General features: G+C 67.0%; 56 protein-coding genes and 1 pseudogene (2 of these 57 only partly in view). 26 read left to right on the top strand and 31 right to left on the bottom strand.

Annotated features, from left to right (window positions below):
• Positions 1–467, top strand: partial view of an NAD-dependent epimerase/dehydratase family protein gene (locus ACFWAY_RS00810; RefSeq protein WP_378509534.1) — the 3' end only. It extends 511 nt beyond the left edge of the window; 467 of the gene's 978 nt are visible here — the last part of the coding sequence; its start codon lies off the left edge, out of view; it ends in the stop codon at positions 465–467.
• Between the two features lie 135 nt (positions 468–602).
• Entirely contained in the window at positions 603–1,403 is an 801-nt protein-coding gene (locus ACFWAY_RS00805; protein WP_378509533.1) for a hypothetical protein, read from the top strand.
• Here ACFWAY_RS00805 and ACFWAY_RS00800 read toward each other — a convergent pair.
• From ACFWAY_RS00800 to ACFWAY_RS00730, 15 genes are all read right to left on the bottom strand, one after another.
• Complete coding sequence (locus tag ACFWAY_RS00800) at positions 1,400–1,654, bottom strand: HypC/HybG/HupF family hydrogenase formation chaperone (protein WP_378509532.1); 255 nt, start codon at positions 1,652–1,654, stop codon at positions 1,400–1,402. The genes ACFWAY_RS00805 and ACFWAY_RS00800 overlap by 4 nt on opposite strands.
• A gap of 3 nt (positions 1,655–1,657) precedes the next feature.
• A complete protein-coding gene (locus ACFWAY_RS00795) occupies positions 1,658–2,170 on the bottom strand; it encodes a hydrogenase maturation protease (protein ID WP_378450904.1) in 513 nt (170 codons plus the stop codon).
• 7 nt (positions 2,171–2,177) lie between these two features.
• Positions 2,178–2,297, bottom strand: a complete 120-nt coding sequence (locus ACFWAY_RS00790; RefSeq protein ID WP_016884051.1) for a DUF6893 family small protein — start codon at positions 2,295–2,297, stop codon at positions 2,178–2,180.
• Positions 2,294–3,691 (bottom strand): hypothetical protein, encoded by a 1,398-nt coding sequence (locus tag ACFWAY_RS00785; RefSeq protein WP_378450903.1) that lies wholly within the window; start codon positions 3,689–3,691, stop codon positions 2,294–2,296. Before ACFWAY_RS00785 ends, ACFWAY_RS00790 begins: the two co-directional genes overlap by 4 nt.
• Positions 3,688–4,335: a DUF6084 family protein gene (locus tag ACFWAY_RS00780; protein WP_378450902.1), complete on the bottom strand. Its 648-nt coding sequence runs from the start codon at positions 4,333–4,335 to the stop codon at positions 3,688–3,690. The genes ACFWAY_RS00785 and ACFWAY_RS00780 overlap by 4 nt, the downstream gene beginning before the upstream one ends.
• The gene (locus ACFWAY_RS00775; RefSeq protein ID WP_378450901.1) at positions 4,332–4,976 is read right to left on the bottom strand and encodes a DUF5947 family protein; all 645 of its coding nucleotides are present in this window, start codon (positions 4,974–4,976) and stop codon (positions 4,332–4,334) included. The genes ACFWAY_RS00780 and ACFWAY_RS00775 overlap by 4 nt, the downstream gene beginning before the upstream one ends.
• Positions 4,976–5,932: a NifU family protein gene (locus tag ACFWAY_RS00770; protein ID WP_378509531.1), complete on the bottom strand. Its 957-nt coding sequence runs from the start codon at positions 5,930–5,932 to the stop codon at positions 4,976–4,978. The genes ACFWAY_RS00775 and ACFWAY_RS00770 overlap by 1 nt, the downstream gene beginning before the upstream one ends.
• Before the next feature lie 10 nt (positions 5,933–5,942).
• Complete coding sequence (locus tag ACFWAY_RS00765) at positions 5,943–7,736, bottom strand: nickel-dependent hydrogenase large subunit (protein WP_005258616.1); 1,794 nt, start codon at positions 7,734–7,736, stop codon at positions 5,943–5,945.
• Positions 7,737–7,793: 57 nt separating this feature from the next.
• Positions 7,794–8,849, bottom strand: coding sequence for a hydrogenase expression protein HypE (locus ACFWAY_RS00760; RefSeq protein ID WP_005244678.1), 1,056 nt, complete (start codon positions 8,847–8,849; stop codon positions 7,794–7,796).
• A gap of 160 nt (positions 8,850–9,009) precedes the next feature.
• Positions 9,010–9,819: a hydrogenase nickel incorporation protein HypB gene (gene hypB / locus ACFWAY_RS00755; protein ID WP_378509530.1), complete on the bottom strand. Its 810-nt coding sequence runs from the start codon at positions 9,817–9,819 to the stop codon at positions 9,010–9,012.
• A 5-nt stretch (positions 9,820–9,824) separates the two neighbouring features.
• Positions 9,825–10,154, bottom strand: a complete 330-nt coding sequence (gene hypA, locus ACFWAY_RS00750) for a hydrogenase maturation nickel metallochaperone HypA (protein ID WP_005244680.1) — start codon at positions 10,152–10,154, stop codon at positions 9,825–9,827.
• A gap of 91 nt (positions 10,155–10,245) precedes the next feature.
• Entirely contained in the window at positions 10,246–11,394 is a 1,149-nt protein-coding gene (locus tag ACFWAY_RS00745; protein ID WP_378450899.1) for an acetyl-CoA C-acetyltransferase, read from the bottom strand.
• Between the two features lie 13 nt (positions 11,395–11,407).
• On the bottom strand, positions 11,408–12,022 hold the full coding sequence (locus tag ACFWAY_RS00740) for a TetR/AcrR family transcriptional regulator (RefSeq protein ID WP_378450898.1): 615 nt from the start codon (positions 12,020–12,022) through the stop codon (positions 11,408–11,410).
• A gap of 90 nt (positions 12,023–12,112) precedes the next feature.
• Positions 12,113–12,916, bottom strand: coding sequence for an SDR family oxidoreductase (locus tag ACFWAY_RS00735; protein WP_378509529.1), 804 nt, complete (start codon positions 12,914–12,916; stop codon positions 12,113–12,115).
• Positions 12,913–14,133, bottom strand: a complete 1,221-nt coding sequence (locus ACFWAY_RS00730; RefSeq protein WP_378509528.1) for an acyl-CoA dehydrogenase family protein — start codon at positions 14,131–14,133, stop codon at positions 12,913–12,915. The genes ACFWAY_RS00735 and ACFWAY_RS00730 overlap by 4 nt, the downstream gene beginning before the upstream one ends.
• A gap of 48 nt (positions 14,134–14,181) precedes the next feature.
• Here ACFWAY_RS00730 and fadD3 point away from each other — a divergent pair, with 48 nt between their 5' ends.
• From fadD3 to ACFWAY_RS00705, 5 genes are read left to right on the top strand one after another with little or no spacing between them, the layout of a single operon-like run.
• Entirely contained in the window at positions 14,182–15,729 is a 1,548-nt protein-coding gene (gene fadD3, locus ACFWAY_RS00725) for a 3-[(3aS,4S,7aS)-7a-methyl-1,5-dioxo-octahydro-1H-inden-4-yl]propanoyl:CoA ligase (protein ID WP_378509527.1), read from the top strand.
• A complete protein-coding gene (locus ACFWAY_RS00720) occupies positions 15,726–16,598 on the top strand; it encodes an enoyl-CoA hydratase (RefSeq protein WP_378509526.1) in 873 nt (290 codons plus the stop codon). Before fadD3 ends, ACFWAY_RS00720 begins: the two co-directional genes overlap by 4 nt.
• Positions 16,599–17,759, top strand: coding sequence for an acyl-CoA dehydrogenase family protein (locus ACFWAY_RS00715; protein WP_378509525.1), 1,161 nt, complete (start codon positions 16,599–16,601; stop codon positions 17,757–17,759).
• The gene (locus tag ACFWAY_RS00710) at positions 17,756–18,724 is read left to right on the top strand and encodes an acyl-CoA dehydrogenase family protein (RefSeq protein WP_378509524.1); all 969 of its coding nucleotides are present in this window, start codon (positions 17,756–17,758) and stop codon (positions 18,722–18,724) included. The genes ACFWAY_RS00715 and ACFWAY_RS00710 overlap by 4 nt, the downstream gene beginning before the upstream one ends.
• Positions 18,721–19,770: an acyl-CoA dehydrogenase family protein gene (locus ACFWAY_RS00705; protein ID WP_378509523.1), complete on the top strand. Its 1,050-nt coding sequence runs from the start codon at positions 18,721–18,723 to the stop codon at positions 19,768–19,770. Before ACFWAY_RS00710 ends, ACFWAY_RS00705 begins: the two co-directional genes overlap by 4 nt.
• Positions 19,771–19,821: 51 nt before the next feature.
• Here the strand turns inward: ACFWAY_RS00705 and ACFWAY_RS00700 are convergent, their stop codons facing one another.
• Positions 19,822–20,634 (bottom strand): HAD family hydrolase, encoded by an 813-nt coding sequence (locus tag ACFWAY_RS00700; protein ID WP_378450892.1) that lies wholly within the window; start codon positions 20,632–20,634, stop codon positions 19,822–19,824.
• Positions 20,635–20,700: 66 nt separating this feature from the next.
• On the opposite strand from ACFWAY_RS00700, the gene ACFWAY_RS00695 reads away from it, so the two are divergent.
• Positions 20,701–21,582, top strand: a complete 882-nt coding sequence (locus ACFWAY_RS00695; RefSeq protein ID WP_378509522.1) for an aldo/keto reductase — start codon at positions 20,701–20,703, stop codon at positions 21,580–21,582.
• 68 nt (positions 21,583–21,650) lie between these two features.
• Here the strand turns inward: ACFWAY_RS00695 and ACFWAY_RS00690 are convergent, their stop codons facing one another.
• Entirely contained in the window at positions 21,651–22,826 is a 1,176-nt protein-coding gene (locus ACFWAY_RS00690) for a cytochrome P450 (protein WP_378509521.1), read from the bottom strand.
• Positions 22,827–22,967: 141 nt separating this feature from the next.
• On the opposite strand from ACFWAY_RS00690, the gene ACFWAY_RS00685 reads away from it, so the two are divergent.
• The 3 genes from ACFWAY_RS00685 to ACFWAY_RS00675 all read left to right on the top strand — a co-directional run bounded on the left by ACFWAY_RS00685 (position 22,968) and on the right by ACFWAY_RS00675 (position 26,735).
• Positions 22,968–23,819 (top strand): SDR family oxidoreductase, encoded by an 852-nt coding sequence (locus ACFWAY_RS00685; protein WP_378509520.1) that lies wholly within the window; start codon positions 22,968–22,970, stop codon positions 23,817–23,819.
• The gene (locus ACFWAY_RS00680) at positions 23,816–24,544 is read left to right on the top strand and encodes an acetoacetate decarboxylase family protein (RefSeq protein WP_378450888.1); all 729 of its coding nucleotides are present in this window, start codon (positions 23,816–23,818) and stop codon (positions 24,542–24,544) included. The genes ACFWAY_RS00685 and ACFWAY_RS00680 overlap by 4 nt, the downstream gene beginning before the upstream one ends.
• Positions 24,545–24,704: 160 nt before the next feature.
• Positions 24,705–26,735: a neutral/alkaline ceramidase gene (locus ACFWAY_RS00675; protein ID WP_378509519.1), complete on the top strand. Its 2,031-nt coding sequence runs from the start codon at positions 24,705–24,707 to the stop codon at positions 26,733–26,735.
• A gap of 18 nt (positions 26,736–26,753) precedes the next feature.
• On the opposite strand, the gene ACFWAY_RS00670 is transcribed toward ACFWAY_RS00675, so the two are convergent.
• Positions 26,754–27,653, bottom strand: a complete 900-nt coding sequence (locus ACFWAY_RS00670) for a LysR family transcriptional regulator (RefSeq protein ID WP_378450886.1) — start codon at positions 27,651–27,653, stop codon at positions 26,754–26,756.
• 110 nt (positions 27,654–27,763) lie between these two features.
• On the opposite strand from ACFWAY_RS00670, the gene ACFWAY_RS00665 reads away from it, so the two are divergent.
• From ACFWAY_RS00665 to ACFWAY_RS00630, 8 genes are all read left to right on the top strand, one after another.
• On the top strand, positions 27,764–29,245 hold the full coding sequence (locus ACFWAY_RS00665) for an aldehyde dehydrogenase family protein (RefSeq protein WP_378509518.1): 1,482 nt from the start codon (positions 27,764–27,766) through the stop codon (positions 29,243–29,245).
• Complete coding sequence (locus ACFWAY_RS00660; protein WP_378509517.1) at positions 29,242–30,960, top strand: hypothetical protein; 1,719 nt, start codon at positions 29,242–29,244, stop codon at positions 30,958–30,960. The genes ACFWAY_RS00665 and ACFWAY_RS00660 overlap by 4 nt, the downstream gene beginning before the upstream one ends.
• Positions 30,960–31,964 carry a membrane dipeptidase gene (locus tag ACFWAY_RS00655; protein ID WP_378450883.1) on the top strand — a complete coding sequence of 335 codons (1,005 nt, stop codon included), beginning with the start codon at positions 30,960–30,962 and terminating at the stop codon, positions 31,962–31,964. The genes ACFWAY_RS00660 and ACFWAY_RS00655 overlap by 1 nt, the downstream gene beginning before the upstream one ends.
• Positions 31,961–32,713 (top strand): hypothetical protein, encoded by a 753-nt coding sequence (locus tag ACFWAY_RS00650; protein WP_378509516.1) that lies wholly within the window; start codon positions 31,961–31,963, stop codon positions 32,711–32,713. The genes ACFWAY_RS00655 and ACFWAY_RS00650 overlap by 4 nt, the downstream gene beginning before the upstream one ends.
• Positions 32,706–33,110, top strand: a complete 405-nt coding sequence (locus ACFWAY_RS00645) for a RidA family protein (protein ID WP_378509515.1) — start codon at positions 32,706–32,708, stop codon at positions 33,108–33,110. The genes ACFWAY_RS00650 and ACFWAY_RS00645 overlap by 8 nt, the downstream gene beginning before the upstream one ends.
• Positions 33,111–33,221: 111 nt before the next feature.
• Positions 33,222–34,562 carry an MFS transporter gene (locus ACFWAY_RS00640; protein ID WP_378450880.1) on the top strand — a complete coding sequence of 447 codons (1,341 nt, stop codon included), beginning with the start codon at positions 33,222–33,224 and terminating at the stop codon, positions 34,560–34,562.
• A 251-nt stretch (positions 34,563–34,813) separates the two neighbouring features.
• A complete protein-coding gene (locus tag ACFWAY_RS00635; RefSeq protein WP_378509514.1) occupies positions 34,814–35,662 on the top strand; it encodes an amino acid-binding protein in 849 nt (282 codons plus the stop codon).
• Between the two features lie 52 nt (positions 35,663–35,714).
• Entirely contained in the window at positions 35,715–36,686 is a 972-nt protein-coding gene (locus ACFWAY_RS00630) for a YncE family protein (protein WP_378509732.1), read from the top strand.
• 2 nt (positions 36,687–36,688) lie between these two features.
• Here the strand turns inward: ACFWAY_RS00630 and ACFWAY_RS00625 are convergent, their stop codons facing one another.
• Positions 36,689–37,888, bottom strand: coding sequence for an MFS transporter (locus ACFWAY_RS00625; protein WP_378457025.1), 1,200 nt, complete (start codon positions 37,886–37,888; stop codon positions 36,689–36,691).
• Positions 37,889–38,043: 155 nt separating this feature from the next.
• Here ACFWAY_RS00625 and ACFWAY_RS00620 point away from each other — a divergent pair, with 155 nt between their 5' ends.
• The gene (locus tag ACFWAY_RS00620) at positions 38,044–38,487 is read left to right on the top strand and encodes a MarR family winged helix-turn-helix transcriptional regulator (RefSeq protein WP_378509513.1); all 444 of its coding nucleotides are present in this window, start codon (positions 38,044–38,046) and stop codon (positions 38,485–38,487) included.
• Between the two features lie 42 nt (positions 38,488–38,529).
• On the opposite strand, the gene thpD is transcribed toward ACFWAY_RS00620, so the two are convergent.
• Genes thpD through ACFWAY_RS00600 form a run of 4 tightly spaced genes read right to left on the bottom strand, consistent with a single transcriptional unit; the run spans position 38,530 to position 41,672 of the window.
• Entirely contained in the window at positions 38,530–39,444 is a 915-nt protein-coding gene (gene thpD, locus ACFWAY_RS00615; protein WP_378509512.1) for an ectoine hydroxylase, read from the bottom strand.
• A 45-nt stretch (positions 39,445–39,489) separates the two neighbouring features.
• Entirely contained in the window at positions 39,490–40,167 is a 678-nt protein-coding gene (locus tag ACFWAY_RS00610) for a GntR family transcriptional regulator (RefSeq protein WP_378457023.1), read from the bottom strand.
• Positions 40,154–40,894 carry a maleate cis-trans isomerase gene (locus ACFWAY_RS00605; RefSeq protein WP_378457022.1) on the bottom strand — a complete coding sequence of 247 codons (741 nt, stop codon included), beginning with the start codon at positions 40,892–40,894 and terminating at the stop codon, positions 40,154–40,156. The genes ACFWAY_RS00610 and ACFWAY_RS00605 overlap by 14 nt, the downstream gene beginning before the upstream one ends.
• Before the next feature lie 34 nt (positions 40,895–40,928).
• Entirely contained in the window at positions 40,929–41,672 is a 744-nt protein-coding gene (locus tag ACFWAY_RS00600) for an Asp/Glu/hydantoin racemase (protein WP_025431791.1), read from the bottom strand.
• An 80-nt stretch (positions 41,673–41,752) separates the two neighbouring features.
• Between ACFWAY_RS00600 and ACFWAY_RS00595 the strand changes: the two genes are divergently transcribed.
• From ACFWAY_RS00595 to ACFWAY_RS00580, 4 genes are all read left to right on the top strand, one after another.
• On the top strand, positions 41,753–42,727 hold the full coding sequence (locus ACFWAY_RS00595) for a D-2-hydroxyacid dehydrogenase (protein ID WP_378509511.1): 975 nt from the start codon (positions 41,753–41,755) through the stop codon (positions 42,725–42,727).
• A 36-nt stretch (positions 42,728–42,763) separates the two neighbouring features.
• Positions 42,764–44,134, top strand: a complete 1,371-nt coding sequence (locus ACFWAY_RS00590; protein WP_378457020.1) for an amidase — start codon at positions 42,764–42,766, stop codon at positions 44,132–44,134.
• 141 nt (positions 44,135–44,275) lie between these two features.
• Positions 44,276–45,766 carry a protein kinase family protein gene (locus ACFWAY_RS00585; protein WP_378509510.1) on the top strand — a complete coding sequence of 497 codons (1,491 nt, stop codon included), beginning with the start codon at positions 44,276–44,278 and terminating at the stop codon, positions 45,764–45,766.
• A complete protein-coding gene (locus tag ACFWAY_RS00580) occupies positions 45,763–46,110 on the top strand; it encodes a YidH family protein (RefSeq protein ID WP_378457018.1) in 348 nt (115 codons plus the stop codon). The genes ACFWAY_RS00585 and ACFWAY_RS00580 overlap by 4 nt, the downstream gene beginning before the upstream one ends.
• Here the strand turns inward: ACFWAY_RS00580 and ACFWAY_RS00575 are convergent.
• The 8 genes and pseudogenes from ACFWAY_RS00575 to ACFWAY_RS00540 form a co-directional block, all read right to left on the bottom strand.
• Complete coding sequence (locus ACFWAY_RS00575) at positions 46,102–46,986, bottom strand: formylglycine-generating enzyme family protein (RefSeq protein ID WP_378509731.1); 885 nt, start codon at positions 46,984–46,986, stop codon at positions 46,102–46,104. The genes ACFWAY_RS00580 and ACFWAY_RS00575 overlap by 9 nt on opposite strands.
• A gap of 76 nt (positions 46,987–47,062) precedes the next feature.
• Positions 47,063–48,007, bottom strand: coding sequence for an HAD family hydrolase (locus tag ACFWAY_RS00570; protein WP_378457017.1), 945 nt, complete (start codon positions 48,005–48,007; stop codon positions 47,063–47,065).
• A 5-nt stretch (positions 48,008–48,012) separates the two neighbouring features.
• Complete coding sequence (locus tag ACFWAY_RS00565) at positions 48,013–49,551, bottom strand: arylsulfatase (protein ID WP_378457016.1); 1,539 nt, start codon at positions 49,549–49,551, stop codon at positions 48,013–48,015.
• A 108-nt stretch (positions 49,552–49,659) separates the two neighbouring features.
• On the bottom strand, positions 49,660–50,313 hold the full coding sequence (locus ACFWAY_RS00560; protein ID WP_378457015.1) for a hypothetical protein: 654 nt from the start codon (positions 50,311–50,313) through the stop codon (positions 49,660–49,662).
• Between the two features lie 61 nt (positions 50,314–50,374).
• A complete protein-coding gene (gene treS, locus ACFWAY_RS00555) occupies positions 50,375–52,576 on the bottom strand; it encodes a maltose alpha-D-glucosyltransferase (RefSeq protein WP_378457014.1) in 2,202 nt (733 codons plus the stop codon).
• A gap of 98 nt (positions 52,577–52,674) precedes the next feature.
• Positions 52,675–52,951, bottom strand: a pseudogene (locus ACFWAY_RS00550) (DUF1937 family protein).
• A gap of 45 nt (positions 52,952–52,996) precedes the next feature.
• On the bottom strand, positions 52,997–53,785 hold the full coding sequence (locus ACFWAY_RS00545) for an alpha/beta fold hydrolase (RefSeq protein WP_378457013.1): 789 nt from the start codon (positions 53,783–53,785) through the stop codon (positions 52,997–52,999).
• A gap of 1 nt (position 53,786) precedes the next feature.
• A complete protein-coding gene (locus ACFWAY_RS00540) occupies positions 53,787–54,305 on the bottom strand; it encodes an RbsD/FucU domain-containing protein (protein ID WP_378457012.1) in 519 nt (172 codons plus the stop codon).
• 253 nt (positions 54,306–54,558) lie between these two features.
• Here ACFWAY_RS00540 and ACFWAY_RS00535 point away from each other — a divergent pair, with 253 nt between their 5' ends.
• Both ACFWAY_RS00535 and ACFWAY_RS00530 read left to right on the top strand, forming a co-directional pair.
• A complete protein-coding gene (locus ACFWAY_RS00535; protein WP_378457011.1) occupies positions 54,559–55,317 on the top strand; it encodes an SDR family NAD(P)-dependent oxidoreductase in 759 nt (252 codons plus the stop codon).
• Between the two features lie 125 nt (positions 55,318–55,442).
• Positions 55,443–56,289 carry the 5' portion of a GMC family oxidoreductase gene (locus tag ACFWAY_RS00530; RefSeq protein ID WP_378457010.1) on the top strand. 791 nt of this gene lie beyond the right edge of the window, so the window shows 847 of its 1,638 coding nt (coding positions 1–847); its start codon is at positions 55,443–55,445; its stop codon lies off the right edge, out of view.

The raw sequence follows: 56,289 nt of genomic DNA, 5'->3' as shown, positions 1-56,289 counted from the left end.
AACACCGCGTCCTCGAACGGGGCGGCTGCGTCGTCCGGCCCGGCTTCGTCCACGGCCCCGGCGACCGCTGGTTCGTCCCCGGCTTCATCCAGATCCTCGAGGCGTTGGGGGCCTGGGTCGACGAGGGACGATCCCGGATCTCGATCATCGCGGTGAACGACCTCGCCCGACTCCTCGCCACCCTCGCCGCGCAGCCTCCCACACGCCCCGGCGACGTGCTCCACGCGTGCCATCCCGACCCCGTGACCGTGCGCGAACTCGGGCAGGCACTCGCGAACGCGGGTCGTCTCCGACTGCCGGCCACGAGTCTCACCTTCGACGACGCGGTGACTGCCGGCGCCCGGCACGGCCTCACCGAACGACACCTCGACCTGATCGGCCGCGACCACTGGTACGACCCCACCCGCCTGTGGACCGCCGCGGGTGGGGTCGTCGACCACGGTCCCCTGGAGAGCTTCCCGGCGTGAAGTCCGTCGACGAGACCTGGGACAGGCACGGACTCGGATTCTCCGTCGAGCGGAACGTCCAGTCTTCGTCCGCCGTCCGCGAGCGGGGTGTATACCCGGATAGAGGATGATTCCCCCACCTGACGGAGTGTCGAGATGGCCCTTCTCGCCGAGATCGTCGTGGACACCGAAGGCGACAGCCGGGTAGTGGTCCTGTATCCCGTGATGTGGCTGTTCATCACGGTGCTGGTCACGTTCGTCGTTACCCGGATCATCACCCGCCGGATCCGCGCGCAAACCGGAGCTGCGGACGCGGACGCGGACGACGCGACGGAGCCGGAGGGGGGTCTGATCGGCGATATCACAGTCGGCGGCGTGCACCTCCACCACCAGGTTCTCGGGATCCTCCTGATGACGCTGGCCGGGGTGGCACTCATCGCCACCACCCCCGAGGGCACGGCGCTCAACGTCTTCGCGGCAGCATTCGGGGTCGGTCTCGCGCTCACCTTCGACGAGTTCGCGCTGTGGGTCCACCTCGACGACGTGTATTGGAGCACGTCCGGCCGCAAGTCCGTGGACGCGATCTTCTGCGCGCTGATGATCACCGGCTTGATGATCGGGGGCGCCGAACTCGTGACCGGACGGATCGGCACCACCGAATGGTGGGCGTCGATCGGTTACTTGTTCGTCACGCTCGGCATCTCGGTGATCTGCCTGCTCAAGGGCAAATTCGTCACGGGGATCGTCGGAGTCGTGTTCCAGCCGGTCGCGATCGTCGGCGCGATCCGCCTGGCCAAGCCCGATTCATGGTGGGCGGTTCGCCGCTACCCGACGAGACCGCGCCGGATGGCCCGCTCCGAGGCACGTTTCGACGAGCATTACCACGCCCGCTGGAACCGGGCACGCGACTTCGTCGCCGGGCCGCCGGATCCTCATCATGCCGGGACGCAGGGCTAGTCGTCGTCCGCCGTCCGTGAGCGTCCCATCATTTCCAGCCCCGCCATCGCCTTCTCCGCACCCGCCTCGTCCACCTTTTCCATGGCGAAACCCATGTGGATGACGATCCAGTCGCCCGGCTCCAGGCTGACGTCCTCGGGCAGCATGCCGATGTTCACCTTGCGCTGCTCGCCGACGACGTCGACGAGCGCAAGTTGGTTTCCGTAGCCCTCCAGCATGCGCACCACCTGACCGGGAATACCGAGACACATGATTCAGCCCTCCGTCCCGCCCGGTTGCAGCGTTGCCGCGGAGTCGGACTCCAGCAGTTGATCGACGATCTCGAACACCATGTCGACGGCCGGTCCGACGACGGCCTCGACCCGTGGTGAGAGCCCGATTCCCTCGCCGGTGTTCTCCACTTGGCAGCCGAGGACCACGGTCCGCGGCAGGGTTCCGCCGAGTGCGCGCAGACTCGCGAACACCGCCCCCGGATCCATGCTGTGCGCGTCCAGCGGCGCCGCCGGGACGGAATCGGGACCCACCTCGAATGCCCTCAACGCCCCGGGCTCGCCGCGATCGGGCACCGCATCCACCAGCAGGAGTGCGGCCCACCCGTCGAGCAGCTCATAGGCCAGATGCGTTCCACGAATGCCGAAATCGACGGCGCGGACTCCCGGCGGCAGCGACCTCGTCGCGACCCCGCGCAATACCTCGGGCCCGAAACCGTCGTCGCCGAAGAAGATGTTGCCCACACCGGCAACCAGAACCCGCCTGCCCACCGTCACGTGCGTCTCACATTTTCCGGATACGCAGATATCGCCTGATGTCGGGAATCGCGATGACGGCGACCGCTACGCCCGCGACCGCAACCAACGCCAGAGCCGCGGTGGTCATCTCTCCGAGAATCTTCATGGCTGTCCATCCTTTCCGGTGTCTGCCGAGACCGGCTCCACCTCGTCCGGGGCGAAGTACAGATACCGTCCGTACCACTCGTGCAACTCCGACGCAGGGTCGTCCACCAGCACGACGCCGACGTGGGTGCCACCGTCGACGTCGGCGTGCACGGTCACCACGCGAGCCAACTGTCCCGCGAAGAACAGGTCCTGGGCGTCGGCGCGCCGCGACGGGTGGATTCGCACGACAGTGCCCTTCGCCACCCGGACGCCGTTCACGATCACGCCGTCGACGTCGGGGCGAACGGCGGTGTCGGCGTCCGGATCCCACCACGGCATGTCGTCGGTCAGTTCCGGGACGAGACCCATGTCGGGGAGGTGCGGGTCGGGGAGGTGCGGATCCCGGAGGATGCCGTGCATCTGAGCGAGCGTCGCCGGCGACATCTGCTCGCACCGGTCGATGATCTGGGCGGCAAGCGGGTCGGTGGCGCGGGCCTGCCGCTTCTCCTCCTCGGTGAGGGTCATGACGCGCAGTGTGAGGATCTCGTCGATCTCGGTGGCGTCGAACAGTGCCCCGTCGCTCTGCTCGGCCACCTCGGGGTGGTCGTACAGGATGATCGGCGACACCAGGACGAGGTCCGTCTCCCCCGGCAGCCCGGCCAGTACCGGGTAGCACCGTTCGTGCGCGCACGTGCCCGCGAGTTGCGCCGCCTCTGCGGGAGGTTCGAGAAGTGAGACGAACTCGGTGTTCTCGGCCGCCAGGATCAGATGGGCGCCGATCAGCGACTGCCGGATCGCCGAGTCCTTGTCCCAGCCGGCGGCGTCCTGCGCGGTGGTCGCGTTGTCGACCGACACCCGCACCCGGTTCAGCCCGTCGACGCCGTCGCTGCCCACCGTCACGACGGCGTGCGCGGGCCACCGGGTGCGCACCACGCGGCCGACGCAGATTCCGTCCTCGCCCCGCAGTTCCTCCACCTCCGTGCCGCCGTCGATGTGGACGTCGAGGTTGCGTTCGCCCGGCCACTGCGCGGGGTGCAGGGTGCCGAGATCGAATTCGCGCTCCACCGCCTCGTCCCAGCTGAGCCAGCTCACGCCCGCGACGGTCAGTTCGTCGACGCGAACGAACTCCGCCGAGTCCGCGACCGCGCGTTCGACACTGCGCACCTGAAGCTGCAGGAATCGGAGGGTGACGTTCACCCCCGCTCCGTCGCCGGCCAGCATCAGGGTCTGACAGGACATGCGCGGTTCCTCGCCGACCCCCGACTCCGCCGCACCCGACGGCCCGAGGACTCCGAACTGCCACCGCGACTGGTTCTTCGACGAACTCGCACGATACGGATACAGCAGGTAGCCCTCGTACAGGACCGCGTCGGCCACGGCACGTACTCGCTGCAGGGACGCCGGGGAGATCATGCGATCACCTCCCCGGCTCCCTGCAGCAGGTCCGAAATGGCGACGTCCAGTCCGATCAGACCGTGCGCCGCCTTGTAGCGCGCCAACGCCGCGAGCGTGTCGTGGTCGAGGCGCACCCACCCCGTGTTCGGATAGTGCGCCTGAACCAGTTCGCGCCACACCGCCACCGGCAGGTCGTAGGTCGACTCGCGGTCCCACGGGATGCGTTCCACCCCGAACCCGGCGACCCCGCGGGTGAAGACCGTTCCGCTGAACAGGAACACCAGCGGCACCGTCGCCCCGGCGTCGTCCAGGGCGTGCAGATATTTCGCGGCCGTCACCTCGAAGTCGTACGTGCACGGCAGCGGCAACTCCACCACACTCGACCCGGTGAACCCCTGGGCCACCGTGCTGGTCTGCATCCACTGGAAGGGCTTGAGCGTGGCCGTCCACCGCTCGCGGGGCCCGAACAGATCGAGGAGGCCCTCCGCCTCGCCGTCCGTGTAGCGGCGGCGTTGCGGGTCGATGCGGACCTGGCAGCGGACGGCCATCGCGTGCACCACGGCACCGGTCGACTCCGTTACCGCGACGCGCGCAGTGAGATTCGGCGCAACCGCGAACGGCTCCGGGAACACGTCCTCGACGTGGAAGGACAATTCGGTCACGTCGGCTCCTTCGCGACGCGACTGCGTGAGCGCACCGTCTCGAAGAACGCGTCGATGACCCGGCGAGCGTCCTGGCCGCCGTCGAATCCCCGCCACACCTGCCGTAATTCGCCCACGAGCTGGTAGCAGGCATCGATGGGGACGAGATAACACTCAGGGTCGCCCTCACCGTGCTCGGGCACACGCAGTAGCAGCGCCTCCGTGTCGGCGGCGAGCTGTCCGAGTGCCGGATTGGCGGCGAGCACGCCGTCCCAGGCGTCGAGCGGAAGCTCCGATTCGGTGGCCCCGGCCGGTCCGGGATAGAACGCGACGGTCTTGGCCAGCAACGAGTTCCGGAACACGAACGCGAGCCCGACGGGGATCTCCAATTCGTCCCAGCGTCCCGGTGCGAGCTCGAAACGGGGAAACGACAGGTAGCGTTCCGGGACGGCCCGGAAGCGCAGTTCGGCGCTCTCGTCGGTGAACAGCAGATAGCACCCGCGGCACACGCACATCAGCTGCCGGTCCTGCACGTTGACCACGTGCTGGTGCGCGTCGGCGATCGGCTCGGCGCACATGTCGCACCGCTCCCCGACCACCGGTTTCGGCCGCTCGGACGCGATGCGCTGCAGAATCCGCAACCCGTTGCCCGACGGGCTCATCACGCCACCTCCGCGGCGGGTACCGCGACGGAGACGACACCCTCGCGCACGAGCACCGGAAGCGGCGCCAGCGTTTCGGCGTCGGCGTCGCCGTCCAGGCGGAGGCCCGCCCGGCGTGGGTCGAAGTGTGCCCGGCACGACGGACAGCGCAGCACCGCGTCACCGACCTGCCCGCCCGCTTTCCGCTGCAGGGTGGCGCCGGCCAGCGAATTGGTGCAGGCGGCGCACCGGTCCCGGTAGGCGAACAGCTGCTCCCCTATTCGGCACACCAGGATCGGCAGCCCGGCCACCGAGAAACCCGCTACCTCACCCGGCGTGAGCTCGTCCAGCTCGGGCACCGACACCCATGTCCCGGCGTTACTCGACCCGTCCGATCCGTCCGAATGCACATGGGAGAATAGTGATTCCGCGGCGATCAGCCCGGACCCGGCGGCGGGTGTCGCCCCCACCACCTCGATGTCCACGGTCTCCGGGGCGGCGGCCAGCACGGCGTCCTTGACGGCGAGTTCCAAGGTCACCGCAGAGGACGGGCAGCTCTGACAACTGCCGGTCAGCCTCAGCCGCACCACCCCGTTCACCACGCCGAGCAGTTCGACGTCACCGCCGTGGGAGCCCAGGTAGGGACGGACACTGTCGAGCGCGGTGGCGACCCTCGTCTCGACGCCGTGCGGATGAAGCCCGTTGACCAGCAGCAGGCTGGCGACGAGTTCGTCGGCGGCCAGCCTTTCGACGAGGTCGTCGTCGCGGTCGCCGATGATCTCGAGGACCCGCTGCAACCCGGCCCCGTACAGCTCGACGACCTCCCGGACGAGTTGTTCCGCACGCTCACGTGCCACCGAGCCACCTGTCGAACTCGCGTCCAACAGGCTGTCGATCCGCTCGCCGGCTGTCCGCCACCGATCGGGGGCTTCCTCTACTGCGTCACTCCCCCACGTCTCCGATCCAGCACTTTCCATGCGTCCCTCGTCACTCGCCGGTCACGGACTGGGTGGGCGAATGCAGCTTCTCCAGTGTCTTTCCCTCACCGAGGTACATGTGCACGCCACACGGCAGGCAGGGGTCGAAACTGCGGACGGTCCGCATGATGTCGATGCCCTTGAAGTGCTCCCGGTCGTTCTCCTCGAAGATGGGCTGACCCTGCACCGCGTCCTCGTACGGTCCCGGCGTCCCGAAGCTGTCGCGCGGGTTCGCGTTCCACGGCGTCGGCGGATACGGGTGGTAGTTCGCGATCTTGCCGTCGCGGATCACCATGTGGTGCGACAGAACTCCGCGCACCGCCTCCGTGAAGCCGCAGCCGATGCCCTCGTCGGGGACCTCGAACTTTTCCCACGTCTTCGTGTGCCCGGCCCGGATCTCGGCGAGCGCCTTCTCCGCGAAATGCAGCGCACACGCCGCCGCGTAGGCCTGGAAGTAGGTCCGCGCCCGGTCCCGCTCGATCGTGTTGCTGCCGTATTGCGGGATCTTCCATTCGAACTCGACCGGGCCCTTCAGCGCGGTCTTCGGCAGGTTGATCTTCACGCTGTGCCCGGTCGACTGCACGTACCCGATGTCGACGAGGCCCGCGAGGGCGGTACTCCAGAGCCGGGCCAGCGGCCCGCCGCCGGTGTCCAGCGCGAGGTGGTCGGTGCCGTCGAACCACCGCGGCGACATCACCCAGCTGTACTTGTCCTCCATGTCGCGTTTCTGCGGGTGCGGGTTGGTGTGCTGGTTCCACGGATGCCTGCGGTCGACCGGGTTCCCGAGCGGATCGTTCTTCACGAACATCTCCTGGTCGGTCCAGTCGTCGTAATACGAACTGCCCAGCAGGATTCGGATGCCCAGATTGATGTCGACGAGGGACGTCGTGATCAGTTTGCCGTCGACCACGATGCCGGGCGTCACGAACATGGCCCGTCCCCACTTCTCCATGTCCTTGTAGGAGAAGTTGCACACCGCGGGATCCTGGAAGGACCCCCAGCAGCCGAGGAGCGTCCGGCGCAGGCCGACCTTCTCGTAGCCGGGCATCGCCTCGTAGAAGAAGTCGAACAGGTCGTCGTGCATGGGGACGACCTTCTTCATGAACTCCACGTAGCGCATCAGGCGCGTCGTGTAGTCGGTCATCAACTGGATCGTCGCGACCGTGCCCACGCCACCCGGATACAGGGTGGACGGGTGGACGTGCCGACCTTCCATGAGGCAGAACATCTCTCGCGTCCACCGGCTGACCTGCAACGCCTCCCGATAGAACTCACCGGTGAACGGGTTGAGCGAACGCATGATGTCGGCGATGGTCTTGTAGCCGTGCTCGCCGGCGTGCGGCGCCTCGGTCTTCTCGGCCTGCGCGAGCACCCCCGGATTCGTCTCGGAGACCATCTTCTCGCAGAAGTCCACGCCAACGAGGTTTTCCTGAAAGATGTTGTGGTCGAACATGTATTCCGCGGCCTCGCCGAGGTTGACGATCCACTCGCCGATGTGCGGCGGCTGCACACCGTACGCCATGTTCTGGGTGTAGCACGAACACGTCGCATGGTTGTCGCCACAAATACCGCAGATGCGGCTGGTGATGAAGTGGGCGTCGCGGGGATCCTTGCCCTTCATGAAGATCGAATAGCCGCGGAAGATCGACGAGGTGCTGTGGCACTCCACGACTTCCTTCTGCTTGAAGTCGATCTTCGTGTAGATGCCCAGGCTGCCCACGATGCGCGTGATCGGATCCCACGCCATCTCGACCAGGCCGTCGGATTCCGACTTGTGCGAAGGTTCCGGAATGATCGTTGTCATCGACGTACCTCTCAGTGTTCGAGGCCGGCGGATTACCGCCCGAGACCCCGAGCGGGACTACCAGGTGCGTGTGGCGCCCGTGGTCAGTTTCGTACCGCGACTGCGCCAGTGCGGCTCTTTGTCCAAGGTGGTCTTGGTGATCTTGCGCAGGCTCCGAATGGCGGATCCGTACAGTCCGGACGCCGCGGTGGAGATCTTGCCGCCCGGCGGTTCGTCCATGAACGGCATGAACTTGTCCGGGAAGCCCGGCATCGTGCACCCGATGCAGATACCGCCCACATTCGGGCACCCACCGACACCGTTGATCCAGCCCCGCTTCGGGACGTTGCACTTGACGACGGGACCCCAGCACCCCAGCTTCACGATGCACTTGGGCGAGCCGTACTCGGTGGCGAAATCACCCTGCTCGTAGTAGCCGGCGCGGTCGCAGCCCTCGTGCACCGTGGCCCCGAACAGCCATTGCGGACGCAGAGCGTCGTCGAGCGGAATCATGGGCGCCTGCTCGGTGGCCATGTAGAGGAGATACGTCAAGGTCTCCGACAGATTGTCCGGTTGGATCGGGCAGCCGGGAACGCAGACGATCGGGATGCCCGCCTTCGACTTCCAATCCCAGCCGAGATAGTCGGGAACGCCCATCGCACCGGTGGGATTACCCGCCATCGCGTGGATACCGCCGTACGTGGCGCACGTCCCCGCCGCGACGATCGCCGTCGCCTTCGGAGCCAGACGATCGAGCCATTCACTCGTCGTCACCGGCTGGCCCGTCTCGGGGTTGTTGCCGAAACCGCACCAGTAGCCCTCGTCGTGAAGTTGCTCGTTCGGGATGGAACCCTCCACCACCAGGACGAACGGTTCGAGCTCGCCGCGGTCCGCCTTCCAGAACCACTCCAGGAAGTCGTCGGCGCCGCCCTCCGGGCCGTTCTCGAAGTCGATCAGCGGCCAGTGCACGGCCACTTTGGGTAGGCCCGGCAGGGCTCCCAGAGCAATCTCCTCGACACTGGGCTGCGTCGCAGCCGTCAAGGCCACCGAATCGCCGTCGCAACTGAGTCCCGCATTGATCCACAGCACGTGAATCAGGGTGTCCTCGGCGTTGATTGCTTCCTGTGTCGGCATAGCAGGTCGCTTTCCGGAGTGAACACAACTCCTGTCGCCACCGGAGTCGACCGTCGGCCCACCTGCGTGGCGCTGATATTTATTTAGCTCCGCCGCCGAGCGGATGTCAACGGTCCCCGGCGCGTCGCACCGCGTAGTTCGGCCCCGTCGTGTAGAGGGGTCATTGCTTGGCAATCCAGTCGTACCACTGCGCAATGCCCTGACCCGTCGTCGCCGACAGCGTGATCATCTGCAGGTCGGGGTTCACCGACCGGGCATACTTCGTGCACAGATCGACGTCGAAGTCCACGTACGGCAACAGGTCCGCCTTGTTCACGATCACGAGGTTCGCCGCCGCGAACATGTGCGGGTATTTGAGCGGCTTGTCCGTCCCCTCGGTCACCGAGATCACCACCACCCTGCTCTTCTCACCGAGATCGAACAGTGCCGGACAGACGAGGTTCCCGACATTTTCGATGAACAGCAGCGAGTTCGGCTCGGGGTCGAGGGCGGTCAGCGCGTCCCGCATCATCTCGGCGTCGAGATGACACCCCGCGCCCGTGTTCACCTGCACCACAGCACATCCCGTCGCCTTGATGCGGTTGGCGTCGAGCATCGTCTCCTGGTCGCCCTCCACCACCGAGACACGTCGCTGCCCACCGATGTCGGCGATGGTGCGTTCGAGCAGCGTCGTCTTCCCGGACCCCGGCGAGCTCATCACGTTGAGGGCGAGCACACCGCGTCCGGCCAGCCAGCCCCGGTTGCGCTCCGCCGTGAGGTCGTTTTTCGCCAGCACCTTCTGCTCGAGGGTCACCGTCTCGGTCGCGTGCTCGTGGGGGTGTTCGTGAGTGTGCGGGTGTTCGTGAGTGTGCGGGTGTTCATGCGTGTGGTCGTGGTCGTGGTCGTGTGGGTGCTCGTGGTCGTGTGGGTGCTCGTGGGGCACCGTGATCCTGGTTCCGGTCTCGTCTCCGCATCCACAGGTGGCACACATTTGCGTCAACTCACTTCCATCGAGAGGATTCGTAGTTCCCGACCCGACGTGACCTCCACGTCCGCACTTCCGCACGGGCACAGCAACACCAGGTCCGTGAGCGCGAAGTCCTCGCCGCACTCACGGCAGTGCGCACCGCCCGGGGTGTGGTCGATGTCGAGACGGGCACCGTGCGCAACGGTCCCTTCGGTGACCAGTTCGAAACAGAACTGCATCGAATCGGCGACCACGGCCGTCAACGCCCCCACCTGCACGCGCACGCTGTGGACCGTCCGTCCCGCGGCGGTCTCGCAGACGGCGTCGACGACGCTCTGGGTGATTGCCAACTCGTGCATCACGGCCCCGTTCAGGACTCGTCACCTGTGGATTCGAGCCTAGCGCTTCGCGCCCGTGAGTACTTATTAACCACCCGCGGTTAAGAAGTACTCACAGGCGTTCGATGATGGTGGCGTTGGCTGTGCCGCCGCCCTCGCAGATGGTCTGCAAGCCGTAGCGGCCGCCGGTGCGCTCGAGTTCGTTGAGGAGTGTGGCCATCAGCTTCGTGCCGGTCGCGCCGAGCGGGTGGCCGAGGGCGATCGCGCCGCCGTTGACATTCACCTTCGCCGGATCGGCGCCGATCTCCTTGATCCACGCGAGGACGACCGGTGCGAATGCCTCGTTGATCTCGACCAGGTCGATGTCGTCGATGCTCAGGCCCGTCTTCTCCAGCGCGTAGCGCGTGGCGGGGATCGGGGCGCTGAGCATGAAGATCGGGTCGGCGCCGCGGGCACTGAGGTGGTGGATACGGGCACGGGGGGTCAGGCCGTACCTCTCGACCGCTTCCGGTGAGGCCAGCAGCACCGCGCTCGCACCGTCGGAGATCTGGCTCGCGACCGCGGCGGTGAGACGTCCCCCTTCGGTGAGGGTCTTCAGCGCGGCCATCTTCTCGAGGCTGGTCTCGCGGGGACCCTCGTCCGTCGTCACGTCACCGAACGGGACGATCTCGCGGTCGAAGCGACCCTCGGCGATGGCCGTCCGCGCACGCTCGTGGCTCTGCAACGCCCAGCGCTCGAGTTCCTCGCGGCTGATGTCCCACTTGTCCGCGATCAGTTCGGCGCCGTTGAACTGCGACACTTCCTGGTCGCCGTAGCGTTCCGTCCAGCCCGTCGATCCGCCGAACGGGGTGTCGAATCCGTACTGCTGACCGACCACCATCGCCGACGCGATCGGGATCTGGCTCATGTTCTGCACACCGCCGGCGACGATCAGGTCGGCGGTGCCGCTCAGGATCGCCTGCGCACCGAAGTGCACGGCCTGCTGACTCGACCCGCACTGCCGGTCCACCGTGACCCCTGGGACCTCCTCCGGGTAGCCGGCGGCGAGCCACGCGGTGCGGGCGATGTTGCCCGCCTGCCCGCCGATCGCGTCGACGCAACCGAAGACGACGTCGTCGACACGGGCCGGGTCGATGCCCGTGCGCTCGACGAGGGCCTTGATGACGTGCGCACCCAGGTCGGCGGGATGCACGCCGGACAGTCCACCGTTCTTCTTGCCGATCGGCGTGCGAACGGCGTCGACGATGTAGGCCTCGGTCATGTGGAACTCCTAGTCAGTTATCGGGACTCGCAAGTCCGTCGAGGACGATCGAGAGGTATTGCTTGGCCACGGTGTCGACCGTGACCGAGCCGCCGGGCCGGTACCAGCGGACGGCGACCCAGGCGGTGTCGCGGAGGAATCGGAAGGCGAGCTCGACGTCGATGTCGGCGCGGAAGCTGCCGTCCTTCACACCCGCCTCGAGCACACCCATCCACAGCTCGCGGAATTCGGTGTTCAGTTCGGACAGGTACGCGAAGCGTTCGTTCGCGACGAGGTGCTTCACCTCGTCCTGGTAGATCGCGACCGCGGAGTGCGACGCGTCGATCGCCTCGTACGACGTGGTGACCAGCGCTTCGAGGGTCGCGCGACAGTCGAGTCCGGACGCGACGATCTCGCGATACTTGCCGAACAGGTCGTCGAGGAAGCCCCGTAGGATCTCGTCGACCATCGACTCCTTCGAGTCGAAGTGGTGGTACAGGCTGCCCGACAGAATGCCCGCGGCGTCGGCGATGTCGCGCACGGTGGTGGCCCGCAGGCCGCGTTCGGCGAACAGGGTGGCCGCGATGTCGAGGAGTTCGGTCCGGCGTCCGGACTTGCCGGACGTGTCGTCGGCGGGGGGTGGCGTCATCGTCACATCCTATCAACCAAGCGCTTGTTAGGGCCTTCGGCCCCGTGCGCCTTTCTGGTTGTCGGAGCTACCAAAAAGGCGCACGGGGGGCTACGCCCTCTGCGACGAGACCGACACGACCTCGCCGGTGAGGTAGGTGGTGTAGTCGCTGGCGAGCATGGCGATGGTGGCGGCGATTTCCCATACCTCGGCGGCGCGGCCGAACGCCTCGTCGGACGCCAGCTTGTCGAGGAGTTCCTCGCTGGTCACCTTCGCGAGGAACGCATGCCGCGCGATGGAGGGCGCGACGGCGTTGACCCGGACGCCGTACTCGGCGGCCTCGATCGCGCTGCACCGGGTCAGGGCCATGACTCCGGCTTTCGCCGCCGCGTAGTGAGCCTGCGAGTGCTGCGCCCGCCACCCGAGGACGGACGCGTTGTTGACCAGCACGCCGTTGTGCTCCACACCCTTGAAGTAGCGCAGCGCCGCGCGGGTGGCCCGGAACGTGCCGTTCAGTGTGATGTCGAGGACGCGATCCCACTCCTCGTCCGTCATATCGACGAGCGGGGTCTCGCCGCCGAGCCCGGCGTTGTTGACGAGGACGTCGATCCGGCCGAGCCGCTCGGCGGCGCCGGCGATCAGCGCATTCACCTGCTCCGTGCTCGACACGTCACACGTCAGCGCCTCGACTACCTGCCCCGGGAACTCGGCGGCGAGCTTCTCCCGCGTCTCGCCGAGCCGTCGTTCGTGCCAGTCGGACACCAGCACGTCGGCGCCCTCGAGCAGGGCGCGTCGCGCGGACGCGTAGCCGATGCCGGTTCCCGCCGCGGCGGTGACGACGACCTTCTTGTCTTTCAGCAGGTCGTGTCCCGGAGTCTCGACGGGCGCGGTGGCGAGCGGGGATGTCTGGGTCACGGTCGTGCCTCTCGGGGAAGTCCGAGCACGCGCTCGGAGATGATGTTGCGCTGGATCTCGTTGGATCCGCCGTAGATCGTGTCGGCGCGGGTGAAGAGGAAGAGCCTCTGCCAATCACCCAGTTCGAGATGTTCGGGGTCCGTGACGTCGGACGACGGATCGGCCGGGGCGAGCAGCGACACCGCGCCCTGCACTTCCATGGCCAGCTGACCGAGGTCGCGGTGCCAGTTGGCCCACAGCAGCTTCGCGACGGACGCCTCCGCGCCGGAGGTCCCGGCGTCGACCGCTTCCAGGGTGCGCAGGGCGTGTGCCCGCATCACCCGGAGCCCGACCCACGCGCGGGCGATCTTCTCGCGGATGTTCGGGTCGGTCGCCGCACCGTTCGCCTTCGCGAGGTCGACGACGCCCTGCAGTTCGCGGGCGAAACCGATCTGCTGCCCGAGCGTGGACACGCCGCGCTCGAACGTGAGCAGCCCCATCGCGACCCGCCAGCCGTCGCCCGGCTCCCCGACCACCAGATCCGCGTCGGTGACGGCGTCGTCGAAGAACACCTCGTTGAACTCGGAGGTGCCGGTGAGTTGCTGGATGGGCCGGACCGTGATGCCGGGCTGGTCGAGCGGGACGAGCAGGAAGCTCAGGCCCTGGTGCCGCTTGGATCCTGGTTCGGTGCGGCAGAGGACGAATGCCCACTGGGCGACGTGCGCGAGGGACGTCCATACCTTCTGCCCGTTGATCACCCACTTGTCGGCGTCGAGGCGCGCGGCGGTCGCGACGTTGGCGAGATCGGAACCGGCGCCCGGTTCGGAGTAGCCCTGTGCCCACAGTTCGGTCACGGTGTTGATTCCGGGAAGGAAGCGACGCTTCTGCTCCTCGGTGCCGAACGCGATGAGCGTCGGACCGAGCAGTTCCTCGCCGACGTGGCTGACCCGCGCCGGCGCCCCCGACTTCGCGTACTCCTGATGGAACACCACCTGCTGGGCCAGCGTGGCTCCGCGTCCGCCGTGCTCCTTCGGCCAGCCGAGGCAGGTCCATCCTGCCGCGGCCAGATGACGGTCCCAGGCGAGCCGTTCCTCGAAGAACTCGTGCTCGCTGCCGGGGCCGCCCTTGCCTTTCAGCCGGGCGAAGTCGCCGGTGAGGTTGTCGTTCAGCCACGTCCTGACGGTCTGCGCAAAGTCGTCGTCGGTGATCAGCCCGTCCGGGCTCTCGCTCTGGTCCACGTCTGTAAGATAACCTACCAAGCACTTGCTAGGTAGGTAGGGAGCCCAGTGACCGAACAACCGACAACCACCCCGTCCGCCCTGAAACGGGCCGCACGCGAATTCGGCGAGCTCACAGCCGTGGCGGACGGCGACGTCCGTCTGACCTTCACACAACTGCACGACCGTGTCCGCGATTTCGCCGCCGCACTCAGCTCACAGGACGTGCGGCCCGGCGATCACGTCGCGGTGTGGTCGCCCAACACGTATCACTGGGTGGTCGCGGCGCTCGGCATCCACTACGCCGGCGCGACTCTCGTCCCGATCAATACCCGGTACACGGCCACCGAGGCCCTAGACATTCTCGAGCGCACCAAAACCACCGCGCTGGTGGTCGCGGGTAACTTCCTCGGCACCGACCGGTACGCCTCGCTGCGCGACGAGTCGAGCACTCTCGACCTGCCGACCGTCGTCCGGGTTCCGGTCGACGGTGGCGACGTCGAGCTGCCCGGCGTCTTCGACTTCGACGACTTCCTCGCCCTCGCCGACGAGGACACCCGCGCCGAGGCCGACGTCCGCGCCGCCGCCGTGTCCCCCGACGACGTCTCCGACGTCATGTTCACGTCGGGCACGACGGGCCGCAGCAAGGGTGTGATGAGTGCGCACCGGCAGTCGGTGGGCATCGCGCAGGCGTGGGGTGAGTGCGCCGAGGTGACCTCCGACGACAACTACCTGATCATCAACCCGTTCTTCCACACCTTCGGGTACAAGGCAGGGTTCCTGGTGTGCCTGCTGAACGGCGCGACGGTGGTGCCGATGGCGGTGTTCGACGTGCCGAGGGTGATGGCGACCGTGCACGACGAGCAGATCACCGTGCTGCCCGGCGCCCCCACGATCTTCCAGTCGGTCCTCGACCACCCGGACCGTCCGAAGTACGACCTGTCCAGCCTGCGGGTGGCGATCACGGGCGCGGCCGCCGTTCCGGTCGCGCTCGTCGAACGGATGCAGTCGGAGCTGAGCTTCGACGCCGTCCTCACCGCCTACGGCCAGACGGAGGCGGTGGTGGTCACGATGTGCCGGACCGACGACGACCCGGTGACCGTCTCGACGACGTCGGGTCGCGCGATCCCCGGGATGGAGGTCCGGATCGGTGACCAGGGGGAGATCCTGGTGCGCGGCGAGAACGTGATGCTCGGCTACCTCGACGACCCCGAATCCACCGCTAAGACCATCGATGCGGACGGCTGGCTGCACACCGGCGACGTCGGCACCCTGGACGACCGCGGTTACGTCGACATCACCGACCGCCTCAAGGACATGTACATCTCCGGCGGTTTCAACGTGTATCCCGCTGAGGTGGAGAACGCTCTTGCCCGACTCGACGGTATCGCGGAGTCTGCCGTCATCGGTGTTCCCGACCAGCGGATGGGCGAGGTCGGGCGGGCCTACGTGGTCGCCAAGCCGGGCGTCACGCTCGCCGAGGACGACGTGGTCGCGTTCTGCAAGGAGCGACTCGCCAATTTCAAGGTGCCCCGGTCGGTGCGCTTCGTCGACTCCCTCCCCCGGAACCCCTCCGGGAAGGTCATGAAAAACGTTCTGCGTGAGGAGAAGAAATGACGGTTCCGGACGAGGGTGACGTCGTCACCTACGAAGTGCGCGACGGTGTCGCATTCGTGACGCTCAACCGCCCCGACTACCGCAACGCCCAGAACTCGGTGATGACGTACGCGCTCGACGCCGCGTTCGAGCGCGCGGTCGAGGACGACGACGTGAAGGTGATCGTTCTCGCCGGCAACGGCAAACACTTCAGCGCCGGGCACGACATCGGTACCCCGGGCCGGGATCATCACGTGCACTACGACAACAAGGCCGTGATGTGGTGGGACCACGTCGACAAGCCGGGCGGCGACCAGCGGTTCGCCCGCGAGATGGAGGTCTATCTCGGGATGTGCCGTCGCTGGCGCGAGATCCCGAAGCCGACCATCGCGATGATCCAGGGTGCCTGCATCGCCGGCGGCCTGATGCTGGCGTGGGTGTGCGACCTCATCGTGGCGTCGGACGACGCGTTCTTCTCCGATCCGGTCGTACGTATGGGCATTCCGGGGGTCGAGTACTTCGCGCACCCGTGGATGCTCGGACCGCGGTTCGCGAAGGAAATCCTCTTCACCGGCGACCGGTTCACCGCGCAGCGCGCCTACGAGGTGGGCATGGTCAACCGCGTCGTGCCCCGCGAGGACCTGGAGAAGGAGACCCTCGCGATCGCCGGACGCATCGCCGCCATGCCCCGGTTCGGGCTCGCGCTCACCAAGAAGGCCGTCAACCAGTGCGAGGACCAGATGGGCATGCGGAACGGCATGGACTCCGTCTTCGGCCTCCACCACTTCGCGCACGCGCACAACGCCGAGATCGACACCGATCCGCTCGGCGGCATGGATGCCAAGTCGATGGCGGCCAGTGCGCGCAACTCGAACGAAGGGGCGAAGTAAGTGGATCTCGAGTTCGAGAACGCCACCCGAGCCTTCCGCGAGGAGGTGCGAACCTTCCTGCGCGACAATGTTCCCGCCGAGCCGCTGCCGTCGATGGACACCGCCGAGGGTTTCGAGGTGCACCGCGAGTGGGAACGCACGCTCGCCGACGCCCGGCTGTCGGTGGTGTCGTGGCCGGAGGAACTGGGCGGACGCGACGCGTCGCTGCTGGAATGGGTGGTGTTCGAGGAGGAGTACTACCGCTCGGGTGCGCCCGGCCGCGTCAGCCAGAACGGCATCTTCCTGCTCGCCCCGACGCTGTTCGAGCACGCGAACACCGAGCAGTTGGCGCGCATCATGCCGCGGATGGCCCGCGCCGACGACATCTGGGCGCAGGCCTGGTCCGAGCCCGAGTCGGGTAGCGACCTCGCGTCGCTCCGTTCCACGGCCCGGCGCGTCGACGGTGGCTGGGTGCTGAACGGGCAGAAGACGTGGAGTTCGCGGGCGAGCTTCGCGGACTGGGGTTTCGGGCTGTTCCGGTCCGACCCGGACGCCCAGCGGCACAAGGGCATCACGTACTTCATGTTCGATCTGCGCTCGCAAGGTGTCACCGTGCGCCCGATCGATCAGCTGGACGGCGAGCCCGGTTTCGCGGAGATCTTCCTCGAGGACGTCTTCGTCCCGGACGACCCCGCGAACCCCGGCGAGTCCGGAGTGATCGGCGGCGTGAACGAGGGCTGGCGCGTGGCGATGAGCACAGCGTCCAACGAACGCGGACTGTCGCTGCGCAGTCCGGGCCGTTTCCTCGCGACGGTCGATCGGTTGGTCGAGTTGTTCCGGGAGAGCGGACGCACCGACGACACCGCCCTGCGAAACAAGGTCGCCGACGCCTGGATCGGCGCCCGCGCCTACCAGCTGAACACGTTCGGCACCGTCACCCGACTGGCCGACGGCGGGCAGCTGGGCGCCGAATCGTCGATCAACAAGGTGTTCTGGTCGGAGTGGGACATCGCCACGCACGAGACCGCACTCGAACTGCAGGGCGCCTCGGCAGAGCTCGCGGACAACTGGATGGACGGCTACCTGTTCTCTCTGTCCGGTCCGATCTATGCCGGCACCAACGAGATTCAGAAGAACGTGATCGCCGAGCGCCTGCTCGGCCTACCGAAGGCGGATCGATGAGATTCACACTCGACTCCTCCCATCAGGACTTCGCGTCCAGCATCGACGCACTGCTGTCGAAGGCCGACATGCCGGCAGTGATCCGGTCGTGGAACAGCGGCGACACGGGCCCGGGCCTGAAGGTGTGGCAACGCCTCGCCGACACCGGCGTCAACGGACTGCTCATCGCGGACGAGCACGACGGGCTGGGCGCCGACGCCGTCGACCTCGTCGTGGCCGTCGAACAACTCGGACGCCACGCCGTTCCCGGCCCGGTGGCCGAAACCGTCGCCGTCGCGCCCGCCCTGCTCGCGCAGGCGGCCCCGGACCGGTTGTCGGCGTTGGCATCCGGTTCGCTCGCCACGGTCGCCGCTGTCCCGCACGTGCCGTGCGCCGTCGATGCCGACTCGGCCGATCTGGTCCTGCTCGTCGACGGCACGACGGTGCGCCTCGGACAGACCGGGGCGGTGCAGAATTCGGTGGATCAGTCGCGACGGTTGTTCTCACTGACCCCGGGGGACGCCCTGGGTGACGTCGACTTCGCGCCCGCATTCGATCTCGGCGCCCTCGCCACCGCCGCCCAACTGCAGGGACTCGGGCAGACCCTGCTCGACGTCACCACCGACTACGCGAAGCAGCGCAAGCAGTTCGGCAAGGTGATCGGACAGTTCCAGGCCATCAAACATCACCTCGCCGAGGTCGCGGTCGGGCTGGAGATGTCGCGGCCGCTGCTGCACGGTGCGGCGCTGTCCGTGCGGGACGGGTCCGCCGACAGTTCCCGCGACGTCTCGGCGGCGAAGGTCGCGTGCGGCGATGCCGCGTACCGGGCCGCGCGGGTCGCGCTGCAGGTGCACGGCGCCATCGGGTACACCCAGGAGCACGACCTGTCGCTGTGGCTCACCAAGGTCCGGGCACTGGTCACGGCCTGGGGCACCCCGGCGTTCCACCGCGGTCGCGTCGTCGACTCGCTCGTGGAGGTGTCATGAGTTTCGACAACGAGGAGCGGGCCGCGCTCCGGTCGTCGGTCCGCGACCTGCTGGGTAAACATTCCGACTCCGCCGCCGTCCGCCGGGCGATGACCACCGAGCACGGCTACGACGACGCACTGTGGTCCAAGTTGTGCGAGCAGATCGGCGTCGCCGCGCTCGCCGTCCCGGAGAAGTACGACGGCGTCGGGGCGTCACTGCTGGAAGTCCATGTGGTGCAAGAAGAGCTGGGCCGCACGCTGACGCCGTCGCCGATGCTGGGCAGCGCCGTGCTGGCCGCGCAGGCGCTGGTGTTGTCGGGGGACGACGACGCGTGCGCCCGCCTGCTGCCCGGCATCGCGGCGGGTTCGGTGGCCGCGCTGTGCTGGGCGGGTCCGAACGGCTGGTCCGGTTTCGGGGTCACCGCATCGGGCGAGACGCTGTCGGGGACGGCGTCGTACGTGCTCGGCGGTGACGTCGCGGACGTGCTGCTGGTCCTCACGTCCGAAGGCCTGTTCGAGGTCGAACCTGCGACGGAAGGCGTGACGCGTCGCCGCGTCCCGGCGATGGACCCGACGCGTCCACTGTCGGAGGTCGTCTTCGACGGAGTCGCGGCGCGCAGGCTCGTCTCCCCCACCGACCTCGTCGACCAGTTGCGCGCGGTCGCACTGGTCGCGTTGTCGGCGGAACAGGTGGGCGCGGCGTCCGCGGTGCTGGAGCAGACAGTCGAGTACGCGAAGTCGCGCAAGCAGTTCGGACGGGTGATCGGGTCGTTCCAGGCACTCAAGCACCGCATGGCCGACATGTACGCCCTCGTCGAGACGGCCCGTTCCATGTCGTACGCCGCGGCGCTGTCGGGGACGCACGAGGACGCCGTCGTCGCGAAGGTGTACTGCTCGGAGGCGCTGCAGCACGTCGCGGCGGAGGCCATCCAGCTGCACGGCGGCATCGCGATCACGTGGGAACACGACGCGCAGCTGTACTTCAAACGTGCACACGGGAGTGCACAACTCTTCGGGCAGCCGCGCGAGTTCCTACCGCAACTGGCTACCGCCGCCGGACTGTAGGCGGCTTCGCCGCCCGTGCGCCTTTCTGGTAGCGCCAACAACCAAAAAGGCTCACGGGCGCAGCCCCTCCAGGTAGCTGGCGACACCGTCTTCGTCGTTGCTGGGCAGGACGTGGTCGGCCAGGGCGAGGACTTCCGGCAGCGCGTTTGACGGGCAGAGTGCCGTGCCTGCCCACGTCAGCATCGGAACGTCGTTGATGGCGTCGCCGGCGACCGCGACCTCTTCCGTCGAGATCCCGTCGACCGCGCAGAGCTCGGCGAGCGCGGTCGCCTTGGACACGCCGGACGCCGCCATCTCGACGTACGGCGCACCGGAATGTGTCAGTTCGACGCCGTCGACGCCGGCCGCCACCGCCGCCCGGTACAGATCGGCGCTGGGTACCTCGGGGTGCCGGGCGACGATTTTCACCATCGGCTCGTCGATGTCGGGCAGCAGTTCCGACAGCGTCATCTCGTGCGGGTGCCGGTGGTGGTCGGCGAACTCGCACAACGCCGCGTACGCCGGTTCGGCGACGAAGCGCGTCGGACCGATGTTCGCGAACACGACACCGGGCATCAGCGTCCGCACCCGGTCCATCGCCGCCGCGGCCGACGCCATCGCGATGGTCGTCGTCGCCGTGATCACCGGGGTTCCGTCGGCCAGATCGAGGACCACCGCCCCGTTCGCGCAGATCGCCTTGCCGCGGAATCCGCACGACTGCGCCAGCTCGTGCACCGAATGCCGGGCGCGGGCCGTTGCCCACACCACCTCGACCCCCGACCGTCGCGCGTCTTCCATGGCCTGCGCGGTGCGCGGGGAGATCGTGCGGTCCGACCGCAGCAGGGTGCCGTCGAGGTCCGTCGCCAACAGCCGAATTTGCGTCACCTCCGCATGATGCCAGGCAGCGCATGTACCCCTCACGACCCCACCACAGTCGATAGCCTGGACAGCATGAGTCCTCGAGTACCCAGCATCGTGCTGAATTCCGGAACCATCCTCCCGCAGCTCGGCTTGGGAGTCTGGCAGGCGGACAACGACGAGACCGAACACGCCGTCGGGTTCGCCCTGGACGAGGCGGGCTATCGGCACATCGACACCGCCGCCGGATACGGCAACGAGGAAGGTGTGGGCCGCGGCATCGCGAATTCGGGAGTCGCCCGCGAAGACGTCTTTCTCACCACCAAGTTGTGGAACGCGGATCAGGGTTACGAGCCGGCGTTGAAAGCGTTCGACGCCAGCCTCGGACGTCTCGGCGTCGACTATGTCGACCTGTATCTGATCCATTGGCCGCTGCAGGACGACGACCGCATCCTCCGCACGTGGGATGCGCTGGAAAAGATCGCCGAGTCCGGTCGCGCCAAGGCGATCGGTGTGTGCAATTTCGAACCGCGTCACCTGCAGTTGCTGATCGATCGGGGCGGCGTCGTTCCGGCGGTTGACCAGGTGGAGTTGCACCCGCATCTGGCGCAGCAGGAGATCCGGAATTACGCCGTCGACCACGGCATCGCCGTCGAATCGTGGAGCCCTCTCGGCGGTACCAGCAACTCGAGGTGGGGCGACGACTCGAAGCCGAACACGCTGCTCACCGACCCGATCATCACCCGTATCGGCGACCGGCACAGCAAGAGCGCGGCGCAGGTGCTGATCCGCTGGCATCTGCAGAGCGGGCTGATCGTCATCCCCAAGTCGGTCCATGAATCGCGGATCCGCGAGAACATCGACGTGTTCGATTTCGAGCTCAGCGAGCAGGACCTCAGCGAGATCGAGACGATGGACGACGGCGCCCGCGTCGGAGCCCACCCGGACGAGTTGAACATCGACGCACCGGAGTAGGCGGCTCCGCCGCCCGTGCGCCTTTTTGGCTGCTCCAGCTACCAAAAAGGCGCACGGGTGCGAAGCGCCTACAGCTTCACCGGCATCTCCTCGAGCCCGGACACGAAGTTGGCGGGTCGACGTCGCAGCGGGCCGTCGTCGACGAGCACCATGTCCGGCAGCCGCGACAGCAGTTGCTCGAACATGATCTTCGCTTCGAGCCGGGCGAGTTGGTTGCCGAGGCAGAAGTGGGTGCCGAAACCGAATGCGACGTGTGGGTTCGGTGACCGTTCGATGTCGAACATCTCGGGATTCTCGAACACCGCCTCGTCGAAGTTGGCGGATTCGAACAGCAGCATCATTTTCTCGCCCTCGCGCAGGTCGGTTCCGAAGAATTCGACGTCGCGGGTGACGGTGCGGCACATGTTCTTGATCGGCGACGACCAGCGCAGCATCTCCTCGACCGCCGCCGGGATGTCGTCGGGGTCGTTCACGAGGCGCGCCTGCTGGTCGGGGTGACGCATCAGTTGTTCCATGCCGCCGCTGAGGACGTGCCGGGTGGTCTCGTCACCACCGATCAGGATCAGCAGGGTTTCGCCGACGATGTCCGGGTCGCTGAGCCGGTGCCCGTCGATCTCGCTGTGCACGAGGATGCTGGTGAGGTCGTCCGTCGGATTCTGGCGCCGCTCCTCGATGGTGCGGAGTGTGAACTCGTTGAATGCCAGGTACGCGTTGGCCTGTGCCTGCAGTTCCTCCTGGGTGGCGTTGCTGCCGAGTGCGTTCATCAGGTCATCGGACCACTGCAGGAACGTGTCGCGTTCCTCGGGCCGCACGCCGAGCATGTCACCGACGACGGCCATGGGGAGGGGCGCCGCCAGGTCGCGCACGAAGTCCACTTCGTCCTTGTCGCACGCGGCGTCGATGAGGTGATCGCAGATCTCCCGGATCCGGCCGGTCTTCGCTTCCACCTGCTTGCGGGTGAAGCCGGCGTTGACGAGTCGGCGATGCTGCAGGTGCTGTGGGTCGTCCATGTCGATCATCTGCGGCAGCGGGCCCACCCCGGGCCGGATGCCACCCGCGTTCGAGAACAACTCCGGGTCGCGTTCGGCCGCCAGGACGGCCTCGTACGACGCGGCGCCGAGAATCCCGTCCGCGCGATACACCGGTTCGTGGGCGCGCATCCATGCGTAGGCCTGCCGCGGGTCGCCGAGTTCGCCCGAGTAGAACCGTCCGTCGATCAGATCGAAATCCGGCCTGTTCGTCATCGAGGTACTCCTCCGCATTGAATCCCGCCGATCGTGCCCCGATAATAGAACGTGTTCCTACTATGACGCAGTGGTATAGCGGCAAGTTTCACAGATCCTCGGCCCGATAATTGACACGAGTTCTATCACCTGGAGGTGTACGTGGTTACCAACGACGGCAGCAGCGGGCTCGCGAAGACGTCCGTACTCGTCACCGGCGGCGGCAGTGGCATCGGACTGGGCGTCGCCACGTCCCTCGCGGCCGACGGCGTCCACGTCACGATCTGTGGTCGCAACGTGGAGAAACTGGCACGCGCAGCGGAGCAGATCACCGCCGGCGATCCCGCGGGGACCGTCGACACGGTCACCGCCGACGTCACGAACGAGGACGACGTCATCCGCGCGGTCGCCACAGCGGGTGAGCGCACCGGGCGACTCGACGGCGTCGTCACGTGCGCAGGCGGGAACGAAACGGTGGGACCCGTGACCCAGCTCGACGTCGACGCGTGGCGGCGGACCGTGGACCTGAACATCACCGGCACCATGCTGACGATCAAGCACTCCGCGCGGGCGCTCGTCGCCGGGGGCGGCGGTTCCATCGTCACCATCTCCTCGATCGCGAGCAGCAACACGCACCGCTGGTTCGGCGCATACGGTCCGTCCAAGGCGGGAGTCGACAACCTGACGCAACTCGCCGCCGACGAGCTCGGGGCGAGCAACGTCCGCGTCAACTGCATCCGCCCCGGGCTGACCCGCACCGACCTCGTCGCGCTCATCACCGACGGCGGACCCGTCCTCGACGACTACCTGGCCAACACCCCGATCGCACGGGTCGGCGAGGTCACCGACATCGCCGCGCTCGCCAAGTTCCTCCTCGGTCCCGACTCCACCTGGATCACGGGTCAGATCATCAACGTCGACGGCGGCCAGATGTTGCGTCGCGGGCCCGACTTCACCTCGATGTTCGAGCCCATGTTCGGCGCCGACGGTCTGCGCGGGGTGGTCGCGCCGTGACGTCGCATCAGGTTCTCGGCAAGCAGGTCGACATGCCCGTGGAGATCCGGGCCGCGTCGGCGTTCATGGCGATGTATTCGGTGCCGACCGCCGCCGCCCAGTCGCTGATCGACTACACCGGCCTCGAGATCCTGCAGTTCCGGCCGGGACGCGGCATCTGCGTCCTTGTGTTCGTGGACTACGTGGACGGCGACCTCGGGCCGTACAACGAGTTCGGGGTGGCATTCCTCGTCCGCGACCACAGGGCCGACGGCACCTCGGTCCCGCAGGACCTGAAGTCGCTGGCCCAGGGCCGGGCGGGTGCGCTGATCCATCGGCTGCCGGTCGACGGCGACTTCACCCTGGCCGCCGGCCGCGGCATCTGGGGCTTCCCGAAGGTCCTGGCCGATTTCGACGTCGACCACACCGGTTCCGTCAAGCGCGGTTCGGTGAGCCGGGACGGCCGGCTGATCGCCCAGCTGAGCGTCAAACCGGGAATTTCGTTGCCGGGTTCGGGGGTCAGCACGTCGCTCTCCGCCTATTCGCATCTCGACGGACTCACCCGATTCACCACCTGGGACATGAACCCGACCGGGGTCCGGTCCCGGCCCGGAGGGGCGGAGCTGAAACTGGGCAGCCACCCGATCGCCGACGAACTGCGGTCGCTGGGAATTCCGAAACGGGCACTCGTCACGTCCTCGATCCCCGAATTGAAGATGACGTTCGGGGACGCGCGACCCGTCTGACCGCACGTGAGTGGCGAAGTGTGCGCGCGCACGCTTCGCCACTCACATGGGGTGGGGTTGCACCGAGCACCGAACTGGGGTCCAATACCGGCTACGGTTCTGGACGCTTGACCAATTCGTGGCACCCCCGGGGGGACGGCCGCCGAAAGGACGATCGGTAGTGCAGATCAGACGACGCAGCGTGCTCGCGGGGGCGGCCCTGACTCCGGCGTTCGCCGCGCTCGGTTCCGGGACGGCAGCCGCGATTCCCGACCCCGACTCCGAATTCCTCGTCGGTGTCGGCATTTCCGACGCCACCGGGCCGGTCGCCGACGTCGGGATGATGGGGTACTCCAGTTTCGAGCAGCGCGCGGAGGGATTGCACCAGCGGACCCGTGCGCGGGCGTTCGTGTTCGCCGAGCCCGGCCGGCAGCGCGTGGTCTACGCGTGCGTCGACGTGTGCATGATCTTCCAGTCCGTACACGACGCCGTGCTGGCCCGGCTCGTTGAACTCCACGGCGACCTGTACACCGAGCGGAACGTCATGCTCACGGCGGTGCACTCCCACGCGGCGTGCGGCGGCGCGTCCCACGACTACGCCTACAACCTCGCCGTGCTCGGCCACAACCGTCAGGTGTTCGACGCCGAGGTCGGCGGCATCGTCGAGGCGATCACCGCCGCGCACGATTCCCTCGCACCCGGTTCGGTGTCGTACGGCCGCGGCGAACTCACCGATGCCAGCGTCAACCGTTCGCGGATCGCCTTCGACCGCAACCCCGCCGAGGACCGGGACTACTACCCCCTGGGCATCGACACGTCGATGCGGGTCCTGCGAATCACCCAGGGCGGCAAAGATGTCGGGGCGATCAACTGGTTCCCCACCCACGGCGCTTCCCTCACCGACACGAACCATCTGATCTCCGGTGACAACAAGGGCGCGGCCGCCTACTTCTGGGAGCACGACCACGAGGGTGTCCGTTACCTCGACGACCAGAAGCCGCATTTCGTCGCCGCGTTCCCGCAGACGAACACCGGCGACATGTCCCCCAACCTCGACCTCCGGCCCGGCCACGGACCCACCGACGACGAGTTCGAGAACACCCGCATCATCGGGCAGCGGCAGGTCGCGGCCGCACGCACGGCGTGGGGGTCGGCGTCGGAGATCCTCACCGGCGGCGTGGACAGTCGAATCATGTACCTCGACATGGCGAATCAGGAGGTCGGCGGCGAGTTCACTCCCGACGGCCGCACCTACCGGACGTCCCCCGCGTGTGTCGGCGCCGCCATGAGCGCGGGCAGCACCGAGGACGGTCCGGCCATCCCGATCTTCCCGGAAGGCACCACCAACCCGCTCGTCGACGCACTCGGCGGGATGGACGCGCCGATCCCGCAGTGGCTGCAGGATGCGCAGGCCCCGAAACTCGTGCTGGTGGCCGTCGGTCTGCTGCCACCCGACGGGTGGGTTCCGCACGTGCTGAAGATTCAGATCGTCCGCATCGGCGGCGTGTACGTCGTGGGCGGCCCGGCGGAATTCACGATCGTGTCCGGGCTGCGGATCCGCCGCACCGTCGCCGACAGACTCGGCGTCCCCTTGGAGAACGTGATCCTCCAGGGCTACGCCAACTCGTACGCGAGTTACTGCACCACCCCGCAGGAGTACGACGCGCAGCAGTACGAGGGCGGCTCGACCCTGTTCGGCCGATACACGCTGCCCGCGTACCAGCAGGGATTCGCGGCGCTCGCCGACGCTTTGCGCACCGGCAGCGACGTTCCCCGCGGCCCGGCGCCCCGCGACCTGTCGCAGTTCCAGCCGTACGTCGGTCCGGGCGTCGACCGCGACGAACCACCCGCAGGCCGCGCCTTCGGCGACGTGCTGACCCAGCCCGCCGCGAAAGTGACAGCAGGCGAACAGGTCGCGGTCGAGTTCGTCACCGGCCACCCTCGGAACGACCCGCGCCGACGTGGAACGTTCCTCGAGATCCAGCGCCGCGGCGGCGACGGCTGGGTGCGTCACGCCGACGACGGCGACTGGTCCACCAAGTACCGTTGGACGCGCACCGGGTCGAACCAGTCGGTCGCGCGCATCACGTGGGACGTCCCGGACGGAACACCCGCCGGGCGCTACCGCGTGCAGCACTTCGGCAACAGCCGCGACGCGGCAGGGGCGATCACCGCGTTCACCGGGACGTCGAACGAATTCGAGGTCGGGTAGCCGCCGAACTGCGAGCGCCTACCGGGTTTCGTCCGTCAGGTCGAGGGACGATGCGACGTCGAGGAAGTGCCGGATCGCCGGGACCTGTTGTCTGTCGGCGCGATACGCGACCGAGACGGTAGAGGCCGCCTGCGGATCCGCGAGCGCCACGTACCGCAGGTCCGGTAGGTGCAGGGCCCTGAGACTGGCGGGGACGATGGTGACGCCGGTGTTCGCGGCGACCAATCCGAGGAGGGTGGGAAACTGCAGCGCCTCCTGGGCGGCTTCCAACCGGAAGCCCGCGTGATGGCACAGGGCGGCGATGTGGTCGTAGAGTCGCGAAACCTGGCCTCGTGGAAAGGTGAGGAACCGTTCGTCGCGCAATTCGACGAGCCGCACCGACGTCCGGTTCGCGAAGGGATGCGACGAGTGCATCGCGACCAGCAGCGGCTCGCGGGTCAGCGGTCGCACGACGATGCCCTCCGCGCGGTCGACTTCACGCACCAGTCCGATGTCGAGGATTCCGTCGGCGATCCCGGACAGTTGACGGTCGGTCGTCGACTCGGACAGTTCGACCTGGACACCGGGCCACGCCTGCTGCAGGGCGAGCACCGTGGCGGGGACGATTCTCAACGCCGCGGAACTGACGAATCCGATGCGGAGCAGCCCGACCTCACCGTGCGCGACCTGCTCCACTGCCGCCAGCGCATGATCGGCTTCCGCGAGGACGCGTCGGCCCTCGTCCAGGAGCACCCGGCCCGCGTCGGTCAGCTCGACGCGTCGCGTGGTTCTCTCGAACAGAGTGGTTCTCAGTTCCTTCTCGAATTTGCTGATCTGCTGACTGAGCGCCGGCTGTGCGATGTGCAGGCGTTCCGCGGCGCGCCTGAAGTTCATCTCCTCGGCCACCGTGACGAAATATCGAAGCTGCCGCAGTTCCACGCGATTGATACTTGCAACTTATCAGTCGGTTGACAATAGGTACTTCTGCGCGGTGTGTGCCCGGCCTAGCGTTGAGGGCACCGAATCACCATGCGATCGAGGAGTCAGCAGTGGAGCACCACGTCACCGCGCCGGACACGGACAACTTTCTACGCCACCTGATCGGCGGTGCCTGGGTGGACGGCGAAGGTCCGGTCACCACGACGACGAACCCGTCCGACGAGACCACCGTCGCCGAATACCACCAGGCCGACACCCGTCTCCTCGATGCAGCGGTATCCGCTGCGGTCTCGGCTCGGCGGGAGTGGGACGACCGCGGGATCATCGCCCGCGGACTGGTCCTTCGCCGGGCCGCCGAAATCCTGGCCGAGCGCGCGGACGCGATCGCGGAGCTGATGACCCGGGAGCAGGGCAAGACCCTCCCCGAATCGCGCGCCGAAGTCGGGGCCACCGTCGAGACCCTCTACTACCACGCAGCGCAGGCGAGGAACGCCGACGGCGCCACCTACCCTTCTTCTCATCCCGACGAGGTGATTCGGACGGTCCGCCGGCCGCTCGGCGTGGTCGCCGCCATCACTCCGTGGAACTTCCCGCTCCAGATCCCGGCCTGGAAGCTGGCGCCGGCGCTGCTCTGGGGCAACACGGTCGTCTGGAAACCCGCCAGCGACACGGTTGCGGTGGCCGCGGCCTTCGCCGAAGTTCTTGCCGCAGCGGGTGTCCCGGGAGGTGTCCTCAACATGATCCTGGGTCCCGGCCCGATCGGCGCCGAACTGGTTGCCCGGGAGGAGGTCTCCGGAGTCACCTTCACCGGGTCGGTACCGGTGGGGAGGTCGATCCAGGCTGCCGCCGTGCCCCGCGGCGCGAAGGTCCAGATGGAGCTCGGCGGCCACAACGCGGCAATCGTGCTCCCCGACGTCGATCCGCACGACGCAGCAGCCGTGTTGATCGCCGGTGCGATGGGAAGCACCGGTCAGAAATGTACGGCGACGAGAAGGATCATCGCGGTCGGCGACGCCTACGACGCACTCGTTCCCGAGCTCGTCGCCCGCGTCGAGGAACTCGTGGTCGGCGACGGACTGGCACCCGAGTCGCAGATCGGCCCGCTCGTCTCGCCCCGCGCCGCAAAGGAGGTAACCGCCGCGGTCGACCAGGCGCTGTCCGAGGGCGCCGAATTGCTGGCGCGTGCACCACTGCCCACCTCGGGCCCGGCGTTCGTCGCCCCCACCCTGCTCGCCGGCAGCACCGAATTGACCATCTGCCGAGAGGAGGTGTTCGGCCCGGTGACCACGATCTTGCGCGCGAAAGACCTCGACGAGGCCATCACCGTCGCGAACGCAACACCCTTCGGCCTCACCGCCGCGGTGTTCACCTGCGACGAGCGCGCCGTTCGTCGCTGCATTCGTGACCTCGAAGCGGGACTGATCAAAGTCAACGCCCCCAACACCGGGTCCGAACTCCACGCTCCCTTCGGCGGACTCAAGGACTCGTCCTTCCCCGCTCCCCGCGAGCAGAACGCGGCAAGCAGCGCCGAGTTCTTCACGTGGAGCAAGATCGCCTACGCCCGCACCGGAACGCCGAGGAGCGACGCATGAGGCCGACCGACACGCTCCGCCGGACGCAGACCCTGGCGCGATCGCCCGAGCAGGTCCTGGACCCGGCCGACATGGGAGCGGCACGCTACACCCGGCACAGTTTCGCCCGGTCCTTCCTCCGAACGGCGGCCGCGCAGAACTGGCGGGTGGAACGTGAGCGGTGGGACGTCGACGGCGCCGGCCGCGGAGAGATCGTGTACCTCGTCGTCATCGGTTCACACGAGGTGCGATTCGTCGTGTTCTCGACGACGCTCACCGAGAGCGATCGAACCGATCGTGTCATCGCCAAGGCCTGGGACGTCACCGGCGCCCTGATCGAGGGACCACTGACCGAGAGCCGATTGCGCGCATTGCGTGTGCAGGTACCGCGTCAGGAAGAAGGCCGGGCGGACGACGGCACTCTCATCTGGACGCGAGCGAACCGCAGTGCCCGATTCTTCGACTACGTCGTCGACCGCCTCTCCGAGGGCACTCAACCGGACATCACGACCATGGGCGATGCCGCCTACATTCTTCGGAGTACCGCGTTCTACAGCAACGGAAAGTTCGGGCTCGCAGATTTCGATCGGCTCGATGCCGACCATCCCTTGCGTCTACCCTACCGGGCACACATGTTGACCGCCTGGTTGTTGCGCGAGCTCAGCTACGACCTCGTCGAGCACTGTGCCCGGGCCCGAAACCGTCTGTCGGTGAAGCTGTCCGGAGACTGGCGACGCTACCTCGGGCTCGGCAACGCAACGGGTCTCGGCATGGTGCCCTACGTGATCAACCACCCGCACGTGCTCGACGCCTGGTGTGCCACGCGCGAGTTGCCGCTCGCTCACGCACTGGCACAGGCGACCACGCCCGCCGATCGACGCATCCACGCTGCCGGGGACCTGCTCGAGCGGGCCGTACACTACTTCCGCGAGCGCGAAGACCTGGCGACTGCGCCCTTCGTCCCGTGCGGCGAACTCTCATCCCAACTCGAACCACTCCGGGCCATGCTGGCCGAGTACATCGACAGCGGGACGATCAGCGGGGAGGCAACGACCCATGCGTGGCGGACGCTCCACAAGCACGCGGCGACAATCGGTCCCGAGGCCCGCGGTGTCGTGGACAGCGTGATCGTCGAGGTACATCCTCAACTCGACGCCGAGGTCGAGGAGTTGCTGTGCTGCGATCAGCGGCAGGACGTCGATCCCGCGCAGACCTGCGCCCAGTTGCGCTCCGCCCTCCGAGAGCGCTACGGGTGGGTGCGGCGCTTCGACTTCGACGATCCCGACGAGCTGGCCCATTTCTGGTTCTCCTCGGAGAACAACGAGGAGCCGCGTCGCGGACGCAGGGGCATCGATCCCGGCGAGAATGTCGAGCATCCGATCGACATCGCCCGGTGCGTCGCCTCTCTGGACCGCGATCTCGCGTCGGTGCATGACGAAGCGTCGGTCGCCGCCTTTCTCGTCGAGCATCCATGGCACCGCGGCATAGTCGCCCGAGTCCAGACGCTCGCCGATATCCCGTATTCCGAAGCACACGACAACCTGCTCGCCGAGAAGTTCCTTCCCCTGAATCTGCAGAGATTCCAACTGGCGATGTACGGAATGGACAATTACAGCCCGCAATCGACCGACTGGCTCCGCGTGACCCTCTACTCGGGAGCTCCACGGGCCGACGACGTCGCCGCCGGAGTCGACGACGACTGGATCTTCACCCGCAAGCCGCGAAAGGATTCCTAGTGCACACGCTCACTCACTCCGACCTGCTGGTGGTGGACGGACTTCAGATCAACAACTGGGATCGGAAGGTCCTCGAGGAACTCCGCGCCGGTGGCGTCACGGGTGTGAACGCCACCTGCGCGGTGTGGGACGGGCCGACCGACACCCTCGGCGCCGTCGCGCAGTGGTATCAACTCGCCGCCGACAACAAAGACATCGTCACCCTCGCGGAGACGTCCGAAGACATTCGCGCGGCGAAGCGGGACAACCGGATCGCCGTACTCCTCGGGTTCCAGAACTCCTCGCCGTTCGGGGACGACTACCGGATGGTGGAGATCTTCCATCGCCTGGGCGTTCGTGTCGCGCAACTTACCTACAACATTCAGAACCTGGCGGGCGGCGCCTGCTACGACGAGCACGACTCGGGTCTCACCGCGTTCGGGCGCATCATGGTCGCCGAGATGAACCGGGTGGGGATGCTCGTCGATCTCTCCCACGTCGGTAACCGCACCTGCCTGGATGCGATCGCCGCATCCGAAAAGCCTGTCGCAATCACCCATTCGAACCCGACGTGGTTCGTCGACAGCCCCCGCAACAAGCCGGACGACGTCATCGACGCGCTGGCCGCCCGTGGCGGCGTGATCGGCTGCTGTCTCTACCCCAACGTTCTCGGCGGGGAGGCTACCTCCAGTTCCGACTTCGCGGTCATGGTCGCACGACTCGTCGACCAGATCGGACCCGACCACGTCGCGATCGGGAGTGACTGCACCCGAAACTGGTCGGAGGACTACGTCGCGTGGTTGCGCAACGGTCGCTGGCGACCGCCCAGTCAGAATCCGGTCGAACCCGAGTGGCCGATGTGGCCGAACTGGTTTTCGGGCCCGTCCGACTTCCCGGTTCTCACCGAGTGCCTGCAGGACGTCGGACTCGACGACGAGACCATCGCGAAGATTCTCGGGGAGAACTGGCTGCGGATCTTCGACGACGTCTTCCCCGGCTTGCACGAGACACAGGAACGCCGATGACCGACATGCTCACCCACACATCCGAGCACGACGCACTCCCGACCGTGGACAACCGAATCAGGTTGGCGGTGCGCGAGGTTCGCGAGACCGCCTTCCGCGCGCTGTACGCGGCCGGGGTCAGCTCCGGCGAGGCCGGCGCCGCGGCCGACACGGTGACGGCGATGCAACTCCACGCGCGAACCGGGATCGACACTCTCCTGGACACGCTGTCCCGGCTGGATTCGACAATCGGTCCCGCCGGTGTGACGCTGTCGAGAAATTCCACTGTCGACATCGTCGACCACTCGCTCCGGAGCGCTCTGCTGTCGGGACCCCTGGCGGTCGACCTCGCGCTGTCGCAATCACGACAGGTTCTGCTGTCCCGGATCGACGACCACGAGGCCGTCGACTGGTACGCCCTCCGCGCCGCCTCCCGGTCCGGCACGACACTGTGGCTGGTCACTCTCGATGACCTTGGGTGGCACACAAACGCGACGGTCGTGACAGCAGCCGGCGACATGTACCGCGACGTCGCCGTCACACCCGCGCTCGAATGCGGCGCAGCAACCACCAGTGAGCACGGCGGAGGCACGCTCGTCCTGACCGCACCACACACTACCGACACGACCCGTCCCGACCACACCGCCGCCGAACGGGAGACGCGATACCGCCACGCCGTCTCCTACGGCCTCTTCGTCGACACCGCGAAGTGGTCGCGGGCGTACGCGCTCGGCAGGCGATTCCTCGTCCCGGAGGCAAACCATGACTGACCAGCGTGAACTCGTCGCTCATCCACGCGGCACCGAACGACCGTACTCGAGAGCCGCAGTGTTCGCCGGCACCATCTGGGCGTGCGGGCAGATCCCCACCACTGCGGACGGACAGACCCCGGCCGCGATCGGAGATCAGGTCAAGGTCGCACTCGACAATCTGGAAGCGACGCTCCTGGCTTCGGGTGGCGGGCTGCACACGCTCCTGAAGACTACGGTGTACCTGGCCGATCTCTCGGAGTTCGACGAATACAACGCAGCGTATCTCGACCGGCTGGACGGGATTCCACTACCGCCACGGACGACCGTGGAGGTCGCGCGCTTCCGCGGCAGCACGAGAATCGAAATCGACGCGGTTGCAGCCGTCGACCACCGAATTGATAAGCACGGAGCATGAATTGGTAGGAGATTGGTAATTCCGCGCCGCCGATTCACTTCCTAATGTGGCAGCAACCACATCACGTGGGGACCGACCCTCAAGCCCACACCCCCCGATGGGATTCCTCAGATGAACCTCGACACCACCGTCACCGCCCGATCGGGCGTCACACTGGACAACGCCAGGCTCAACGGCTTTCACGCCAAACTCGCCCTGTTCTCCTCGGGCGGACCATTTCTCGACGGCTACATCCTCAGCATCATCGGCATCGCGATGGTTCAGATCCAGGCGCAATGGGACATGAGCGCGCTCTGGGCGGGCCTCATCGGGTCTTCGGCTCTCATCGGCGTCTTCCTCGGTGGTGCCGTGTTCGGCGCAGTGACCGATCGGATCGGCCGAAAGTTGATGTACACCATCGACCTGATCGTGATCATCGTCTGCTCGGTGCTGCAATTCTTCGCGGCGGACGAAATGCAACTGTTCATACTGCGCTTGATCATCGGTATCGCAGTCGGCGCCGACTACCCCATCGCCACCGCCCTGGTGACGGAGTTCGCACCGAAGGCGTGGCGCGCCAAACTCGTCGGCGGACTGAATGCCATGTGGTTCGTCGGCGCCACCACCGCCGCGTTCGTGGGCTACCTTCTCCTCAGCCATCCCGATGGCTGGAAGTGGATGCTGCTGTCCTCGGCGGTTCCCGCCACCCTGATCGTGATCGCGCGCACGAGCATCCCCGAGTCGCCGCGCTGGCTTCTCAGCAAGGGGCGTTCCGCGGAGGCACTGACGGTGTTGCGTAAGACGATCGGAAACGATGCGACCCTGGACGATCTGCCTGACGAGGAAGGGACCACCTCGATTCGAGGGCTGATGCGCGGCGGGTACCTGCAGCGGGTCGTCTTCATTTCGATCTTCTGGACGTGCACGATCGTGACCCTGTTCGCCATCTACGCATTCGGACCGCAGATCCTCGAGCTCTTCAACCTCGGCTCCGGGAATCTGGCCCACATCGGCTACGGGCTGATCAACCTGTTCTTCCTCATCGGCAATGTCGTCGCACTGCTGCTCGTCGATCGGCTCGGTCGCCGGCCGATCTTGATCTGGGGGTTCGTGCTCTCCGGTCTCGGATTGCTCTTCCTCGCGATCAAGCCGGACGCCGGCCTGTGGGTGATCGCGTTCGCATTCGCGATCTACGCGCTCTTCAACGGCGGACCCTCCATCCTCGAATGGATCTACCCCAACGAACTGTTCCCCACCGAGGTGCGGGCCACTGCGGTCGGCCTCTGCACGGGAATCAGCCGGATCGGCGCGGCGATCGGCACCTTCGCCACCCCATGGGCGCTGTCCAATCTCGGGCTCTCCGCAACCATGTACATCGCCGCGGGCATTGCCGCGGTGGGAGCGCTCGTCAGCTTCCTCATGGCCCCGGAGACCCGGGGAACGGACCTGAGCGACGCCGCCTCACTGCGCTGAGCGCTCCGAATCACGCTGCGCTGAGCGCTCCGAATCACGCCGCTGCTGCCGGGCGCCTGTCCCCGGTGGCAGCGGCGTCACCATGTCCACGCGCGTTCGGCCACCTCGGAGCGTGCCCCCGCTCACAGGCGGCGGTGCGGTGTCACGCCCACCACATTGTCGTTGCACCCCAACTTATTTCACGATCATCTGTCACACCGCCGACCGTGCGATGAAACTACCCGGCAATACTTCCGGACGACAGTGGGTGCATGAACGATGCCGAGAGAGAACCTGGAGTTCATGTCAACGCGTGCGAGGCGTGCGGTCGGCTTCCGCACCCCCGTCGCGTCCGCCTGGCGCTCGCGAAGCTGTGCGCCGTCTTTCCCGTCGAACTACTGCTCCATGCCTTGGTCATTCATTTTCACGTCTCCTATCTGATGACCGTCACGGTGCTGACCGTCAGCACCACGGTGCTGGTGATCTGGGTGGTGGAGCCGTCGGCGATGAGACTGCTCGGCGGCTGGCTGCACGGTCCGCCCGACGGCAAGCACGGCCATCTCCGGACCGGGCAGTCGCTGTGGCGCATCCGTGTCCGGGTGAGCGACCAACCGGGACAGCTCGAATCGCTGGCCCACAACCTCGCGAAGCTGGACGCGAACATCCTGACCGTGCACGTCCATCACCTGGACGGCGGTTCGCTCGACGAGTTGATCGTCGGGGCGTGCCGCGAGACGTCACCGGAGGCACTCTCGCATGCCGTCCGGGCCGGAGGCGGACGCAGTGTGGGGATCTGGCCGGCGTCGGCGCTCGCGCTGATCGACGGCCAGACCAAGGCGCTGACGTTGGCGTCGCGGGTGGCCGCCGATCCGTCCGAACTGCCCCTGTCGATCGCGGAACTCCTCGGTGCCCAGTACGTCGATTCGCGGGTGAGCGACTATCCGTCCACGGCGGCGTCCGTCGAGATCCCGTCGGGAGATGGTGAGCCGCTCGTCTTCGTGCGGCCGGCGGACGAGCCGTTCACTCCTGCCGAGGTCGCCCGCGCTCGTCGCCTCAGCGAGCTGGCGCAGCGAGCACGCGAGACCGCGAACTCGGGGGGACTCGCCGAGCCTGCCTCCTGATCTTGCGGACATCCCGGACGACGGCCTGGGTGCGAGAGACACTACGACGGTGATCCTCGCCCGCACTTCGACTGTCCTGACGATCGGCGTCGCCACGCTCGGCCTCCTGGCCACCACCGCCGGTGCGGCACCGACGTACGCCGTCACCGCCACCGTTCCCGTCGGGCAGACGCCGATGCAGGTGGCGGTCGCACCCAACGGCGCCGTCACATACGCCACGAACTCCGGGGGCAACAGCGTCTCCGTCATCGACACCGCGACGAACGCCGTCACCGCCACCGTCCCGGTGGGCGGCGCACCCACCGGGATCGCCGTCACCCCGAACGGTGCGCGGGCGTTCGTCGTGAATACCGCCGACCGGACCGTGTCCGTGATCGACACCGCCACCAACACCGTGGCGGCCACTATCCCGATCGGCGAATTCGCCTTGGCGGTCGCGGTATCCGCAGACGGGGCCCACGCCTACGTCACCAACGGCGTCGAGAGCACCGTCTCCGTGATCGACACCGCCACGAACACGGTGACCGCCACGGTTCCGGTCGGCGCCTTCCCCATCCAGCTCGCGACCAACGGCACGCACGTGTACGTCACCAACTCCTCCGACAACACGGTGACGGTGATCGACACGGCCACGACCACCGTCGTCGACACGATCCCCGTCGCCTCCCACCCCAGCGCGGTGACGGCCACGAACGACCGCGCCTACGTGCGGAGCGGCGCGGAGATGTCGGTGATCGACGCGGGCACCAACACGGTGACCGCCACGTTCGGCGTCGACGGGACGATGGGCGGCGCCGCGGTGACCGCGGACGGAAACACGCTGTACGTCATCGACTCCGAGGGTGGGGCCGTCACGGTCTTCGATCCAGTCACCAATGCCGAGGTGACGTCGCTCGCCGTCGGCGGCAGCGCCGGTGGCGTCGCGGTCTCCGCCGACGGCACGAAGGCCTACGCCAGCAGTCAGAACGACAACACGATCGCCACCATCACGCGCGCAACGGGCGACGCGACGCCGCCGCGCTGACGCTATACCGACACCACCGCCGGATCCGCCTCCACCGGCTGATCTTTCGACCGCCGGTCGAGTGCGGTGGCGAGGACGAGAACGGCGAGCGCACCCACGGTCAGTGCGGCACCCATCCAGATCGGGGACGTGAAGCCGAGTCCCGCGGCGATGGTGATGCCGCCGAGCCAGGCCCCGAGTGCGTTGCCCACGTTGAACGCGGCGATGTTCGCGCCGGACGCCATGGTCGGCGCCTGTGCCGCGTAGTTCATGATCCGCATCTGCAGTCCGGGGACGGTCGCGAAACCGAAGGCGCCCATGAAGAACAGGGCGACGATCGTCATCGGCTTGCTACCCGCGGTGAGGGCGAACACGACGAGCACGACGGTGAGCACGGCGAGGACCGTGATCAACGTGCGGGTGAGTGCCTTGTCGGCGGCCCGTCCACCGAGGACGTTGCCGACGAACAGACCGCCGCCGAAGAGCACGAGGAGCCACGGTACGCTGGTCGATGCGAATCCGCCGACCTCGGTGAGGGTGAACGCGATGTACGTGAACGCACCGAACATGCCGCCGAATCCGAGGATGGTGACGGCGATCGAGAACCACACCTGCGGAGACCGGAAGGCCCGCAGTTCGCTGCGCAGACCGGCGGATTCCGGTGCGTCCGCCGAACGGGACACGGACGGCACCAGCGCTGCGATGCCGATCAGCGCCACGACGCCGATGACGGTGATGGCCCAGAACGTGGAGCGCCAGCCGAACTGCTGGCCGAGGAACGTGCCGAACGGGACACCGAGAACGTTGGCGATGGTCAGTCCCGCGAACATCGTCGCGATCGCCCCTGCCCGCTTGCTCGCGGGTACGAGGTCGGCGGCGAGGACCGAGCCGATGCCGAAGAACGCGCCGTGGCACAGGGCCGCGAGGACGCGTCCGCCCATCATGACCTCGTACGTCGGGGCCAGCGCCGACAGCAGGTTGCCGCCGATGAACAGCACCATCAGCGCCTGGAGCACGCGTTTGCGGTCGAAGCGGGTGACCGCTGCCGTGATGACGATCGCCCCGATGGCGACGGAGAGTGCGTAGCCGGAGATGAGGTAGCCGGCCACCGACTCGCTCACCTGGAAATCGGCCGACACCTCCGGCAGCAATCCCATGATGACGAATTCGGTGAGACCGATCCCGAAGCCGCCCATTGCGAGGGCGAGCAGACCCAGTGGCATCGCAGCCACTCCTTTCGTACAGACTGAGAGATAAGAGCGCTAGCTCGAATACCGCGTCTGCATTAGTTGCAGGCGCGCCATAAATAGTTGCACACGCCTGCTATGTGCGCAAGCTGGTATTCTGACCTAGCACTCGTATCCACAGGAGGTGTCCCATGTCAGTCGCTGACGACGCCGTCGAGATCCGGTCGCAGGGATGGCGCACGCTCGCGGCCCTGCACGGGCTACTCGAGGCGGAGCTCGAGCGCGCCCTGCAGCGTGGGCACGATCTCTCGGTGGTCGAGTACACGGTGCTCGACGCACTCAGCCGCCAGGACGGCTGGCACATGCGCATGGCGCAACTCGCCCGCGCGGCGGCGCTGAGCAGCAGCGCCACCACCAGGCTGGTGAACCGTCTGGAGAACCGCGGACTACTCACCCGAATTCTGTGCGACGACGACCGTCGCGGCATCTACACCGAGCTCACACCAGCCGGCCGGGCCGCACTGGACGAGGCCCGTCCCACTCACGACGCCACGCTGGAAGCGGCGCTCGACCGGGCCGCCGACATTCCCGAGCTCGCCCACCTCGCCCGCGCCCTGCACGAAGTCCCCGCCTGACGTGAGTGGCAAAGCGTGCGGGAGCACGCTTTGCCACTCACGTCAGGACAGCGGCGTGAAGTCGCGTGACGCGATGTACTCCGGCCGCGGACGCGCCGCGGCGAACGGCTCGACGAGGGTGTTCTCGACACTGTTGAACACGAGGAACAGGTTCGACCGCGGATAGGGCGTGATGTTGTTCCCCGACCCGTGCATGACGTTGGAGTCGAACCACAGCGCGGTGCCCGCGGCGCCGGTGAACTGGTCGATCCCGAACTCCGCCGCCATCCGGGTCACGTCCTCACGACGCGGAACCCCGACCTCCTGCGCAACGAGAGACGACGTGTAGTTGTCGTCGGGAGTGGCGCCGACGCACTGGACGAACCGCTTGTGCGAACCGGGCATCACCATCAACGACCCGTTGAACGGGTAGTTCTCGGTGAGCGTGATCGAGCAGCTGACCGCCCGCGGGACCGGGAGACCGTCCTCGGCGTGCCAGGTCTCGAAGTCCGAGTGCCAGTAGAAGCCGGTGCCCTTGAAACCGGGCATCGAGTTGATCCGGCTCTGGTGGATGTAGACGTCGGAGCCGAGGAGTTGCCGCGCGCGGTCGAGAATCCTGCCGTCGCGGATCAGCTCGGCGATCACGTCGCTGCGCCGGTGCACGTCGAACACGGAACGAACCTCGTCGGTGCCGCGTTCGGTGATGACGCGTCCGCTGTCGCGCATCGCCGGGTCCCTGGACAGCCGGTCGACTTCCTCCCGGCACGACATCACTTCGCCCGAGTTCAGGAAATTGTCGACGATCGTGAAGCCGCGTGATTCGTGTCCGGCCAGTGCCGACGAATCGAACGGCCCGTCGGCGGGTCTGCCCCACACGGCGGGTTCGCTCCGTTGGAGCATGGACGGCTCGGCGGCGATCCGAGTCGGGTAGCGATCGTGGCGGTTGGTGTATCCCTGAACCTCAGCTACCTGAGTCATTGCCCCTCCTCGGCACTTACCTCTACTTCACTTTCTTCACTGTCGCTACGACGACAGAGTCTTCTGATCGGCGCGGAGCCGCTGGACGGCGTCGTCCAAGTGTTCGGCGAGCAGTTTCTGCACCTCTTCAGCCGTACCCGTCCGGATCGCCTCGCGCAGGGTCGCGTGTTCCTGCGCCTGCTCGCGGATGTCGTCGTACGTGGTCTGCAACGCACCCAGGCACATCCGTGTCTCGATCAGCAGCGTCCTCGCCGCCCGAATGAGCCGCGGGCTCTGCGAACTCTCCACCAGGATCTGATGGAACTGCTGGTCGGCGTCCGAGACTGCGGGGGCGTCGCCGCGCTCGGCCGCGGCCTGCATCACGAGCACGGTGGGTTCGAGCGCCAGGTAGGTGGCTTCCCGGCGGCCGTCGTCGAGAATCATCTCCAGCGCCCCGCGCTCGATGACCGAGCGGCTGCGGTACACGTCGACGACGTCGTCGAGGGTCAGCTCCGTCACGAAGATCCCGCGATGACGGATGCTGTGCAGTATGCCCTCGGACACGAGCCTCTGCATGGCTTCGCGCAGGGGCCCGCGCGAGACCTGGAAATGCGCGGCCAGTTCCGCCTCGCCCAGCTGTGCACCGGGTTCCAGCGCACCCTTCATGATGGCGACCCGTAGGCGGTCCGCGATGAATTCGGCAGTCGATTGACGACTGACGGGTTCCAGGTCAGTCAGAGCCATGACTGTGGCCTTTCTCGAACAAGGTTCCTAACGACGGGTTCACCGCCGTGTGGCCCGCAAGGCGCAGGCCTTCCCAGATGGTCACCTGGTTTGCCGTGAGGACCGGCTTGCCGAGGCGCTGCTCGAGAGTACTCAGCGCACCCAGCGTTCTCATGGCCGTGTCGGGGATGAGCAGGGCTTCGGCGTCCGGGTGGTCGTTCTCCACCGCGAGGTCCACCACCGATTCCGGGCTGAGCAGACCGACCTCGGCCGCGGTGTCGATTCCCGCACTCGACATCGACAGCACCTCGATGCCGGCGGCGGCGAGGAACTCGACGAACAGCTTCGCGACGTCCTCCGGGTAGCTGGCGGCCACCGCGACGCGGGTGATCCCCAGCGCGTGCAGGGCGTTGACGAACGCGAAACTGGTGCTTGACGTGGGTACACCGGTGGCCGCGGCGAGCGTCTCGGCCTGCTGCTTCGCTCCGTCGGGGCCGTAGACGAAGCTGCCCGAGGTGCAGGCCCACACGACGGCGTCCGGCTTCTCCCCGGCGAGGAGTGCGGCCCCGCCGGCGAGCTTCTCAGGGCTCCCGAGGTCGAGCAGTTCGGGCACGGCGTGCAGGTCGGTGCCGTAGATGTGCACGACCGGCAGATCCACTCCGAGCATCTCCGCGGCGAAGGGGTAGTCGTCCTCGGCGGCGTGATCGGGGTAGATGAATCCCACAGTGGGGGTCGGCGTGCTCGTCATGCGTTCTCCTCTTTTCCTTGTCGTGAGGGTGATGTCAGAAGACGTTGCGAAGCCACTTGCCGGGGCCCGTCATGGGGAGTTTCATCCGGCCGAGACAGGCCCAGATCGTGAGCTGGTTGGCGGTGAGGACCGGTTTGCCGAGCTCCTGCTCGAGCGGGGCGATGACGTCGTAGGTCGGCAGATTCGTACAGCTGACGAAGATCGCCTCCGACCTGGGGTCGTCCGCGGCGATGATCCGCTCGGCGATCGTGCGGTAGTTGACCTTCCAGATGCCGCCGCCGAGCCCGAGATGATCGGAGCGAACCACCTCGGTGCCCGCCTCGTTCAGGAACGTGTGCAAGCGTTCGGTCAGCGGGGCGTCGTACGGCGTGATCACCGACAGCCTGCTCAGCTCGAGGTGCTCGATCGCCTCGACCAGCGCGCCGGACGTGGTGATCGCGTGCTGGGCGCCGGCCTCGCAGATCGCGTCGCACAGGGTTCGCTCGTATTCGAGGCCCTTGATGAAACTTCCCGACGTGCACAGATAGGCCACCACCTCGGGCTCGACGTGCAGGACGTCGCGCGTCGCCGCCATGAGGTGTCTTCGCTCGGACACGAGTTCGGCCATCTCCAGGCTGACGGGCACGGGTTCGTACGGCGTGCGCGCCAGATGCAGGCTCACCTCGAGGGGAGCCCATCGCCAGAGTTCTCGTTCGAGCGCCAGGTCGAACGGGGCGATGATGCCGATTCCCCGTTGCGCGATAGGGCCCTCGAATTCGGGAATGTTCAGTTCCAACACCAGGCCTCACCTTCGTTTCGGCCATGCCTGAGCCTTTTCGGATTGTTGACAATCATACGAGTTACTCATACGGTGTCAACGTGAGTCGGAACCCGATCGTCGCGGTGCTACATGCCCACGTCCTGCCGAGCGACGAACTCATGGCACCGGTCGCGGCCCGTGCCGAAGTTCGCTACACCGGCAAGGCGGGGCTGAGCGACGCCCTCGACGGCGCGGACGTGCTGTTCCTCTACGACTTCCTCACCGACGCGGTGCCGGGAGCCTGGCACGCCGCCGGCTCCCTGCAGTGGCTGCACATCGCCGCGGCCGGCGTCGATCCCGTGATGTTCCCCGAGGCCCGCGACAGCGACGTCACGATCACCAACTCACGAGGCGTGTTCGACGGGGCGATCGCCGAGTACGTGCTCGCCCAGATCCTCTCGTTCGCGAAGGATCTGCCGGGCTCGCTGCGCCTCCAGCAGTCCCACACGTGGCAACACCGGGAATCCGAGCGGATCGCGGGCCGCACCGCCCTGATCGTCGGCACCGGTCCCATCGGCCGCGCGATCGCCCGGCTCCTCCGCGCGGCGGGGATGACGGTCAGCGGGTCGGGCCGCACCGCACGAAACGCCGACCCCGACTTCAGGACGGTCACCGCGGCGGAAGATCTCCAGGGGCAGCTCGCCGTCGCCGACTACGTGATCGCGGTGGCACCGCTCACCGAACAGACCCGCCACATGTTTCGCGACTCGACGTTCGCCGCGATGAAGCCGGGTGCCCGGTTCGTGAACGTCGGACGCGGCGAGCTCGTCCGCACCGACGACCTCGTCGCCGCGCTCCGGGCGGGGACGATCGCGGGCGCCGCGCTCGACGTGTTCGACACGGAACCGCTCCCCGCCGGCCATCCACTCTGGGACATGCCGAACGTCTCGATCACGCCTCACAATTCGGGCGACTTCGCCGGCTGGCGAGATCACCTCGTCACCGTGTTCACCGACAATTTCGAACGCTGGGTTGCGGGGTACCCGCTCGAGAACGTAGTTGACAAGAACCTCGGGTACGTACCGAGCCGATGAAGACAGGGCCCGAACGTCCAGGCTGAAGGAGTTCTCATGAATCCCACCGACATGACCGCCGTCGAACTGGTCACGGCCTACTCGTCCGGAGAACTTTCGCCGGTGGAAGCGACGCAGGCGATGCTCGACGCCATCACCGAGCGTGATCGCAGCATCAATTCCTACTGCCTCGTCGACGAGGAGCGGGCGCTCGCACAGGCCCGGAAGTCCGAGGAGCGCTGGAACACCGGATACGCCAAGGGACTGCTGGACGGCGTACCGATCTCGATCAAGGACATCTTCCTCACCGACGGCTGGCCGACACTCCGGGGATCACAGGCCATCGACGAGGACCAGCCGTGGAACGTCGACAGTCCCGTCGCCGCCCGGCTTCGCGAGGACGGGATGGTGTTCCTCGGCAAGACCACGACCCCCGAGATCGCCTGGAAGGCCGTGACCGACAGCGCCCTGTGCGGGATCACCCGCAACCCGGCCGACCCGACCAAGACGGCCGGTGGATCTTCGGGCGGCAGTGCCGCGGCGGTCGCAGCCGGTCTCGGTCCCTGCTCCGTCGGCACCGACGGCGGAGGCAGTGTGCGCATCCCCGCCTCGTTCTGCGGCGTCGTCGGTTTCAAACCGACCCACGGTCGCATCCCGCTGTTTCCGGCGAGCCCGTTCGGGCCGCTGGCACACGCCGGCCCCCTCACCCGCACGGTCGAGGATGCGGCACTGCTGATGGACATCATGTCGCTGCCCGACCCGCGCGACCCGACGGCGCTCGCCCCGTTCGCGACCACCTTCCGCGGCGAGATCGGCCGGGACGTGGTCGGACTCGGCGTCGCGTACTCCCCCACGCTCGGCTACGTGACCGTCGATCCGGAGGTCCGGGCGATCGTCGACCGGGCCGTGCAGGCCCTCGACGCCGCGGGCCTGCCGGTCACCGCCGCCGACCCCGGCTTCAGCGATCCGATCGAGGCCTTCGAACTGCTGTGGGCGGCCGGGGCCGCGGCCATGTTGAAGAACTTCCCGGAGGGCGCGCGCGACAAGGTCGACCCGGGGCTCGGCAAGATCTGGGAACGAGGCGAGAAGTTCACCGCGGTCGACTATCTCGACGCTCGCGCGGTCGCCGCGGACGTCGGCATCACGATGGGCAAATTCCATCTGACGCACAACGTCCTGCTCACACCCACCGTCCCGATTCCGGCTTTCGAGGCCGGTTACGACGTGCCGCCGGGCAGCGACCTCACCAGCTGGCCGCAGTGGACCCCGTTCACGTACCCGTTCAACCTGACCCAGCAGCCGGCGATCAGCATCCCCGTCGGCCGCACCGCAGCGGGTCTGCCGGTGGGTCTGCAGATCATCGGCCCCCGTCACTCGGACGACCTCGTACTCGCGGTCGCACGATACGCGGAGCACGTCCTCGGCTAGGTCGGCCGAAAAGCACACGGTTCGCTCGGCATCCGAGGATGATCAGCATTAGGCCCGGTGCTGCGCGAACGTCTGCTCTGCTTGCCGGGTGAGAGTTGCCTGACAGGGATTTTCGGGGTCGGGGAGAGCCCGGGAGAGTAGATGACAGCGACGCCGGTGTCCGGGGTCCCGCCGCATCCGCCGCAGGGCCCGGATCCGCTCGCCCCGGGCATGCTCGTCGCCACCCGATACCGGCTCCTCGGGCGGTTCGCCGGCCCCGACTGGGTGCAGTGGTGGCACGCGCACGACACCGAACTGCGCCGGGACGTCGCGCTCAGCCTCGTCGACTCGGCGCACGTCCGCGCCACCGACACGCGTCCGGATCCGGTGGCGCGCTTCTGCCGGAACACCACCGGAACCAGCTTCAGCCACGAGGGCCGGATCGCGCAGGTCTACGACATCGCGGCAGTCGGCGAACGGATCGCCGTGGTCGCGGAATGGACGCCCGGGTGGCGTGTCGCGGATGTTGCGCGCACGGTCCCGCGGCCGTTGGATGCCGCTCGCACCGTGCGGCACCTGGCCGCCGCGACCGCAGACGCACACCACTGCGGTGCCCGCATCTCACTCGATCATCCCAGCCGGGTGCGGATCTCCCGGGATGGACTCGCGGTCCTCGCCTTCCCTGCCACTCTTGCCGACGGCAGCGCGGCCGACGACGTCGCGGGGCTCGGTGCGCTGCTGTACGCCCTGTTGCTCGGCACGTGGCCGCTGTCCTCGTCCGGCGCGACCCGGGAGGCCGGGCTGCCCCCGGCGGGCCGGCGTGGTGACGGTTCCGTCGTCCCGCCGTATCGTGTGCGGCCCGCGATTCCGCGACGCTTGTCCGAAGTGGCGATGAATGCCCTTGCCCGGCGACCCGGGGTGGACACAGCACAGGGGGTAGTCGACGCCCTCGACCGCATCTTGGCGGACGCGCGGGCTCGCTCGGCATCCGCATTCGCCGTGACCACGAAGCGAGCCCGGCCGGCGCCCGCCAACCGGACCGCACGACCGAAGGCGCCACTTCCCGCGATGAGCGGAGCACTCGCCCTGATCGTTGCGGTCGGCGCCGCCGGGTGGGCGGTGGGCACCTCGTTCACCTCGTCGGACGCTCCCCCGGCCGCCGTCGCGGACAGCACGCTCAGCCGGATCGCGCCGGTTCCGGACCCCCTTCAGGCACCGCTCACCCCGTCGTCCGCGGCCGTCTACTCCCCTCTGCGCTTCCCCGACAACGGTGGCACCGCCTCCCTCGCCGTCGACGCAAACCCCGCGACGTCCTGGGCGACCGATCGCTATCCGCGGCAACTGCCTGCGCCGAAGAGCGGAGTGGGCCTGATCGTCTCGTTTCCCGGGCCCGTCGACCTGCGGACCGTCTGGATCGACTCCCCGACACCGGGCACCACGGTCGAGATCCGGACCGCGCCCGTCGCGTGGGCGAACATCGATCGCACCCAGGTGATCGGCGCCGCCACGCTCGGCGACGGGGTCACCGAGATCGTCGCCCGGCCGCCCGCACCCACCGACCGGGTCCTCATCTGGATCTCGGGGCTGTCGGCCGGCGAGTCCGGGTTCCAGTCGCGCCTGTCGGAGATCGGCTTCCTGGGTAGCGGCGCATGAGCCCCGACATCTTCGGCCCCATCCAGCCGAACACGGGTAGCACCGCGCGCGACCATCTCGCGAACGAGCGAACCTATCTCGCCTGGCATCGCACCGGTATCAGCGTGGCGGCACTCGGTGTGGCGGTGGCGAAGTTCGCACCGCACCGCGGCGGCCACGCCGTGGCTGCCGGATTGATCCTCATCGGCGCGGGGCTACTGGTCTCCGTCTACGGCACCGTCCGCTATCGGGTCATCAGCCGGCAGATCGAATCCGGGGTATTCGCACCGGCGACGTTCACCGCCGTGGTCACCTCCAGCGTCGTCACAGTGCTCGCGCTCCTCGCGGTGGTGGTCTTACTCTGACCCGGGCAGAGCCGTGACGCAGCGGAATCCGATGTGGCTCATCCCGGTGTCGATCATCTGCGGCCGTCGTGCCGCGGGCCGATACCGCCGGCAGTAGCTGTCCGCACACAGGAACGATCCACCCTTGATCACCCTGCGGGGCACCCGGAATTGGGGCTGCCGGGCGTCGAAGCTCTCCGACATGCCGGGCCCACGCGGATTGCGTGGCGCGCAGCACGACTCCGCTGTGTCATTGTGGCGATCCGAGTACCAGTCGGCGGTCCATTCCCACACGTTTCCCGCCATGTCGAACAGACCGTATTCGTTGGGAGGATAGCTACCGACGGCGGTCGTGGTGCCGTAGCCCGGGTCCGGGCGCCACGGGAACTCCCCGTGCCAGTAGTTCGCCCGCGGATGGGATTCGCTCTCGGGGGCGTCACCCCAGGTGAATTCGGCGTGGTCGAGTCCGCCGCGCGCAGCGGCCTCCCATTGCGCCTCGGTGGGGAGGGACCGCCCGGCCCACTGTGCGTACGCTGCCGCATCCTCGTGGGCGACGTGGACGACGGGATGCTGTTCGCGGCCGGTGATCGTCGACGCAGGTCCCGTGGGGTGTCGCCAGGACGCGCCGACGATCCAGGTCCACCATTGACTGAGGTGACGGAGATCGACCGGGCCCCGAGTGGGCGTGAACACCATCGATCCGGGTTGCAGGTTCTCGGCGGGAGCGCCGGGGAAATCGGCGGGATCGAGTGGACGCTCAGCGACCGTGACGTAGCCGGTGTCGCGAACGAACCGGGCGAATTGCGCAGTGGTGACCTGGTGGGTCTCGATGGCGAAGGCGTCGACCGCGACACGATGCGCGGGACCTTCTTCCGGATAGTGCCGATCGGAACCCATGGTGAAGGTCTGGGCGGGGATGCGACGGACTCCGGAGACGGTCTGGGCTTCCAACGACGCCTTCCCTTCTGCCTGATCAGGTGTCGGCCGGCGAGAAGACGCTCGTCCAATCGTTCTTCATGCTTACCACGGTCCAGTTCTTTTCTCGTGCGTGTTCGAGGGCCTGCTCGGCACCGGCGACATAGTCGAATTCGCGATCGGCGTCGTCGTGCAGGATCAGAGCCCGCAGCGACGGGCGATCGGGTTGCCCGGAGAACGCCAGCATCGGCAGGTCGCCGTTGGAGTTACCGACCGACAGGATCGGCCGGCGCCCGATCCGGCTCCAGATCCGGACCGGTTTCTCCGGTCCGTCGTCGAAGAAGTCCATCGCGGCCTTGTAGAGCAGGTCGGTCGCGTCCGGCCCCTCACGGTACGAGAGGCCGAGGGCGCTGCCGATGATGCGTTCCGGCGGAATTCCGTAGAGGCGCCCGGCGACCGGGCGCATGAAGTCCCGATCACCACCGGACGCGATGTAGACCGTGAAGCCGTTCGACTCGAGATAGCGCAGCAATTCGACCATCGGCACGTAGCCGCAGCCGTAGTACGGGCGGCCGAGCGTCGGGTGGTCGGCGCCGTCGAAGAAGGCCCGGACCCGGGCGTCGTAGTTCTCGACGGTGACCGAGTCGAACGCCTCGGTGACTGCGCCCATCAACAGTTTCAGGTCGCCGTCGTCGCCGTGATAGTGCTTCACCATCGCTGCGCCGAGCCACTGAAGGTCGTGTTCGAAGGCAGCCTTCCAGGGTTGCTTCTGCTGCAGATCGGGATCGCCTGCGGCCATCTCGGCCAGGCGCCGGATGGTGAAGTCGAGCTGGATGGGCATCGGCTTCTCACACCAGAGTGTGCCGTCGTTGTCGAACACGGCCACCCGGTCCGCGGGCTCGACGAAGTCCGGTCCGCCCGTTTCCGTCACCCTTCCGACGAAGTCCTCGATCGCGGACCGCGTCGAGCCGTCCGCCCAGGAATCAGCCAGCCCGGCGCCCATGTCGGTCAGTCCTTCGCCAGGAACGAGTGCAACTTCGCCACTGCGTGGTCGATCGTGAAGCTCGCCGGCTCCTGCCGCGGCGGAAATTCCTTGAAGGTTTCGAGGAATTGAGTGGTGATGAACGTTCCGTAGATGGCGATGTAGTCGTGGTCGAGGAACCAGTCCCAGTAGGTGTTCGACGTGCCGTCGGCGCGCTCGAACGGGTCGGTACGCAGATTGAACAGCTTGGGCACCCGTAACGCGGTGAACGGCTCCGCCCACAGCGCCATGGTGCCCCGCAACCGCTGCTCCATGAACACGATCTTCCAGTTGTCGAACCGGATGCCCAGCACGTCGCAGTCGTCGGAGAAGTAGATCATTCCCCGGCGCGGCGACGTCTCGACCTCACCGGTGAGATACGGGAGCAGGTTGTAGCCGTCGATGTGCACCGTGAACGTTTTCTCGCCGATCGTGTGCCCGGTCTTCAGTTGCTCGACGACCTCGGGTGCACCCGCGGCGGCGAGGAAGGTGGGAAGCCAGTCGTGGTGCTGAACGATCTCGTTGGACACCACGCCGGCGGGGATCCTGCCCGGCCAGCGGATCACCTCGGGGACTCGGAACGCACCCTCCCAGTTGGTGTCCTTCTCACTGCGGAACGGGGTGGTCGCGCCGTCCGGCCAGGTGTTCGCGTGGGGACCGTTGTCGGTGCTGTAGATGACGATGGTGTTCTCGGCGAGGCCGAGTTCGTCGACCGCGTCGAGCAGTAGGCCGACATGCTTGTCGTGATCGATCATGGTGTCGTGGTACGGCGACTGCCAGTGCCCGGCCTGGCCGATGCTTTCCGGTTTCGTGTGGGTCCGCAGGTGCATATGCGTGGTGTTCATCCACACGAAGAACGGGGTCTCCGCTTCCTTCTGCCGCGTGATGAAGTCGATTGCCGCCGACACCGTCTCGTCGTCGATGGTCTCCATTCGCTTCTTGTTCAGCGGACCGGTGTCCTCGATGCGTTGCTTCCCGAGCGGCCCGTACCGCGGATCGACCTCGCCGGCGTCTTCCTCGGTGGCCCAGGTATGGAGCACACCGCGCGGCATGACCAACTCGTGCAGTTTCGGATAGTCCAGTGCGCTGGGAAAGTCGGGGAGTTCGGGTTCTTCCTCCGCGTTCAAGTGGTAGAGGTTGCCGAAGAACTCGTCGAATCCGTGCACGGTCGGCAGATACTTGTTCAGGTCACCGAGATGATTCTTGCCGAACTGCCCGGTGGCGTATCCGAGAGGCTTGAGCAGTTCGGCGATGGTCGGGTCGTCGGGCGACAATCCGACGTCGACTCCCGGGATTCCCACCTTGCTCATACCGGTGCGGTACACGCTCTGACCGGTGATGAACGACGCGCGACCCGCCGTGCAACTCTGCTCACCGTAGGAGTCGGTGAACTTCATGCCCTCGTCGGCGAGGCGGTCGATGTTCGGCGTCCGGTACCCCATCAGTCCGTCGCTGTAGCAGCTGAGATTGGTGATACCGATGTCGTCGCCCCAGATGACCAGGATGTTGGGTTTCGCGTCCGTCATCTGTCTCTCCTCGCGTCATCGGGGGAATCGCAGTCCTGACGTTGCTCCCACTACACCCGGGGCCACATCACCCGTGCCGGGTGAGAACGTCGTGTCCGAGAACGGCGGTCAGTCCGGGGGGATCGACGGCGGTCGATCCACGGTGAGGATGTACACGCTGATCACCATCACCCAGGCCGGGAAGACCAGCGTCACCCAGAGACTGAAACTCACGACCACCAGCAGGGTGAAGGACAGCAGGTAGGTGGCGACGGCCAGCCATCGCGGCATCAGTCCGGTGCGCAGCCAGATGGTTCCCAGCGAGATCATGAACACCCCGGCCATGCGGACCCCGTAGACGTTGTTCACATGCAACATCACCTCGCGCCCGAAGAAGACGAGGTCGTTCTGCGGAACGTTGGAGAGCCGGGAGACGGCGAGGAGCCCGCCGGCGACTGCCGTCGACACGAACGTCATGGCGAGAAACAGCAGCCCACTGCCCAGGAAGACGGTCGAGAAGAATCGGTCTTCGAGGTCCCCGAGCCGGTCGCGGATGACACCGATGAACCACAGGAACGCGATGCCCGCGAAGGGCGCGAGTATCAGGGCCGTCGTGATCTGCCTTTGGTGGTGCAACCACGGGGTAGCGGCTTCGCCGGGCAGCGCGCTGCGCAGCAGGACGATGCTGGAAGCGAACAGGACACCGAAGACGACACCGGCGACGGCCGCGGCCCGCGGAGTCCGTAGCTGGTGGAACTCGGCCTCGCTCTGTGTGCCGGCCATGAGATCAGTCTTCGCCGAGGTCGAGCTCCAGGGCAACAGCGACCCGCAACCGTGACCGGCTTCAGCCAGCGTCGTCCGCCCTGCCCGGTCTCACGACGACAGGAACTCCCTCGTACGGGGCCAGGGTGATCGGGAAGCTGTGGAGTTCGTCGACGGTGCCGATCTGTTCGTCGGTGAACAGGTTGACCGCAGGCGATCCCGCCGGCAGGAACTGGGACTGCACGGTCGCGGCGACCTCCTCGGACGTAAAGTTGAGAACGGTGACTTCGAGACTCGAGTCCGCCAGTTCGTGGACCATGACGAGCAGCCCCTTGTGCGACACCGTGGGCACGTCGAGCTGGACCGCCGTGGCGATGCCGAACCGGTTACGGACGTCGATGATGCGGGCGAGACCGCGAGCGAAGGACGCCGGATCCTGCAGTTGCACCGGCAGACTCCCGTACAGGCTGATGCCCCGGGGGATGCCCGACTCCGACCGTGCGGCATCGGGATTGACCCCCATCAGGTCGTGCGCGCCGCGGTTGATCCAGCGGGTGTCCCCTTCGGCGAGAAGGTCGGCGACGTCCTCGGACGGCACGGGCAGCAGCCCGCACAGATCCCAGCCCGACAGGGCGAAGACACCGGGCTGGAGCGCGTTGAACATCGCCAAGAGCAGATGCGCCTGTTTGACGGTGTCGATGTCGGCGGCATCCATCCTGTCGAGGTCGCGGATACCGAGCGCCGCCGTGATGACGCTGGCGGTCGTGCAGGCGATCCCGTTGGTCGTGAACGTCCGGTTGTACGGGGCCCAGCGTCCGGTGAGCCGCTCGCACAGATCTTTACGGATGCGGTCACCGAGATCGGACCCCGTGACCGACTCACCGCCGTACGCGAACTGGTCGTCCTTGTGCAGCGTCGCGAAGTGGACCAGTTCGAACGTCAACTCGTCGTGGTTCTGCAGGGCATGGACGAGCGACGCGGCGTCGACACCGTGATCGCGGGCGAGGTTCATGGTGAGCCGGAGAAATTCGGTGTTCCCCATGACGAGGGCGTGATGGTAGGCGGGACGATTGATGAAGTCGTAGGACAGGTCGGCTCCGGTCGTACCCATCGCCTTGATGTCGTCGATGGTGAGGTTCAATTCCTGGAACGTGAATCCCCCCATCTTCCGCACGATGCTGGCGATCAGGTGATTCGCCGCCTCCGACAGTGGATGCCCCTCCGACCAGCCGGGCAGTCCTTCGGTCCTGCGTTCGACCCCGAGGAATCCGTTGGCGTCCAGTCGAAGCGCGCCGGCACCGAGGTCCGCGATGGAGTGGCAGGCGTCCCCGATGACGAGGCGCATGCCCGCGAACGACGGATCCAGCCAGTTGATGGAGGGCTGCCCGGCCTTGAAATAGTGCAGATACACCCACCTCCGCTCGATGCCGTCCACCCCCTTCACCACGGGGGTGACGCTCCAGTTGGTTTCCTTGACACCGAGTTCGTAGAAGATGACGCGCTGGAGTTGACCGATGATGTACCCGGCCCGGGCGAGTTGCGCCTCGGTGTCGGCGTCGATGTTGACCGAGTCCCGGCCTTCCGGCACGCGGGGAAGCAGATGCCAATCCTGTTGTTCGATCTCCACCATGTGATAGATACCGGGGTAGTCGGCGTATGCCATCTCGGCGAGCCGGAAGTCGGCGCCCTTGCCGGTGTGGCCGGGGACGATGTCGTCGATGACGATGCCGTCGTACGCTGACGCGACAACGCACAGCTTGCGGAACTCCTCCTCGGTCCCGAAGGCCGAGTCGATCTGCATGCTGATGCGATCGAAATGGCCGTCCACCGACGGCGTTGCCCGCCACCCCTTGATCCCGCCTGCCTGCTTCACCGGGCCGGTGTGCACCGCCGTCACCCCGATCTCGGAGAACGCCTGCCACAGGGACTCGTCGCCGAGCGAACTCAGGAAACTCGCGCCCGGTGCGGTGATGATCGAAATCGGGTACGCCGTGAACCACACCGATCCGCGTTCCACCGCTGCGCGCGGATTCGGGTCGGCATACGGGTTCTGCCACATGCTGCCCTTGCCGGACAACTGCTCCGCGATCAGCTTCGCATCGTGCAGAATCGACTGATTGATCAGCCACTCCACATAGTTCGGGTTGTCCGGCACGGGCTCACCCGTCTGCGCATCGACCCTGGTCGCACGGCGGACCGACGGTTTCAACGGCCGAGGGCGCGCCGGGTAGAACTGTTCGTCGTAGCTGATCTCGCTGGGCTCGTGATGGATCTCGGGGTTCATGGTCCTCCGTCGTCATCTCGTCTGCTCCGCCGCACCGGTCGCCTACCCGTCCACCGTCCCACGGAAACGACCGCCCGGCATGGGGAGTTGGACGACTGTCAGCGGACCGCGGAACTTTCGGGTGCGACGAAGTCCGCGGAGGCCTCGGACCACAGGCTCACCCGCCGGCCCCGGCTCTCGAAGAACTCGATCTCGCGTCTGATGCCGGAACTCTGATCCCATCCGGTTGACCGGATGTGACATCGACACCTGACTGAACACCGCGTGACCGGATTCGACGATGTATCCCGCTACTTCGTTGCTTGCCGGAAATCGCTCGTGCGTCACCGCCGGATCGGCATGGCTGTAGGGGCAGGCCAGAAAGATCTTTCTCATGGGGTCCTCGTGATTCGTGGGCGAAGGCCCCGGTACAGGGCGCACTCATCGAGAACCCGCCGGAAGTGGACGCACGGTCCGACACCATCCCGAGATCGCGTCGATCATCAGCGACGCGACCTCCCGGTGGGCGACGTCGTTCGGAATGTCGTGGTAGCCGCCCGGGATGACGACGCTCTGTCCGTGCTGCAGTTCTCGTGCGAATTCGGCGGCCCGGTCCGGCGTCGCAAACGCGTCGAATTCGCCGTTGACCAACAGGATCGGCATCGGCATCGCGGGCAGAGACGCCCGCACTTTTCCTCCGGCCACGGTCAGCGCCTGCCAGAGGTTCGGTTCGGCGGGAGCGGTGTCGAAGCCGAGCGGGTCGTTCTCGAGTGCATCGAGGTACGACCGGTCCTTCGCCATGACGAGGTCCATCCGGCCCTGCGCCTCACGCGGCAGACCCCAGAGGGGCGCTCCCGTCATGATCAATCCGGTGCGCAGGGACGGGGTGCGGACCGAGAGGAGCGCCCCGGTCAGGGCGCCGAGCGAGTGGCCCAGCACGACCACCGGCAGGTCGGGCTCGTCGCCGGCCATGATGTCGACGAGAACTCCTGCATTGGAAGCGAGTTCGTCCACCGAGGGAAAGAATCCGGCCGGTCCGCCGGTGTGACCGTGGCCGAGGTGATCGGGTGCCCACACGTCCAGGCCGGCCGAGTTCAGCTGCCCCGCCAGCCGGTGATAGTGCCCGGAGTGCTCGCCGAATCCGTGCAGGAGCACGATCCGCGCCCAGGGCCGCGAGGCTTCCCACTGCCGGTAGTAGACCTTGTTCCTGACGCCGTCGAAGAAGGGCATGTCAGGCCCCCGGGCTTCGCAGATCGGTCGACGGCGTCGCGGTGGGCAAATCCTCGAACCAGGTCGGTGACGTGAGCCAGTTCAGCGGAATCGGCGGGCTCGGGTAGCCCGCGACGAGAACCACGTTGCCGTGCACCGAATAGTCGCCGGTCTGGACGAAGACCTTCACGCGGTCGCGAAGGTCGTAGAACTCGGGGAGATACCGCACCTCGTGGACGTTCTCCTCCCCCACCAGTTCGGAGACGAACTTTCGGGCTTCGGGGTTGGCGGTCACCATGTCCTCGGTGACGACGGCTGCTTCGAAATCGCCTACCTCGCACAGCACCGACAGCAGATCCCCGACCGACGGCAATCCCGGTGCGATGCCGAGATCGATCGTCTCGACCTGCGGCGACAGTGGAACGAGGCTCGCGGAAGACGTGCCGCTTCCCGCGTCCGCGACGTAGATCATCTCGCCGTGCCGGAGCTGGCTCACGACGGCGGCCAGGCGTTCGTGCAGCAATCGGGCTTTTGGTGCCATGGGATTCGTCCTTCGATCGAGGGCGTGAGGGTGTGCGGCGCAACGCACCGGGCGCAAAATGTTCTCTAGTCGACAATCGACTAGAAATCTAAGGCGCTTCCGCTCGGAGGTCAAGCGCTGAACAAACCCCGGCCCGGCGCTTGACCGATCGTCACGGGAGGGCGCACACTTGCTTGGTCGATTGTCGACAAAGAGTCAATCGCTTCCGCGTCTACGCGCTTCCACATCCACATGACCCTCGAGGGAGAACACCATGGGCCAGCTGCTGCAGGGCAAGACAGTCATCGTCACGGGTGCCGGCGGAGGCATCGGCCTCGCCACGGCCTTGCATCTCCACGACGAGGGGGCACAGGTGGTCGCCACCGTGCACTCCGAGTCCAGCCTTCCCCAGCTGAAGGTCGACGACGATCGCCTGATCGGCCGCGTCGTCGATGTCACCGAAGAAGAGCAGGTCGAGGACCTCGTCGACTTCACGGTGGCGACGTTCGGCAAGCTCGACGGGATCGTCAACAACGCCGGCATCCTGAAGCCCGGCACCATTCTGGACGCGTCGGTCGAGGACTTCCAGAAGACGTTCGACGTCAACGTGAAAGGCGTGTTCCTGGGTTCGAAGTACGCGATTCCCGAGATGCTGAAGGTGGGCGGCGGGTCGATCGTCAACTTCGGTTCCATCAACTCGATCGGCGCCGAGAAACTGCTGACCACGTACACAGCGAGCAAGGGCGCCGTGCTCACGTTGACCAAGGCCATCGCCTTGGACTTCGGCGCGCAGGGCATCCGCGCCAACACCCTCTGCCCGGGCTTCGTCGACACCCCGCTGAACGTGCCGCACTACACGGCACTCGGCGGCCGCGAGGAACTCGAGGCCGGGCTCCCCGACTTCCAGCCGATCGGACGCGCCATCCTCCCCATCGAGATCGCCCACTCCGTCGCCTTCCTGCTGTCGGACCACTCCACGGCCATCACCGGGACGGCGTTCGTCGTCGACGGCGGCGTTCTCGCCGGGGCCTGAGCATCCAGTCTTGCGGTGGGAGCCCTGCCGCCTCGGGCTCCCACCGCAATCCCATTTGACAGCCGACGTGACTCCCATCACCATTGATTTAATGTCGACAATTAGACGAAATGAGGTCGACCACGATGACTTCCACTGACTCCGATGTCACCCAGCACGACGTTGTCGACGTGTTGGTGATCGGCGCGGGTCCGTCCGGCGCGGTGGTCACGCACACCGCTGCCACGGCGGGACTGAGCACCCTCTGCCTCGAGCAGGGTGACTGGGTCAACCCCAGCGACTTTCCCGCCAACCACCCCGAGTGGGAACTGCTCATCCAGCACGACTGGGCGCACGATCCGAATGTCCGTGCCCTGCCGTCCGATTACCCGGTCGACGTGACGGAATCCGACATGTGGCCCGTGATGTTCAATGCCGTCGGGGGAAGTTCCATCTTCTACGGAGCGGAGTGGCCACGGTTGCTGCCCTCCGACTTCCGGGTCAAGACGCTCGACGGTGTCGCGGACGACTGGCCGATCAGCTACGACGACCTCAAGCCGTACCACGACGAGGTCGACGAATTCATCGGCGTCTCCGGAGTCGACGGCGACACCGCCTACCCCGAGGGGCTCGAATACCCGTTGCCGCCACACCCCTTGGGCAAGCCCGGCATGAAGGCGGCCGAAGCCGCGAACAAGCTCGGCTGGCACTGGTGGCCGGGCACCAACGCGATTCCCAGCCAGAAGAACAAGACACTCGAGCAGTGCGGTCGCTGGGGCGTCTGCGAATGGGGTTGTCCGCAGGGCGCGAAGGCCTCGTTCGACTTGATCTACATGCCGCAGGCGCAGCAGGCCGGCGCCCGCGTGGAGACCGGTGCGCGTGTCCGCAGGATCGTCACCGGCGACGACGGCCGCGCCGCAGGCGCCGAATGGGTGGACCGCACCGGCGCGGTCCATTTCCAGCCGGCCCGGGCAGTGATCGTCTGCGCGAACG

The organism is Rhodococcus sp. NPDC059968, from assembly GCF_042738615.1.
Taxonomy (GTDB): domain Bacteria; phylum Actinomycetota; class Actinomycetes; order Mycobacteriales; family Mycobacteriaceae; genus Rhodococcus_F.
This window is presented reverse-complemented; position numbering and strand designations above follow the sequence as displayed.

Excerpts from the sequence above, each read along its gene's own strand:
- ACFWAY_RS00805 (WP_378509533.1), top strand. The coding sequence starts at position 603 with ATGGCCCTTCTCGCCGAGATCGTCGTGGACACCGAAGGCGACAGCCGG.
- ACFWAY_RS00800 (WP_378509532.1), bottom strand. The coding sequence starts at position 1,654 with ATGTGTCTCGGTATTCCCGGTCAGGTGGTGCGCATGCTGGAGGGCTAC.
- ACFWAY_RS00790 (WP_016884051.1), bottom strand. The coding sequence starts at position 2,297 with ATGAAGATTCTCGGAGAGATGACCACCGCGGCTCTGGCGTTGGTTGCG.
- ACFWAY_RS00785 (WP_378450903.1), bottom strand. The coding sequence starts at position 3,691 with ATGATCTCCCCGGCGTCCCTGCAGCGAGTACGTGCCGTGGCCGACGCG.
- ACFWAY_RS00775 (WP_378450901.1), bottom strand. The coding sequence starts at position 4,976 with ATGAGCCCGTCGGGCAACGGGTTGCGGATTCTGCAGCGCATCGCGTCC.
- ACFWAY_RS00770 (WP_378509531.1), bottom strand. The coding sequence starts at position 5,932 with ATGGAAAGTGCTGGATCGGAGACGTGGGGGAGTGACGCAGTAGAGGAA.
- ACFWAY_RS00765 (WP_005258616.1), bottom strand. The coding sequence starts at position 7,736 with ATGACAACGATCATTCCGGAACCTTCGCACAAGTCGGAATCCGACGGC.
- ACFWAY_RS00760 (WP_005244678.1), bottom strand. The coding sequence starts at position 8,849 with ATGCCGACACAGGAAGCAATCAACGCCGAGGACACCCTGATTCACGTG.
- hypB (WP_378509530.1), bottom strand. The coding sequence starts at position 9,819 with ATGTGTGCCACCTGTGGATGCGGAGACGAGACCGGAACCAGGATCACG.
- hypA (WP_005244680.1), bottom strand. The coding sequence starts at position 10,154 with ATGCACGAGTTGGCAATCACCCAGAGCGTCGTCGACGCCGTCTGCGAG.
- ACFWAY_RS00745 (WP_378450899.1), bottom strand. The coding sequence starts at position 11,394 with ATGACCGAGGCCTACATCGTCGACGCCGTTCGCACGCCGATCGGCAAG.
- ACFWAY_RS00740 (WP_378450898.1), bottom strand. The coding sequence starts at position 12,022 with ATGACGCCACCCCCCGCCGACGACACGTCCGGCAAGTCCGGACGCCGG.
- ACFWAY_RS00720 (WP_378509526.1), top strand. The coding sequence starts at position 15,726 with ATGACGGTTCCGGACGAGGGTGACGTCGTCACCTACGAAGTGCGCGAC.
- ACFWAY_RS00710 (WP_378509524.1), top strand. The coding sequence starts at position 17,756 with ATGAGATTCACACTCGACTCCTCCCATCAGGACTTCGCGTCCAGCATC.
- ACFWAY_RS00705 (WP_378509523.1), top strand. The coding sequence starts at position 18,721 with ATGAGTTTCGACAACGAGGAGCGGGCCGCGCTCCGGTCGTCGGTCCGC.
- ACFWAY_RS00695 (WP_378509522.1), top strand. The coding sequence starts at position 20,701 with ATGAGTCCTCGAGTACCCAGCATCGTGCTGAATTCCGGAACCATCCTC.
- ACFWAY_RS00690 (WP_378509521.1), bottom strand. The coding sequence starts at position 22,826 with ATGACGAACAGGCCGGATTTCGATCTGATCGACGGACGGTTCTACTCG.
- ACFWAY_RS00660 (WP_378509517.1), top strand. The coding sequence starts at position 29,242 with ATGAGGCCGACCGACACGCTCCGCCGGACGCAGACCCTGGCGCGATCG.
- ACFWAY_RS00650 (WP_378509516.1), top strand. The coding sequence starts at position 31,961 with ATGACCGACATGCTCACCCACACATCCGAGCACGACGCACTCCCGACC.
- ACFWAY_RS00645 (WP_378509515.1), top strand. The coding sequence starts at position 32,706 with ATGACTGACCAGCGTGAACTCGTCGCTCATCCACGCGGCACCGAACGA.
- ACFWAY_RS00640 (WP_378450880.1), top strand. The coding sequence starts at position 33,222 with ATGAACCTCGACACCACCGTCACCGCCCGATCGGGCGTCACACTGGAC.
- ACFWAY_RS00635 (WP_378509514.1), top strand. The coding sequence starts at position 34,814 with ATGAACGATGCCGAGAGAGAACCTGGAGTTCATGTCAACGCGTGCGAG.
- ACFWAY_RS00625 (WP_378457025.1), bottom strand. The coding sequence starts at position 37,888 with ATGCCACTGGGTCTGCTCGCCCTCGCAATGGGCGGCTTCGGGATCGGT.
- ACFWAY_RS00620 (WP_378509513.1), top strand. The coding sequence starts at position 38,044 with ATGTCAGTCGCTGACGACGCCGTCGAGATCCGGTCGCAGGGATGGCGC.
- thpD (WP_378509512.1), bottom strand. The coding sequence starts at position 39,444 with ATGACTCAGGTAGCTGAGGTTCAGGGATACACCAACCGCCACGATCGC.
- ACFWAY_RS00610 (WP_378457023.1), bottom strand. The coding sequence starts at position 40,167 with ATGGCTCTGACTGACCTGGAACCCGTCAGTCGTCAATCGACTGCCGAA.
- ACFWAY_RS00605 (WP_378457022.1), bottom strand. The coding sequence starts at position 40,894 with ATGACGAGCACGCCGACCCCCACTGTGGGATTCATCTACCCCGATCAC.
- ACFWAY_RS00590 (WP_378457020.1), top strand. The coding sequence starts at position 42,764 with ATGAATCCCACCGACATGACCGCCGTCGAACTGGTCACGGCCTACTCG.
- ACFWAY_RS00585 (WP_378509510.1), top strand. The coding sequence starts at position 44,276 with ATGACAGCGACGCCGGTGTCCGGGGTCCCGCCGCATCCGCCGCAGGGC.
- ACFWAY_RS00580 (WP_378457018.1), top strand. The coding sequence starts at position 45,763 with ATGAGCCCCGACATCTTCGGCCCCATCCAGCCGAACACGGGTAGCACC.
- ACFWAY_RS00575 (WP_378509731.1), bottom strand. The coding sequence starts at position 46,986 with ATGGGTTCCGATCGGCACTATCCGGAAGAAGGTCCCGCGCATCGTGTC.
- ACFWAY_RS00570 (WP_378457017.1), bottom strand. The coding sequence starts at position 48,007 with ATGGGCGCCGGGCTGGCTGATTCCTGGGCGGACGGCTCGACGCGGTCC.
- ACFWAY_RS00565 (WP_378457016.1), bottom strand. The coding sequence starts at position 49,551 with ATGACGGACGCGAAACCCAACATCCTGGTCATCTGGGGCGACGACATC.
- ACFWAY_RS00560 (WP_378457015.1), bottom strand. The coding sequence starts at position 50,313 with ATGGCCGGCACACAGAGCGAGGCCGAGTTCCACCAGCTACGGACTCCG.
- treS (WP_378457014.1), bottom strand. The coding sequence starts at position 52,576 with ATGAACCCCGAGATCCATCACGAGCCCAGCGAGATCAGCTACGACGAA.
- ACFWAY_RS00545 (WP_378457013.1), bottom strand. The coding sequence starts at position 53,785 with ATGCCCTTCTTCGACGGCGTCAGGAACAAGGTCTACTACCGGCAGTGG.
- ACFWAY_RS00540 (WP_378457012.1), bottom strand. The coding sequence starts at position 54,305 with ATGGCACCAAAAGCCCGATTGCTGCACGAACGCCTGGCCGCCGTCGTG.
- ACFWAY_RS00535 (WP_378457011.1), top strand. The coding sequence starts at position 54,559 with ATGGGCCAGCTGCTGCAGGGCAAGACAGTCATCGTCACGGGTGCCGGC.